The organism is Ruegeria sp. BA2 (assembly GCF_056539605.1).
In genome coordinates this window covers 1-57,252 of record NZ_JBQFVE010000020.1, presented here as the reverse complement: position 1 = coordinate 57,252, position 57,252 = coordinate 1, and the positions used below count along the sequence as shown (strand labels likewise).

Annotated in this window: 40 protein-coding genes and 4 pseudogenes; 24 read left to right on the top strand and 20 right to left on the bottom strand. The window is 54.9% G+C overall.

Translation table 11 applies throughout. The annotated features are described in order from the left end of the window. The first annotated feature begins 146 nt into the window (after positions 1–146). From ACR0NN_RS23915 to ACR0NN_RS23905, 3 genes are all read left to right on the top strand, one after another. The gene (locus ACR0NN_RS23915; protein ID WP_170727598.1) at positions 147–1,148 is read left to right on the top strand and encodes a helix-turn-helix domain-containing protein; all 1,002 of its coding nucleotides are present in this window, start codon (positions 147–149) and stop codon (positions 1,146–1,148) included. Positions 1,149–1,322: 174 nt separating this feature from the next. Then, positions 1,323–2,339 carry a GlxA family transcriptional regulator gene (locus tag ACR0NN_RS23910; protein WP_170727595.1) on the top strand — a complete coding sequence of 339 codons (1,017 nt, stop codon included), beginning with the start codon at positions 1,323–1,325 and terminating at the stop codon, positions 2,337–2,339. A 91-nt stretch (positions 2,340–2,430) separates the two neighbouring features. Further along, positions 2,431–3,579, top strand: a complete 1,149-nt coding sequence (locus ACR0NN_RS23905; RefSeq protein WP_170727585.1) for an amidohydrolase — start codon at positions 2,431–2,433, stop codon at positions 3,577–3,579. A gap of 81 nt (positions 3,580–3,660) precedes the next feature. On the opposite strand, the gene ACR0NN_RS23900 is transcribed toward ACR0NN_RS23905, so the two are convergent. The 4 genes from ACR0NN_RS23900 to ACR0NN_RS23885 all read right to left on the bottom strand — a co-directional run bounded on the left by ACR0NN_RS23900 (position 3,661) and on the right by ACR0NN_RS23885 (position 9,250). Then, positions 3,661–5,640: a bifunctional 2',3'-cyclic-nucleotide 2'-phosphodiesterase/3'-nucleotidase gene (locus tag ACR0NN_RS23900; RefSeq protein WP_170727581.1), complete on the bottom strand. Its 1,980-nt coding sequence runs from the start codon at positions 5,638–5,640 to the stop codon at positions 3,661–3,663. A 231-nt stretch (positions 5,641–5,871) separates the two neighbouring features. Further along, complete coding sequence (locus tag ACR0NN_RS23895; protein WP_170727578.1) at positions 5,872–6,801, bottom strand: glycosyltransferase family A protein; 930 nt, start codon at positions 6,799–6,801, stop codon at positions 5,872–5,874. Then, complete coding sequence (locus tag ACR0NN_RS23890) at positions 6,791–8,500, bottom strand: ABC transporter ATP-binding protein (protein WP_480685724.1); 1,710 nt, start codon at positions 8,498–8,500, stop codon at positions 6,791–6,793. Before ACR0NN_RS23890 ends, ACR0NN_RS23895 begins: the two co-directional genes overlap by 11 nt. A 186-nt stretch (positions 8,501–8,686) precedes the next feature. After that, the gene (locus ACR0NN_RS23885; protein ID WP_480685722.1) at positions 8,687–9,250 is read right to left on the bottom strand and encodes a DnaA N-terminal domain-containing protein; all 564 of its coding nucleotides are present in this window, start codon (positions 9,248–9,250) and stop codon (positions 8,687–8,689) included. Positions 9,251–9,842: 592 nt separating this feature from the next. On the opposite strand from ACR0NN_RS23885, the gene ACR0NN_RS23880 reads away from it, so the two are divergent. Both ACR0NN_RS23880 and ACR0NN_RS23875 read left to right on the top strand, forming a co-directional pair. Continuing rightward, positions 9,843–11,150: an AAA family ATPase gene (locus ACR0NN_RS23880; RefSeq protein ID WP_170727566.1), complete on the top strand. Its 1,308-nt coding sequence runs from the start codon at positions 9,843–9,845 to the stop codon at positions 11,148–11,150. Beyond that, the gene (locus tag ACR0NN_RS23875) at positions 11,147–12,253 is read left to right on the top strand and encodes a ParB/RepB/Spo0J family partition protein (protein ID WP_480685720.1); all 1,107 of its coding nucleotides are present in this window, start codon (positions 11,147–11,149) and stop codon (positions 12,251–12,253) included. Before ACR0NN_RS23880 ends, ACR0NN_RS23875 begins: the two co-directional genes overlap by 4 nt. A 594-nt stretch (positions 12,254–12,847) precedes the next feature. Here ACR0NN_RS23875 and ACR0NN_RS23870 read toward each other — a convergent pair. The 3 genes from ACR0NN_RS23870 to ACR0NN_RS23860 are packed head-to-tail and all read right to left on the bottom strand — an operon-like array spanning position 12,848 to position 13,774. Next, a complete protein-coding gene (locus ACR0NN_RS23870; RefSeq protein WP_480685719.1) occupies positions 12,848–13,105 on the bottom strand; it encodes a site-specific integrase in 258 nt (85 codons plus the stop codon). A 6-nt stretch (positions 13,106–13,111) separates the two neighbouring features. Next, a complete protein-coding gene (locus tag ACR0NN_RS23865) occupies positions 13,112–13,486 on the bottom strand; it encodes a site-specific integrase (RefSeq protein ID WP_480685718.1) in 375 nt (124 codons plus the stop codon). Between the two features lie 15 nt (positions 13,487–13,501). Continuing rightward, entirely contained in the window at positions 13,502–13,774 is a 273-nt protein-coding gene (locus ACR0NN_RS23860; RefSeq protein WP_480685716.1) for a hypothetical protein, read from the bottom strand. Between the two features lie 361 nt (positions 13,775–14,135). On the opposite strand from ACR0NN_RS23860, the gene ACR0NN_RS23855 reads away from it, so the two are divergent. From ACR0NN_RS23855 to ACR0NN_RS23840, 4 genes and pseudogenes are all read left to right on the top strand, one after another. Further along, a complete protein-coding gene (locus tag ACR0NN_RS23855; protein WP_480685714.1) occupies positions 14,136–14,816 on the top strand; it encodes an IS6 family transposase in 681 nt (226 codons plus the stop codon). Positions 14,817–15,090: 274 nt separating this feature from the next. Continuing rightward, on the top strand, positions 15,091–15,879 hold the full coding sequence (locus ACR0NN_RS23850; protein ID WP_480685712.1) for a hypothetical protein: 789 nt from the start codon (positions 15,091–15,093) through the stop codon (positions 15,877–15,879). A 166-nt stretch (positions 15,880–16,045) separates the two neighbouring features. After that, positions 16,046–16,417: a hypothetical protein gene (locus tag ACR0NN_RS23845; RefSeq protein ID WP_480685710.1), complete on the top strand. Its 372-nt coding sequence runs from the start codon at positions 16,046–16,048 to the stop codon at positions 16,415–16,417. Positions 16,418–16,543: 126 nt separating this feature from the next. Beyond that, positions 16,544–16,904, top strand: a pseudogene (locus tag ACR0NN_RS23840) (transposase family protein); the annotation flags it as partial. Here the strand turns inward: ACR0NN_RS23840 and ACR0NN_RS23835 are convergent. Further along, entirely contained in the window at positions 16,901–17,140 is a 240-nt protein-coding gene (locus ACR0NN_RS23835; protein WP_480685709.1) for a hypothetical protein, read from the bottom strand. The pseudogene ACR0NN_RS23840 and the gene ACR0NN_RS23835 overlap by 4 nt on opposite strands. Here ACR0NN_RS23835 and ACR0NN_RS23830 point away from each other — a divergent pair. From ACR0NN_RS23830 to ACR0NN_RS23820, 3 genes and pseudogenes are all read left to right on the top strand, one after another. Continuing rightward, positions 17,139–17,315, top strand: a pseudogene (locus ACR0NN_RS23830) (IS30 family transposase); the annotation flags it as partial. The gene ACR0NN_RS23835 and the pseudogene ACR0NN_RS23830 overlap by 2 nt on opposite strands. Positions 17,316–17,412: 97 nt before the next feature. After that, a complete protein-coding gene (locus tag ACR0NN_RS23825; RefSeq protein ID WP_480685707.1) occupies positions 17,413–17,922 on the top strand; it encodes a hypothetical protein in 510 nt (169 codons plus the stop codon). A 948-nt stretch (positions 17,923–18,870) separates the two neighbouring features. After that, on the top strand, positions 18,871–19,200 hold the full coding sequence (locus tag ACR0NN_RS23820; RefSeq protein WP_480685705.1) for a hypothetical protein: 330 nt from the start codon (positions 18,871–18,873) through the stop codon (positions 19,198–19,200). A 402-nt stretch (positions 19,201–19,602) separates the two neighbouring features. Here the strand turns inward: ACR0NN_RS23820 and ACR0NN_RS23815 are convergent, their stop codons facing one another. Genes ACR0NN_RS23815 through ACR0NN_RS23805 form a run of 3 tightly spaced genes read right to left on the bottom strand, consistent with a single transcriptional unit; the run spans position 19,603 to position 36,200 of the window. Beyond that, entirely contained in the window at positions 19,603–20,193 is a 591-nt protein-coding gene (locus tag ACR0NN_RS23815) for a matrixin family metalloprotease (RefSeq protein ID WP_480685704.1), read from the bottom strand. Positions 20,194–20,247: 54 nt separating this feature from the next. Beyond that, complete coding sequence (locus ACR0NN_RS23810; protein ID WP_480685702.1) at positions 20,248–26,475, bottom strand: hypothetical protein; 6,228 nt, start codon at positions 26,473–26,475, stop codon at positions 20,248–20,250. Then, complete coding sequence (locus tag ACR0NN_RS23805; protein ID WP_480685700.1) at positions 26,472–36,200, bottom strand: hypothetical protein; 9,729 nt, start codon at positions 36,198–36,200, stop codon at positions 26,472–26,474. The genes ACR0NN_RS23810 and ACR0NN_RS23805 overlap by 4 nt, the downstream gene beginning before the upstream one ends. Before the next feature lie 410 nt (positions 36,201–36,610). Between ACR0NN_RS23805 and ACR0NN_RS23800 the strand changes: the two genes are divergently transcribed. Further along, positions 36,611–37,291, top strand: coding sequence for an IS6 family transposase (locus ACR0NN_RS23800; RefSeq protein ID WP_480685698.1), 681 nt, complete (start codon positions 36,611–36,613; stop codon positions 37,289–37,291). 27 nt (positions 37,292–37,318) lie between these two features. Here the strand turns inward: ACR0NN_RS23800 and ACR0NN_RS23795 are convergent, their stop codons facing one another. After that, positions 37,319–37,792, bottom strand: coding sequence for a hypothetical protein (locus tag ACR0NN_RS23795; protein ID WP_480685696.1), 474 nt, complete (start codon positions 37,790–37,792; stop codon positions 37,319–37,321). A gap of 497 nt (positions 37,793–38,289) precedes the next feature. Between ACR0NN_RS23795 and ACR0NN_RS23790 the strand changes: the two are divergent. Further along, positions 38,290–38,911: pseudogene (locus ACR0NN_RS23790) on the top strand (IS6 family transposase). Here ACR0NN_RS23790 and ACR0NN_RS23785 read toward each other — a convergent pair. The 3 genes from ACR0NN_RS23785 to ACR0NN_RS23775 form a co-directional block, all read right to left on the bottom strand. Beyond that, complete coding sequence (locus ACR0NN_RS23785; protein ID WP_480685694.1) at positions 38,908–39,420, bottom strand: DUF6635 family protein; 513 nt, start codon at positions 39,418–39,420, stop codon at positions 38,908–38,910. The pseudogene ACR0NN_RS23790 and the gene ACR0NN_RS23785 overlap by 4 nt on opposite strands. 374 nt (positions 39,421–39,794) lie before the next feature. Then, entirely contained in the window at positions 39,795–40,868 is a 1,074-nt protein-coding gene (locus tag ACR0NN_RS23780; protein ID WP_170727561.1) for a LacI family DNA-binding transcriptional regulator, read from the bottom strand. 130 nt (positions 40,869–40,998) lie between these two features. Then, on the bottom strand, positions 40,999–42,009 hold the full coding sequence (locus ACR0NN_RS23775; RefSeq protein WP_170727557.1) for a substrate-binding domain-containing protein: 1,011 nt from the start codon (positions 42,007–42,009) through the stop codon (positions 40,999–41,001). Between the two features lie 212 nt (positions 42,010–42,221). Between ACR0NN_RS23775 and ACR0NN_RS23770 the strand changes: the two genes are divergently transcribed. The 7 genes and pseudogenes from ACR0NN_RS23770 to ACR0NN_RS23740 all read left to right on the top strand — a co-directional run bounded on the left by ACR0NN_RS23770 (position 42,222) and on the right by ACR0NN_RS23740 (position 48,664). Further along, positions 42,222–43,490 carry an ABC transporter substrate-binding protein gene (locus tag ACR0NN_RS23770; RefSeq protein ID WP_170727554.1) on the top strand — a complete coding sequence of 423 codons (1,269 nt, stop codon included), beginning with the start codon at positions 42,222–42,224 and terminating at the stop codon, positions 43,488–43,490. A 74-nt stretch (positions 43,491–43,564) separates the two neighbouring features. Beyond that, positions 43,565–44,410 carry a carbohydrate ABC transporter permease gene (locus tag ACR0NN_RS23765; protein ID WP_170556212.1) on the top strand — a complete coding sequence of 282 codons (846 nt, stop codon included), beginning with the start codon at positions 43,565–43,567 and terminating at the stop codon, positions 44,408–44,410. Next, positions 44,407–45,243, top strand: coding sequence for a carbohydrate ABC transporter permease (locus ACR0NN_RS23760; RefSeq protein ID WP_170592031.1), 837 nt, complete (start codon positions 44,407–44,409; stop codon positions 45,241–45,243). Before ACR0NN_RS23765 ends, ACR0NN_RS23760 begins: the two co-directional genes overlap by 4 nt. 23 nt (positions 45,244–45,266) lie before the next feature. Next, entirely contained in the window at positions 45,267–46,307 is a 1,041-nt protein-coding gene (locus tag ACR0NN_RS23755; RefSeq protein ID WP_170727552.1) for an ABC transporter ATP-binding protein, read from the top strand. A gap of 12 nt (positions 46,308–46,319) precedes the next feature. Further along, on the top strand, positions 46,320–47,597 hold the full coding sequence (locus ACR0NN_RS23750) for an MGH1-like glycoside hydrolase domain-containing protein (RefSeq protein WP_170727547.1): 1,278 nt from the start codon (positions 46,320–46,322) through the stop codon (positions 47,595–47,597). Beyond that, positions 47,594–48,260, top strand: a pseudogene (locus ACR0NN_RS23745) (D-lyxose/D-mannose family sugar isomerase). The gene ACR0NN_RS23750 and the pseudogene ACR0NN_RS23745 overlap by 4 nt, the downstream one beginning before the upstream one ends. Next, positions 48,248–48,664 (top strand): GNAT family N-acetyltransferase, encoded by a 417-nt coding sequence (locus ACR0NN_RS23740; RefSeq protein WP_170727544.1) that lies wholly within the window; start codon positions 48,248–48,250, stop codon positions 48,662–48,664. Before ACR0NN_RS23745 ends, ACR0NN_RS23740 begins: the two are co-directional and overlap by 13 nt. A gap of 357 nt (positions 48,665–49,021) precedes the next feature. On the opposite strand, the gene ACR0NN_RS23735 is transcribed toward ACR0NN_RS23740, so the two are convergent. After that, positions 49,022–49,960, bottom strand: a complete 939-nt coding sequence (locus tag ACR0NN_RS23735) for a LysR substrate-binding domain-containing protein (protein WP_170727542.1) — start codon at positions 49,958–49,960, stop codon at positions 49,022–49,024. Positions 49,961–50,106: 146 nt separating this feature from the next. Here ACR0NN_RS23735 and ACR0NN_RS23730 point away from each other — a divergent pair, with 146 nt between their 5' ends. Beyond that, the gene (locus ACR0NN_RS23730) at positions 50,107–50,385 is read left to right on the top strand and encodes a DUF4242 domain-containing protein (RefSeq protein ID WP_170727540.1); all 279 of its coding nucleotides are present in this window, start codon (positions 50,107–50,109) and stop codon (positions 50,383–50,385) included. A gap of 234 nt (positions 50,386–50,619) precedes the next feature. Here the strand turns inward: ACR0NN_RS23730 and ACR0NN_RS23725 are convergent, their stop codons facing one another. Continuing rightward, positions 50,620–51,093, bottom strand: a complete 474-nt coding sequence (locus tag ACR0NN_RS23725) for a DUF6714 family protein (RefSeq protein ID WP_170727537.1) — start codon at positions 51,091–51,093, stop codon at positions 50,620–50,622. A 71-nt stretch (positions 51,094–51,164) separates the two neighbouring features. Between ACR0NN_RS23725 and ACR0NN_RS23720 the strand changes: the two genes are divergently transcribed. After that, positions 51,165–51,632, top strand: a complete 468-nt coding sequence (locus tag ACR0NN_RS23720; protein ID WP_170727535.1) for a hypothetical protein — start codon at positions 51,165–51,167, stop codon at positions 51,630–51,632. Between the two features lie 210 nt (positions 51,633–51,842). Here the strand turns inward: ACR0NN_RS23720 and ACR0NN_RS23715 are convergent, their stop codons facing one another. From ACR0NN_RS23715 to ACR0NN_RS23705, 3 genes are all read right to left on the bottom strand, one after another. Continuing rightward, positions 51,843–52,739 (bottom strand): LysR substrate-binding domain-containing protein, encoded by an 897-nt coding sequence (locus ACR0NN_RS23715; protein WP_170727533.1) that lies wholly within the window; start codon positions 52,737–52,739, stop codon positions 51,843–51,845. A 328-nt stretch (positions 52,740–53,067) separates the two neighbouring features. After that, the gene (locus tag ACR0NN_RS23710) at positions 53,068–54,810 is read right to left on the bottom strand and encodes an adenylate/guanylate cyclase domain-containing protein (protein ID WP_170727527.1); all 1,743 of its coding nucleotides are present in this window, start codon (positions 54,808–54,810) and stop codon (positions 53,068–53,070) included. Positions 54,811–55,105: 295 nt separating this feature from the next. Beyond that, on the bottom strand, positions 55,106–56,074 hold the full coding sequence (locus ACR0NN_RS23705) for an ornithine cyclodeaminase family protein (protein WP_480685687.1): 969 nt from the start codon (positions 56,072–56,074) through the stop codon (positions 55,106–55,108). Between the two features lie 289 nt (positions 56,075–56,363). Here ACR0NN_RS23705 and ACR0NN_RS23700 point away from each other — a divergent pair, with 289 nt between their 5' ends. Then, positions 56,364–57,020: a DUF924 family protein gene (locus ACR0NN_RS23700; protein ID WP_170727526.1), complete on the top strand. Its 657-nt coding sequence runs from the start codon at positions 56,364–56,366 to the stop codon at positions 57,018–57,020. Positions 57,021–57,252 lie beyond the last annotated feature (232 nt).

Genomic DNA, 57,252 nt, shown 5'->3' with positions numbered 1-57,252 from the left:
CACATGCCCCCCAATGTCAGAATACGCAGACGCAGCCGAATAAACACAAACAAACACTAAACCCCCACCAAATAAGGTGGGGGTTGAAGCCCGGGTCAGAGTACGGCCGCCACCGGCCGGGCCCACTTAATTTAGGTGGAGGAGAAATGAAACACTATGTTCCAACAGATGACCATGCGCATTTGGCCAACTCCGCGTCAGAAATAACCAAAAGAGAACACCAGATCGATATCATCCTCAGCGGGTCTGAGGCGAGAGCTTCGACAGATATTCTTATCGAGTTCTACCAAGCCCTGAATGATCTGGTCGAAGACCATACCTATGTCGTAAACACGCGCACCGTTGCTGAGAGTGCTGCAGGCGGGCCTTTGCATTGGTCCGGACGGACGGCGATTTTCTGGGGTGACATATATAAAGGTTGGCGACCCGCAGCGCAGGACAAAACGTGGATCGCGCAGGTTTTGAACCTGTCCTCTCGCTCGGTTCTTGTCGGTGGTGCTGTGTTTCTTCTTGCTTCCATTGGGCGCTCGGCCAACGCAATCGCGTCCATTCACCCAAATTTTTCCGCCGCAGCGCACGAAATCGGCCTGATCGATAGTGGATCAAGCACATGTTTATCCTCCGAGGCCCGTACTCATAGTGCGTCCACTCGTTTGGGCGCATTGCGGCTGATTTCGGATTTTGTCGCCCTTGATCATGGCGAACATCTGGCCGACTCGGTTCGCAGCTATGTTGGCTTGACCGAGACAAAGCCTGCGTGCTCAAGCCAGCTTGCAACCCGGCTTATTCAACGCGCCAAAGCAGACCCGATGGTGCGGCAAGCCGTCGAAAAGATGCAAAGTAATCTGGAAGATCCGCTTAGAATCCCACAACTTTCCTCGGCTCTTGGAACATCCACGCGTCAATTGCAGCGGCGATTTCTGGATAAGACAGGCGTAAAGCTGTTGACGACCTACAAAGAGCTTCGCCTCGAACGCGCCCAAAGCCTGCTTTTGTATACCGAGATGTCATTTCTGGAAATATCTGCAGCGACGGGCTTTTCATCAACAGGCGCTTTGACCCGCGCGTTCCGAGATCGCTACAAGACAACACCAGAGAATATTCGAAACCGCCGATTTGCAGGTAAAATCTCGGTATGTGCTGCCTAGTCTTACAAGCCAACGCAAGCTGCCGATCCTGCCAGTGGATCGGATCCACCATTTTTTTGACCACTGCTGAAAATGGCTTGGGTTCGATAACATGCTACGCTGGTTTTTCCGACGATCCAATGGGATAGGGTTAGGGCCATTCACCCGACTCGGCCCGCACCGGGAGGAGAAACAATGGAACCAAAGAGCTTTGTCCCAAAGGGTGCCGCCAGTTTCGGCATCGAATATGACGGGCCGCCTAAGGACATTTATTTCCTGCTTCTCCCGAAGCTGACGATGCTTGCATTTAGTGCAGCGGTAGAACCGTTGAGAATTGCAAATCAGGTTACCAACAAAGAGCTGTACAACTGGTTTCTGATTTCTGAGGATGGGGAGCCTGTTCAATGCTCAAACGGGGTCAGGGTAACACCGGATTTAGCACTGCAAAACCTACCGCGATCATCAAGGCTATTCGTTTGCTCAGGCATTGAGCCTGCCGAAAGCAGCAATCCCAAAATCATATCGTGGATCAGTCGCCAGAAGGCTTTTGGATGCAAGCTTGGCGGAATTTGCACGGGTGCGTTCACATTGGCCAAGGCGGGGATGCTTACTGGCAAGAGGTTCACATTGCACTGGGAAAACCAGCCCGCATTCGTCGAGCATTTTGAACATCTCACGCCTTCGGCCAACCTGTATGAAATCGACAATGAACTCATGACTTGTGGAGGTGGTAACGCTGCCACGGATATGATGCTGAATATGATCGAGTCGGATTTTAGCAAGGATCTGGCCATCATCGTTTCGGATATGTGCATCCACTCACGGTCAAACAATGAGAAGACGCCCCAGAAATCAGCCTTTTCCGTCGCATTGGGCAGCCGCAACCAGCACCTGATCAATGCAATGCAGATCATGCGCGAGAACCTCGAAGAGCCTCTCGATATTTCTGAGATTGCCGAAATCGTACAGATCTCACGCCGTCAGCTTGAGCGGCTGTTTCAGAAATATGTCGAGGTCTCCCCGGTACAGTTTTACATCGAACAACGGGTAGAGCGCGCTTACGCGTTACTAAGTGAAACCGAAATGACCGTCGCCGAAATCGCGGCTGCCACTGGCTTTGGCAGTGCCACTCAGCTTACGGTTCGGTTCAAAAAACGATACGGTTCGGCCCCAACATCATTCAGGCGCGGTTGGTCCGAGCAAAACATCTAGCCCGCACCCATTGGTGGACCCGGAGGCACTGGTGTTCTACCAATCCAATTCAATACCCGATCAAATCTGCCACCTTCGAATTGAAACCGCCATGGACTTGAACTTGCCCGAACTTCGCGAACTCAGACATTCATTCCACAGAACTCCCGAGCTGGGCTTCGATGAAACGGAAACCAAAGCCAAGGTTGCAGACCAACTGCGTCAATACGGCCTTGAGGTCCACGAGGGCGTCGGCGTGATTGGTATACTCAAGTGCGGTGACGGCAATCGCGCGATTGGATTGCGCGCTGATATGGACGCATTGCCAATCCAAGAAGCAAGCGAACATGGTTATGTCTCTGAAAATCCCGGAGTAATGCACGCTTGCGGCCACGACGGTCATATGACGATGCTGCTGGGGGCCGCAAAAACGCTGGCGGCTGATCCCGGTTTCAGCGGCGTGGTTGTCTTCCTGTTTCAGCCAAACGAAGAGCTTGGGCTGGGCGCTAAGGCGATGCTGGATGAGGATGTATTGGCGCGATTTCCAATTGAAGAAGTCTACGCCATACATAATCTACCCGGGGCACCGACAGGTCAGATGTCGACACGACAAGGGCTGATTTGTTCATCCGAGAGCCTGTTCGAAATTACGGTCACGGGGCAAGGTGGTCACGCCTCCATGCCACAAGCTGGGCGCGACGCGCTGACAATTGCATCCGAGATCGTTCTCGCGCTTCAGACAATCGTTGCGCGCAAACTCGCCCCGGGTTCAGGTGCCGTTGTGTCAGTGACCGAGTTTCTGACCGATGGTCAACGGAACGTCCTGCCCGGAACCGCCATCTTGAAAGGCGATGCACGGGCGCGCAGCCCCAAAGATCGAAACGAAATAGAAAAGCACATGCGCAAGATCGCCCAAGGTATCGCATCTGCCCATGGCGTCGATGTCAAAGTGGATTTCAAGACCGAATTTATCGAAACAATCAATGCGCCGGTCCCCACCGAGGCAGCAATCCGCATAGCACAGAAGTCCGGGCTGGAAACAATCTCCGACCGCGAGCCGATGAGCTTTTCCGAAGACTTCGCACATTTCAGCGCCGCAGTGCCCGGATGTTTTGTTCTTCTGGGCAATGGAGACTCTGGTCCGAACGGTCAGCCCCTGCATTCCAATGACTACGATTTCAACGACGATCTCTTGCCGATCGGCGCAGCGTTCTGGACAAATCTTGTGCGTGACAGGCTGCCTCTGCAAGATAAATGTTAAGCACGGCAATACATACTTAAGCGGCCGTCAGATCATCGATCAATAACGGCCGCTTAATTTACGATTAAGCTTTGTTGCTGCTTACAGTTTGATGCGGAAAGCCGCAAAACCGTCGGCACCTTCACCAGCGTCTTCAATCGCTACGCCGTTGACATCGCTCATATAATCCCGAGCTTTGGGCCCTGTCTCAAACAGCACCGTGGTGTCAGCAAGCGGCGCAAATGACCAGTTGGCGTCTGCCTTGGGATCAATTGTTCCTTGTTCAACGATATAGCGCACAATCACGTCGCGATTGGTATCCGGGGCTTCGAACACAACGGTGTCGCCCATTGCGCCCGGGAATGATCCACCGCCAGACGCACGATAATTGTTGGTCGCGATGATGAACTCCATATCGTCGGTGACGGGCTGGCCATTGAATTCCAGGTTCGTGATCCGGGCGGCATCGGGGTTAACTTCTTCGCCTTTGGGTCCAAACCGCGAGGGCTGGGACAGATCGATCTGATAGGTCACACCGTCCATGACATCGAAATTGTAAGACGGGAACTCCGGATTCAACAGAATTGCATCGTCAGAGCCTGCCTCAATCTGATTGAACATACCGGCTGAGCGTTCCAACCAGCCCCGAACCTGCGCACCATTCACCCGCACTGCGCGCACCGTGTTTGGATAAAGGTAAAGGTCTGCCACATTTTTGATGGCGACATCACCCACCGGAACGTCGGTGTAATATTCCGGCCCCCCGCGACCGCCTGCCTTGAATGGCGCTGCTGCCGAAAGGATGGGCAAACCTTCATGCTCGGTGCCCTTCATCATCTCTTCGACATACCATTTCTGCGCGATCGAGACGATTTGCACGGATGGATCATCCGCAACCAGCGCAAAATAGCTGTGCAATGGGGCCGACGTCTTGCCGACCGCGCGGCGTACATATGCCAGTGTTTCGTCGTGATCTTTTGCGACCGAGTCCAACACCTTCTGATCGTCCCCAACAAGCGCCGTGATCGAGCGATCTTCGTTGCGCTTTGAAATCGGGCGCGCTTCGGACGTGGTCGTAACAACGCGCCATTCGTTCCCGTCACGTTCAAGCAGCAGGTCCAGCAGACCAAGATGTGATCCCCAGAACCCGCCCATGACAGCCGGTTTTCCCATCAGGGTTCCTTTTTCAACATCAATGCCTGGGCGATCCGCAAAGGTGGCGGACGGGAAGACCAAGTGATTATGCCCGGTTACCAACGCATCGATGCCATCAACGCCAGCCAAGACAACCGAAGCGTTTTCCATTCCATCGGCGTGATCGGCATCCCCGATGCCTGAATGCGACAGTGCGATGATCAGATCGCAGCCCTGCTCTTTCATTTCCGGCACGTAGGCTTGCGCGGTCTCGACAATATCGCGCGCCTGCACGTTGCCTTCCAGATGCTTACGATCCCAGTTCATGATCTGCGGTGGAGTAAAGCCGATAACGCCAACCTTGATCGGGTGCTTACTGCCATCTCCCATCTCTATTTCACGCTCGAGGACGGCATATGGTTTCACAAGAGTTTTGTCGTCTCGTGGAGATGCCCCTTTCTCTTTCGCGACATTGGCCAAAACCACCGGGAAATCCGCGCCGGCGAGTGATTTCTCAAGGAAATCGAGACCGTAGTTGAATTCGTGATTTCCCAGTGTGGCGGCGTCGTACCCCACCGTGTTGAACGCTGTGATGATCGGATGGCTATCACCTTCCTTCATGCCACGCTCATAGGCAATGTAGTCACCCATGGGGTTGCCCTGCAGGAAATCACCGTTGTCAACGAGAAGCGAGTTCGTCGCTTCTGAGCGGATATCGTTGATGATTGAAGCAGTGCGCGACAGCCCGACAGTGTCGCGGGGTTTGTCGGCGTAGTAGTCATACGGAAACACATGAACGTGGATGTCAGTTGTTTCCATGATCCTCAGATGCGCCTGATTATTGGCGGCTGCAACAGAAAACGGATGCAACGTGATCGCCGCAGCGCTGGCGGTTGTTGTGGCAAGAAACTGGCGACGCGAAATCAGACTACGTTTGGAAAAGGACATAAGACACCTTTCAGGTTTGTTGGTCGACGCGTCTTCTGGAGGCATTTCACAACAAGGATGTGACAAAGAGCTTTATTGCATCGCGCGCGTCGAACTTGGGATAGGCTTCCAAAATCTTATTGCATTGGCTTGCGTAGTCAAAGCGACTTTGTCGAATAGGCAATGCAAGGTCCTTTTAGTCGAAGGCACTTAGATCAATCCCAGTGGAGTGCATCCCCAGAAAGCGGTCTGTTATCTTCGCTGATCAGGCCGCCGCAACCAGAGAAGGCGAACAGTCTCTGTAATCTTCGCCACGCGGATCACGTAGTGGACACCCCAAACACCAAAAGCCTGTCCGGTCGTCAAATCTGAATTCCGCAGTAGGTTATTCAAAGTCTTAAAGGACGGGATCAACTTTTGAATCGGAGGAATGTAGTTTACGAATCCCCGCTTGGCATTGCGGCGCAGCCGGGCACCTTCGATGCGGCGCGCTTTGGTGATGTGATCCCTCAAACTGCCGCGTGCGGGGTGCCGCACAATGGCATCTTCGGCGAACAGGATAGGTTCACTCGCAGCTTTGGCGCGGTCATTCCATTCCATATCGCCGCCGGACAGAACTGTGTCGTTGAAACCGCCAATACGATCCACAACTCTGCGCCGCGCGATCAGATTCGCCGTTACCGCACGTCCACGCTCGACCCATTTTTTCTGCTCTAACCCCAGATACACATCGAAGAGTTCGGTCGTTGTCCAATCCTCACCGTTCGGGATCAACACAACATTTCCGCCAAATCGATTCACCTCAGGATGGGCTTCGGCAATTTTGAGCCCCGCCTCCAGATAATGCGGATCAGGCTGACAATCAGAGTCTGTAAAAAACAGCAATTCCGCCGCCGCATTTTCGATACCGCGATTGCGGGCTGCGTAGGAACCCGGCTTTGCCTCAGTCAGAATGCGGGCATTGGCTGGCACGCGAAATCCGTCTGGCACTGGATCAGACGGATCATTGTTGACCACCAAAACCTCGAATTCGTCCGCCATGAGCGTTTGTGCAGCGAGCCCGTCAAGACACAGCTGCAACTGGTCCCAACTGTGATAGGTCGGAATGATCACCGACGCACTAAATGACGAGTGCGCAGGTTTGGTTTCCTGCTCGGGGCTCACGCCTTCATCATTCCGCATTTACAGCATTCGAATACTGATGGTCATAAAGCGTTTTGAATGGGCCGGGTTTCTTGAGCAACTGAGCTGCGCTGCCTTGCTCCAGAACTTCGCCAGCCTCGATCACAACAATCTTGTCGGCATGCATGATCGTTGAAAGCCTGTGCGCAACGATAATCGTGGTGCGCCCTTCGGTTAGACGGCCCAATGCCTCCTGAACAAGATGCTCTGATTTCGAATCCAGCGCACTGGTCGGTTCATCCAACAACAGGATCGGGCTGTCACGCAACAACGCACGCGCGATTGCAAGGCGCTGTTTTTGACCACCCGAAAGGAAAGCGCCGTTCTCCCCAACCATGGTGTCAAAACCTTTGTCGAGCGACATGATGAAATCATATGCATTTGCCGCCTTGGCCGCCTCGATCACTTCCTCTTGTGAGGCGCCTTCGCGACCAAATTTGATATTGTCAGCAATCGAGGCTGAGAACAGGAAGGTTTCTTGACCGACGAAGGACATGTTTTTCCGCAGCGTTTTGAATGAGGCGTATTTGATATCCTGCCCGTCAATCGAAACCGACCCGCTGATCGGGTCGTACAGACGTAGAGCAAGGTTCAGGATGGTTGATTTACCACCGCCAGATAGCCCAACTAAAGCTGTGGTCTTACCAGCTTCGAATGTCAGCGAAAGCCCCTTCAGAATAGGATCGCGACGAGCGTAGCCAAATATAACATCGTCGAAAACGACCTCACGCGGACCATCCGGCAGTGCGATGGGGTTGGCTTCTTCTGGCAGAGTTTCCGGTTCGTCCAGCATGTTGAACAGCATTTGCACGCGACGCAAACCCAGTTCCATCTTCACCCGCACTTTCGTCAAGCGCTTGGACGGCTCATAGGCCATCATCACGGCTGTGACGAACGACATCAGCTCGCCAGGAGTTGAAGCGGCGGCGCCAAACAATTGACCTGCGCTTAACCCGATGACTGACGCAATAGCAAAGCCAGCCAGAATATCCGTAAGTGGGCTTGTCGCAGCTTGCAGGCGCGCAAGCTTATTGCGCCGCTTTTCAACGCTTTTCACTGCCGTGTTCATCTGTTCGGCCATGCGCTCTTCCAGACCGAAAGATTTGACCACCCGGATACCTGCCGAAGTTTCCTGAATGACCTTCATTATGACGCCCATTGACTGCAGTTCCATATCTGCAATCTCGCGCACCTTCCGAAGCAGTGCCCGAACGCCCAGAACCGCCAAGGGACCAACGATCAACGTGAACAAAGACAAAATCGGCTGCTGATAGAACATCACGGCCAGCAGCCCGACCAAAGTCAAAGTATCCCGAACTGCGGTGGTGACCATAATCTCGATCACCGTGCGCGCGGCTTGGGCGGTTTGTGTCACTTTCAACAGCAGATCCGAACTTTCGGTCAAGTTGAAGAACGAAACCCCCTGTCGCAGGAGCTTATCATAAAGCTTGATCTGTTGTTTCGAGACAATCCGATTCCCTGCTCGGGTTAGAGCCACAACCTGAACATAGGTTGCTATACCCTTGACCAAGAAGATCGAGAACACGGCCGCGGAAACGCCGAAAATCTTGGCGGAATTCTCGCTGTCAAACAGAGAGTCCACCACATCGCGCATAATAAAGGCGATACTTGCGGTGGTCGCAGCAACAAACACCATCGCGATGATCGCAATAGTATAAGGTACCGCTTGTTCCCGCATATTCTCGGAAAGCAGGCGCCACAATACGGAATTACCCAATACTGCCGCAAATTTTGATTTGATCTTTCGCAATGCACATGTCCACTGTGATCAGGGTCGAGGCGCCCAATCAGGCACGCTCTTGAAACAGTCCCCGCTAGATAGTCCCCTACTCACTATTGAGCAAGCCCGCCCCAAAGAACGGCCTTATTCCGCTGTTTCAAACCGTAATGCGCGAATCGACGGGTCAATCCGGGAATAAGCTGCCAAAATTCGTGCTGTCCACTTCTGAGAGATATAGTCAGCCATAAACCGCGAAGGAGCGATCAATGTCGCTTGCCCCCCTGCCCTTTCAGCTTCAATCAAATGCTGGAACCAACTGGCCCAAAGCTCGGGATCGCGACCGTGGAGTATGGTTTGCACTTGTGCCCAAACGTCCTCGCCTGGTGGGGGCGGAACCTGCGGCTTGGATTGAAATGGAACAACATTGGTGTCCGGTTCTGGATCTTGCTGCATGCGATCCTGAAAGTCCGTTCCGATGACAGGCCAAACATCGACCGTGTCCAGCATGATTTGCTTGAGATCGAGTTCATATACCGCGACTCGTCCGCGCGCCGCAGGTCTCTTGACCATGATCCAGCCCGCGCTGCGCATCTTAGCCATTTCGCGCTTCACGGTACGTTCATTTACAGACCATAGCCTTGCGATCTCTTCTCTGCCAATCGACAATTCATTTGTACGCCAGTTATAGCGCGTTGTGATTAGCGTCATAATTCGAAGAACACTGCGATGACGATGCTTGTCACCTGACAAAGCATGTACGGCAAGCGCCGATAGTATATCGTATTTCAGTGCAGGCGCATTGCGCCCGACTGGCCTCGCAACTTGCATTGTTGCCCTCACCGCTCTTCTACAGCCTCATGCGAGTTGGTCCCGCTTCGAATACGTCGTTATCCAACGCTTTTCGTGATTGTGCCCTGATTAGCGTCCAATACTTCGATTCTGTCAAGAGTTCGTTGTGATTGCGTTCGTTGGAGACCTCAATTCAATATCAAAATCAAAAAAGAAAAGGTGAAGTATGGTGATGGGGGACGCCTTGAATGACCCCCTATTGGTCTCTTGTGTCCCCCTATATGCCGTATCTGGCCACCATATTACCCCCTAAATCGTGGCTCCAGACCGATGCAACTGGATTAGCTTACGAATGGTACGCCCCGAATCGGTCAGTGCCCGATTGGGCCTTATTTTCTTACCCATGGGTAACATAGCATCTTTACAATAATTTCTTTTGCAATAAACGCAAATCGGGCGTAAATACGAAAACCAAGAAGATTAGCGTCCAACAAAAAATGAGACTCGAGGCATGTATACGCACGAAGACCTAAATGCATTGCGCACCCAGTCCCTGAAATTGCAGGGCTGGATTCGTCAGCAAACTTTCAGCCCAGAGATGGAGAAAACTCTGCGACGGTTTTCGAGCTGGGAGGTGTCTGAACTGATCTTTAAAGTGAACCAGTCGACATTTCGGGGAAAGCTGGCCGCAGACCCGTCATTGCCAGGTGGAGAGGTTGAGCCGGATGGACGTCAACGCTGGTTCAGTCTGGAAGAGGTGAATGAGTTGCGCCGGCGGCTCAAGGTGAACCGCAAAGCGCTCACACCACAGCGTCCTGCTGGTAAACGCGCCGTGCGCGCTGCAGTTGCCAACTTTAAAGGAGGCGCAGGCAAGTCGACGGTCGCGCTGCATCTGGCTCATGCTGCGGCCTTGGATGGGTATCGCGTATTGGTGGTGGATTTCGATCCGCAGGCCACTCTGAGCCATTCGATGGGCCTGACGGATGTCGCGGAAGATTACACCGTATGGGGTATCATGGCCCGGGACCTGATCCGGGAAACGGAGCGGATGAATAGTCGCCCGGTCGCCGCCGAGTCGGGTACCGCCCTGCCCCGCCGCGAGCTACCGCCCTCGATCACCGATATGGGGCTTGGTGATTTGCGGATATCCGATTTCATCAAACAAACCTCTTGGTCAACGATCGATGCGATTCCTTCTTGCGCGAACGCAGCCTTTGTTGAATTTGCTTCTGCGCAGTACCGCCATCTGAATCCTGAATGGTCATTCTTCGCCGCGGTCTCTCGCTACTTGGATCAGATACCGGATGATGCCTACGATTTAATCCTGTTCGATTGCCCACCCGCGATTGGTTATCAATCGATGAATGCCGTGTTTGCGGCTGACATGCTCTATATCCCGTCAGGGCCCGGATATTGGGAGTACGATTCAACCACGTCGTTCATCGGGCAGTTGGCTGAGGCGCTGGAGGATCTGGCTTACGGTTTCGACAAGACCTTACCCACGGGTAAGATCGGCTTACCCAAGACATTCTGCGAGGTCCGGTTTCTGCTAACACGATACGAGCCCGGGAACGCGCTCCATACCGCGATGTACGATGCGTTTAGCAAAGTCTTTGGTGAGCATCTTGCGGAACATCCCGTCGAGATGACGCGTGCTGTAGAACAGTCGGGCAGGTTCCTGAGTTCCGTCTATGAAATGGACTACCGCGAGATGACCCGGGAAACCTGGCGTCGCGCAAGATCAACATTCGATAATGTCTATGAAGAATTCCAAGGCGTCATGTTGTCGGCTTGGGACAAGCTGGAGGATGACGCATGAGCCGCAAACGCAGAATGTTTGATATCGATGTGCCTGCGATGGAAGATATCTCCGTTGGCAAGTTACCAAATAGGGACCCTGAAAAGCGTCGTGGTCCTATGGCGGCGGCAATTTCCGAAAACGCGAGTGCGTTGCGCGATCAACAATCTACCGAAGACGCAATTCGCATTGAGAATGATCGATTGGCACATGAGCTTGTGCGTTTGCGTTCGGAAGGGTATATTACTGAACAGATCCCACTTGCGGACGTAGTGACAGAGCGCCTGACACGTGACCGTAAACCTGGGCCCGATCCAGAGCTGGATGAGCTAAAGGCTTCTATACTGGATGTGGGACTTTCGAACCCGATTCGGGTCGAGCGGCGGACCGATGGACGGTACGACTTGATCCAAGGAATGCGCAGATTATCAGCATTTCGCGCATTACATGAGGAGGTGGGTGGAGACCGATTTGCGACGATTCCGGCGGGTGTTTCTGACGCAGCCAAGCTTGATGACAGCTATCGCCGCATGGTCGATGAAAACCTTATCCGTAAGGAAATCTCTTTTGCCGAAATGGCGACCCTTGCAAGGGCTTATACCGAGGATCCAGCGAACGATTGTCCCGATGTGGACAAAGCTGTGTCGACGTTGTTCAAATCTGCCAGTTACACCAAGCGCAGCTACATTCGAGCGTTTGCCAGTCTGCTAGCGACGCTGGAAGACGCACTTATGCATTCTAACGACATTCCGAGGAATGTCGGTGTAGAACTCAAGCGAAAGCTCGACTCTGATCCAGGGTTGATCAAGCAAGTGAGTGCAGCTTTGCTAAGTGAGCCAAACCGCGATAGCGCCCGTGAAATCACAATTCTTCGTAGCTTTTTAACTCAGGAATACGCATCGGCCGTTAAGCAAAAAGTTGACACGGTTGGCAAACCACGCCGCGCCAAAACGACGTTTCAGGTGCGGGGAAGGGCAGGGATCGCAAAGTGTTCTGCATCCAGCGGCCGCATCGAGTTGCGCTATGATCTCGATTTTACGCGCGTAGACCGGGCCAAGCTTGAACGCGCGGTGGCTGCACTGATTGAGGATTTACGAGAAGAAGATGATCTTACCCACGGGTAAGATTGGCCGGATAACATGGTTTGGAATTGCGGAGACAAATTTGATCAGCGTGGCCAACCATTGGGTTCTTGCATAAGTGTAAAAAATTGGACGAGTTCGGTTTGTTGTGGCGCGGCGAAAGCAAGAAGTTGTGCGCATTGACGTTCTTCGGGGAATGGACACGCTGATACACCTATTCTTCCACCACCAATTCGGCAATATGGCTGGGCTTGATGCACATGAATTCTCTTCAATGTAAATCTCGCCCACTCTCCAAGGGTTATCTTTTCACGCCTTTGCGACGACGACATCTCAGTGATTGCATCATCAAGCCTTGCCGCTTAATTACTCGAAATCGTCTGTTCTATTGCCACAATAAGCTCAATCATATTCTATTTCCTGCCCCGGGGCGAAGTGCCGTAATATACCTGTGAGAACACCGCAAAATATGATCACTTCCTTAAAGGTATGCAAATATACTAAAGTGTTCACAGATTGATATTCGTCTATAGATTAGAGCTGTTTGAACGAGAGACTGGATATTCTATACAGGTTGTTGGAGCAGAGCTATTCCAACAAATCCGCTGCCGGGTTTTCGGCGATATCGACGTCTTCTTAGTATTTCTGTGCTTGGGCAATAGAGCGGTGCAAAGACAGGCGCATGGCAGCCTGGATCGGTGCGCCGTCCGGGGCGGCTTGGGTCAGGAAGCCCGAGCGCAACCCATGGGGGGAGGCAAACCCGTCGGGCAGCCCGGCCAGTTTCAACCGGTGTTTGACGATCTGGGCAATCGCATCCGGCGTCAGGCCGCGGTTCAGCACCCGGTCGGCCTTGGAGATGGGGCGGAACAGCTCACCGTCCGTGATCTGCGCCACATCGATTCAATGCACCAAAGTCTGCGCCGCACGGCCTTTGAGTATCAGCCGGGGCGTCTCGCCCTTTTGGGTGGTCTTGGTTTCCAGCAGCGAGGTCCAGACCACGCCTGACTTGTCGAACTCCTTCAGCGAGACATCCTCGCGTTGCAACCGGGTTATCTCGGACCGCCTGCGCCCGCCTGAGGCCCAGCCCGGCATCAGGATGGCCCGGTCGCGGCAATCGCGACGCGAGCCGCGACAAGTGGCGAGCGGTTGCTCCAGCATATCGCGGGTGATCGGGTGCTGCAAATTCGGGGCCAGGGGCCGGGCGGCGGCGCGGCGGGCCTTGGCCCGGGCCTGTTTCACCAAGGCGCCATCAAACGGGCTGGAGAGGTTCTTCATCCGGTGAAACGCCAGTCAGGAGGCAATGCGCCGGTCCAGCGTCGAGGGGGCCGGGCAGGCCAGGGATTTGCGCAGCCCTTGCGCGATCAGCGCCTCAGCGGTTTGACGCGCGCTGTCCGCCTCTGGCGCGTCGCCAAGATCGCGCGCATGGTCGAGCAGGAAGGCCAGTGCCGTCGCCTCACTTTCCGGCCAGTCCAGCGCCGACCCGAAGCGCGAAGCCTTCCAGGCGGTGATGTAGAGCAGATCGCGCTCATGAGCCCGCAGCGTATTGGCGGGGGTGCCGCGCACTTAGAGATCGGTCAGCGCCACCTGATCTTCGGCGGACAGGGCCGGGGAGGCAGCTGGGAGATACGGGGTAGGCAGCTTCGTGGCAGCTATTCTGCACCCAATTCTAGGCCAAATCAATCATTGCTGATAAGGGGTACTTATCGCGTGTTATAGTGATTTGGCGGAACAACAAATGTAACGCGCAAAAATGGAGGATAATGAGCCTAAAAATGATGTGGTTGCTCAGGACAAAGGGAATTGTCGCGGATATGCCGCAAGCATTTGGAACGGCCAAAGGGCTCTGTTGCAAAGTTTTGGCTGTTGACGCGCTTGAGTTTAGCGTGTGGATGGCTTTCGGTCCCAACTAGTCGAAAGCCAGCTCATGATCTCCTTCAAAGGCGCGCAATACCCCAAGGATGTGATCCTCTTTGCTGTATTCTTCTACGTCCGATATGGCGTGTCGTATCGTGATCTAGAAGAAATCATGCCTGAGCGTGGCGTTGCGGTAGATCACACGACGCTGAACCGGTGGGTGACAAAATACGCTAGTGCAATCGCCGAAGTCGCGCGCAGGCACAAGGGACCGTGTGACCGCTCCTGGCGGATGGACGAAACTTACATCAAGGTGAAAGGTGCGTGGGTCTATCTCTACCGAGCCGTCGATAAACACGGCAAGACGTTGGGTTTCATGCTTGCAGGGCGTCGGAACAAACCTGCCGCTACGAAATTCTTCGCTCGAATGCTTGAATGCAATGGCCTTCCAAGAAAGATCGTCATCGACAAGAGCGGTGCGAACACAGCCGGCATCAAAGCCATCAACAAGATGCTGAAGGGCTTTGGGTGCCCGATCCCAATCGAGATGGTCAGGCGGAAGTATTTGAATAACATCGTGGAACAGGACCATCGCTTCATCAAGAGACGCACTCGGCCGATGTTAGGGTTCAAGGCCTTTGCTTCAGCGGCGGCTACACTGGACGGGATCGAAGTGACGCACATGATCCGCAAAGGTCAGCTCACGCCTGGAATCTGCCCGTTTCGTCAATTCTCCGAGTTGGCGATCTGAACTTGAAACGATCGTATATACGTTTGACCAACCTAAAACTTTGCAACGGAACCCAGTCACACTAATTGGCAACGTTTGTTCAGCTTCCGGTCCCTACCCGTCTGGTGCGAGTATCCTGAACAACTAACGCGACCGGTTCCTGCGGCATTATTTCGCCAACGGTGTGAATTGGATTGCCCTAGACGGGCGTCCGATCCGCGACTTGACCTCATTCGCTCTGACCATCAAGCTTAAGAAATTAAGCCACACTTCTTAGCAATAGAGGAAATTTCCCATGTCTCAAAATGACGGGTTGATGAACCGCAGGTCATTTTTATTGGCCAGCTCAGCCGCTTTTGCGCTCTGCCCATATCGTTTGGTGGCGCAGGACGCCAACGTTACGTGCGGCGCAATCGATCAAATGATCATCAATGCAGCTAATGCCAAACAGGCTGCCGGCGGTTGGGCCGTCACGACAGCTCCAGGCCGCGCTCAAGATCTCTTGGCAGAGATAGCCAAGCTTGAGGAGACATATGCGGATACATCAGTTTTGGCCGATCGAGCGCAGCTAAACGCATATCTTGCGACATTGAATGCGGTGGTAGCAATCGGGTTCACCTTTGCAGCTGGCGGCATCGCAACGGGTCCACTCTTGGTCGCGTCAGTGGCGACCGCGGGCGTTTTCATGGTGGCCGATGCACTAACTGCCGTTCAGGCGCCCGAAGCGATGGAAGTAGCTACTGACGTAGGTATCAATCGTGTCGGTGTGGTACTCAGTGCCGCTGGAGACGATGCATATGCTCTCAGCACAGAGGCAGCGACCCTTTCACAAGGTGCTGCAAAGATCGTAGGTTCTGTCGGCATCGTTCTCGCGGCCTATACGGCTCGGAAAAAGCTAGACACGGCAACTGCGCTTGCAGACGAGGAGGTCGCCCTCAAAGCCGAGCTCGACAATCTCAAACAGTTGGCTCAGGACATGCAGGACAAGGATTTTGCCGAAGAAGTCCGTGCCAAGTGCATGGAAGCATTAGAGGGTGGATTAATTAGCGCTCGTACAACCCAGAACCCACAATGCCTGAACTGAGGCAAGTCGATCTAGAGTGAGCGATTTTGTAGCCACAGCTCCTCCGGCGTTCAGGGTAGGAGCGTTTCTGCTCCACCCTTGGAGTTTTGCGTTGTGAGGTGCTCCTAGATTTGTAGACGCTTTGGGGACAGCACACGCAGTTAACAAATTCGGTAGGGGAGATGAGATGTTGCTAGGAGCAACCGCCCATGCCACGTTGATCGAAAATAATTCACTTCGAAAGGAAAAAACGATGGGAGATTGTACATCTAGTGCGGAATTCACCGGTCCCCAGATGGGTAACAATCGGAAAAATGTGCAAGTTAACTCCAAGATGGGAGGTGGTGGTCTACTGGTGAACGGCACCAAAAACGACGTTGAAACCTATGGAGAAGATGCCGCCGGAAACAAGTCTGCGACCAAGATTGCAGATTCCGTCATACCTAGCGGAACACAATACGAGGCGTCCGTACAGCATGGTGCAAATTGGGAGAAAACGTATATCAGGGTTAAGTGCGCGGACAAATCATGGAGTAACTGGACGCTGGTAAAAAAGTAAGTCATTTGTCGGCCGGTATTGGCCTAGGTGTTTGATCCCACGGTTTGTTGGTGTGATCCTTTCGTTGGAATGGAAGGAAGCGCAATGGTATAAGTTCGTCATGGCAGCGCCACGACGACGCACGCCATCAGAGCAGCAACACAGCGATCGCAAGCTTCGATCGCGGAGCTGAGCCGGGAACTTGTGGTCAATCCCAAGATGGTGGCCAAGCGGCGTAGACGCCAAACCGTTGAAGATCTGAAGACCGGGCCAAAAAGTATCGCGCTCAACCGCTTTCAACGAGGAAGAAGAGGCCATGATTGTCGCGTTCCGGCGGCACACTTTGCTGCCGTGGGACGACTGTCTCTATGCTTTGCAGCCCTCGATCCGACACCTGACACGCTCTTCTTTACACCGATGCTTGCAACGGCACAGGATATCGCGTCTGCCGGATGTCGCGGGTGACAAGCTGAAGCGTCAGCAGTTCAAGCGCTATCCGATTGACTATTCCCCCGCCTCCCACCTCGTGCCGTCGCGATCGAGGGTCCCGATATCGATCCCGCCGGGTAAGAAGGCCATCTTGAACCGCGCGATGTCCTCATCGTCATCCGAGCGATCACGCAGCAAGCACACGAAGTAGTAGAGGTCCGGTCGCTGGTGCTCGTGATTGTAGAGCGGCACAGAGTTGTCGAAATCGATCTTGGGACGAAAGGTCCGATCTTTTGTCTTGAGATCCAAGGCCATGGGAAAGATCATGAAGGTGGTGCGCGACTTGCCTCACATAGCGCGTCGTTTTATCACCTTTGACCGCTGCACCGAGTTCGTCAGCAGGCTGCACCGGCAGGCTGAGATCGGGACGCAAACCTGGTTCTGCGATCCGTCCAGCCCGTGGCAGAAAGGCACTGTCGAAAAAACCAATTGCCAAGATACGCCAGTACTGTGCAAACCGGCGGACGCTGCATTGACACAGCGCTTTCATGCTAAACTTGTCGCTCTCGATGGTTAGGAGCATAACAATGAATGACATAGAGAAACGAGGGACTGAACCGACGGCCGAAGACACGAGTCTTGAAGCAGCGAAGCGAAAATTCAATGAATTCATAGAGAAACCAGAGACTACTTTACAACTGCATGCGCAGAGATATGAAGCGTCGGAAAGGTCATATGAATCCTTTGCAAGGTCCGCCGTACTATTGAACGGTGGAGCACTGCTGGCGATTCTTACCACGGAAGGCATCGGAAAAGGCTTTGACAGTTTGACTTTCACGCTTTGGTTCGTGGTGGGATGTATCGCGTTCATGGTGGGTGCATTCTCAAGAAGTAGAGGAAAGATTTTACTTCTGAACAGCCACGTTAGCTATTTTCCGGCCGCTGCCGGCTCATCTCGGGAGCTGCAGCACATAAGTGGGAAAGTGAGACGCTGGTCAGCCGTTTCGGTGTATAGCGCGGCCCTTTCTCTATTTGCCTTCTCGTTGGGATGCATGCACGGATTTTGGGTACTGGACCGGGCGTTGGCGCTTTGCTAGAGGTCAACCTTGACCCTCGCGTAGCGATAGCTGAATGTCCTTTTATTGATTTTGGTTGTTTACAGTGGTGCCGTGCCATCAGTGAGGACCACTGTTTGGGAGCACCCGCATAGTCAGTTTACCTGTGCTATCACGCATAAGAACCGGCTTGGCGGCGAGGGCCGGTGAGTTATCGAAACCAACGAGCTAGCAACCCTGCTGATGAATCAAAATGAGCTATTTACGTACTCTAGCTCCACTTTGGTGGTATTTTCTACATTCTTGCATTTAATCCATTGACAACGTGAGATTTTTCGAGATGTCACGCATCTTTAGAAGGGCCCGCCTCCGATGGTGAAACCATTTGATGATCAAGGTCGGCAGCTTGATGCGCTTTATTCTATCGAACCTTGCCTAGGTGGATTTGACTTGATCGTCGGGTCCCGTGGTGGATCAAGTCAGGGCTCCAACCCGGCCCGGAAAAGCGACTATGCACCGGCCCTCAAGCTGCACCACCTCAGGATGGAGCGCTTGGCATGGTGTTGATGGACCTGCAGGTGGCCAGTAGCGTGGCTTCAAAGATGCCAGAGCAAGAAAGAAGGGTCAGCATCGACAGGTTCCAGTTACGGTTGGCACTATCAGCTTCGATGGACGCATGGGAAGTGCGTCTTTAGATAGGGCATGCGTCCGCGGCGTTCGGACGGAACGATGGAAGTGGCCTTGGAAACCAGACAAAGCGCGTGTTACTGCGCATGCAGTGGTCCGGTGCTGCAGCCTGCAGGTTGTTCAACTAGAGCGTCGTCTTTCGCGACCGATTTCCGAACAATCAATCGAACTCCCGACCGATGATGATTGCGAGCTACAGGAGCGGGTGTTGCGCGCCTCGAGCCGCCTTCGGAGTGACACGTTACATGGAACCGCTACACCCCCCTCTGGTCAACTTGTCCCGCTTAAGACGGAGGGCGCATAATGTATTTCGAGGATCCGCTGTTCACGGGGCTCGCCGAGAAGCAGACGGGACGCGATTTTCCCTATCCGCCGCGGGTCGAAGGGACCGGGCCCTGGATCGATGAGGAGGACGACGGCGAAGCTGCTGCCCAAGGTTTCGAAGAGGAAGAAGCCCGCGCGGCTCGGATCCGTCGAAGGCAGGCTCGTAACATGCAGGCCAAACCACACGAGGATCACGCAGATGGGTTCCGGCCGGAGGAGATGGAGCGAAGCGACCCGATCCCGGAGCCTCGGGAGCGGACTTTCCGGGAGCAGGAGGATTTCATGGACGAGCTGCTGGAGGAGCGTTAAAAGTCATTGGCGGCCGCCGCCCAAACATTGACGCAGTTGTTCGCTATCTGAGGATTCATGAGAAGGCCGATCCTCACCATCCTCGCGTTGCTTTTTGCCTCTCAGGCGTGCGCCGCAGAGTCGAAATGTCGCGCGGGTGGTCGATGGTGACACGCTCTCGCTATCGGGTGTGAGGAACCGAGTAAAGGGAATCAATGAGCCCGATCAAGACCAGGCCCGATTTCCGGAGGCGACGCAGAAACTGCAACGCTTGGTTGCGTCTCAGACAGTGACTTGCAGACTGAAAGGCGATCGCAGTCACGACCGGGATATCGGCACCTGCTATGTAGACGAGGTCGATCTTGCCGCAGCGTAATCGCCAGCGGCAACGCGCTCGCTTGAGCATCTTCGGATCATCGGTGACTATTTGTAAAGCGAGTCCCGACCGGCCTTGTCGTCAGACGTAATCGCCCGCTTGGCTGTTCCAAGCTCAATCCCTTCGAACATGACCGCAGTCGATTCCGTCGAGTGTGCGAGGCCTATACAATGGCCAACTTCGTGCAATACGACAGACATAAGATCGTATTTGTCTTTGGGAACCGCACCCGCGCCGGAGTATATCGCATCGCTCTCGCTGATCCGAATACTGCAGCCCAGCGTTTTTTCCTTATCGGTGCACCTGAATGTTGCACCGCCCGGCGTCTGGAATTCGGGTGCAAGCCCGGTCAATGGGCCGCGATCGATGACGTTAATTTTCAGACACTCGCCGATCTTGGGGTTGGTATCGCACTGTCGGCTGTCGTCGATGCGCAGCAACAGGCGGTCCTTGACGCTCCATTCATTCAGCGCGGCGGCAATGCGGTCTTTTTCCTCTTTCCCTAGTCCCTGGTCGCAAACCGCAAATTCGACAACTCTGGGTTTGGACAAATGGCCCCAGCTTGACCCATTGGTATCGAAAGCCTGTGCTTGGACTCCAACGAGTGAACAAAGAATGGCGAATATCCTGGTGTACATTGCGAGGTTCCTTTTGCTGTGTTGAAGCATCTTGTAGGGCGGGGGATCAAATCTTCAGCGCCGTTGCTTGGCAAGCGTTCCCAGCGCGAAGTGACCGCTGAAGCGGGGACCGGCAAGATCGAAGGATGCGGCAAGCAACCCTTCGGGCGGGGGTTCCGTTCCACTGGCGTTTGGGAGTTCGGTGTCGTTTTCGGCTGGGGCCGTTGTCGGTTCTTCGGTAATGCTTGCGACCGACAGCACCGGCATCGCGTCGCGTTCTTCGACCGTCATGGGGTTGTCCACCTCAGATCGTTCCACGTCCTCAACAATGATCTCGATGTCACTGAAATCATCCGGGTCTCCCAGGGCCTGATCCGGTATGACAGCCGCCCATATGCCGTCACCGCGACTGACGACACCGCATTCGACCAGAACTCGACCGGCCAGCATGTATCCGCTCTCGGGTACAAATTTGTGATCGAACTTCACCACGCTGGTGTCATAGTCCAGCGGTCTTAATAGCAGGCTCTCCTTGCCCATGGCGGGCACGGGCAGAGGAATGGTTTCCACAAAGGGGCTACCGGCGGCATCGATGCCCCTGCGGCGCACCTCAATTGACATCAGCGGGGCGGCATCGCCCCCCTTGACGACACCGTCCAGATCGGCGGCGCAACCGGGGTAGGTTGACGTTTCGGGGTTGATCGCGCTGATGGCGGTTTCTGAGAGGCGGCGGCGGTCGAAAGTTCGCCCGCACATGCGCACGCGCCAACCGTCGTCCTTCTCATGACGCCAGACTTCGACTTCGCGCACCGGCAAGGGCTGAATCCATTGTTCGACCGGTCGGGAACAGCGCAGCTCCGGGCGGGTGTGCGGTTGATAGCGGACAAGGCCCAGCCTTACGAAGGTTTCCGCCGCTGGACTGTCGGCGAGTTCAACTTCGACGTACCATTCTTCCTTCCCGGCATCGAAGCGTGGCTCATAGGTGAGAAGAGAAACCAGCATCGGCGGCAAAGGTTCTTCGGCATCGGCCGGTGAGCCATCTGCGTTCTCGCGCTGTCCGGCCTGGGATTCGTCGGACAGCGGCATCAGAACATTGCGCACCAGCGTCGCCTTGCCAATGTGGTCGTCTCCCTTTTCCAGATCGGGAAAGTCGGAGGGTGCGAAGAAAATCTGTTTGTGTGGTTCGCCGACGCGCACTGGATCAGCGCCGCGACGGGATACAAATCGCCCGCCGGGGCCAAGGTGGCTGTCTTCGAAGGGCGGAATGTCGGTCGCCGGATCAAGCGCCTCCGCCGCCGCCGGAGTGTCCTCTGGGCGGCAACCTTGCAGTTGTGTCCCGTCGAGTTTCACAACCCTGTTCCCGCCTTCCTGATACGGTCTTCGGATTAGAGCCTTGTTTTTGGCAAGGTCGATGTTGGAGGCGATCAGCGTCGGGGGCCACAGGACAATGCCGAGCTTTTCGTCTTCTCCGCTGGAAAACCACTCGCGTCCAAGGGGGATGCGAATGATGGACGAGCGGCGACGGTACAGCCGGCCTTTGCGAATTTCGGCAGGCTGATCGGGTGCCGGGTGCCACCGGAAACCGGGCTTCAGGGCGTCGGCATCGGGTTTTGCGGGGCGGATCGTGGCGGGAAGGATCGCTTCCACGGTGGCCGAGCGGTTTTCCTGATCGAATGGGCTGAGCCCTTCTGCCGGGACAAGATCGCCCACGCCATAGGCAGGACCGTCCTTCCCGATCCAGGGATCGCCTGGACGCGCCCGGCGGTCGATGGTCCGCATGAACTCTGCGGTGCGCGCCAGACCGTTGATGCTGACCTGCATGCGCCGCGCTTTGCCGTCCGGAAAGATATGGCGTTCGGTAATCCGGACCCTCGGGTCGCGGCCTTCGAAAAGCGCCCGCAGGGATACCGAATTCCGGCAGGACCCATCAAAGGGACGGGGCAGGCGTTCTGCCCGCAGAAGCGTAACCTCGGCCCGGGCCAGCGTAACCTTTCCGTCCCGCTCGACATCGAAGCCGAACAGGGCGCGGCTTTCCAAGAAGGTTATCTCATTGCCGTCACGGTCGACAGTGTCCGTCGCCGGTGCCCCGCGCGGATCGCCTCTGAGCGGCCACCAGTCGGCCTCTCGGTGGGACAAGGATCGGCCGCGAAACTTGTCGTCAAACGTGGTTGTTCCGGGCAGGACCATATCGGCGCGCACCTCAATCGTGTCGATCTGATTCAGGTCAAGCTCCACCTCGCCAGTCAGGACCAGTTCTGTTGAACCGGGGTGGGCCACGTCCAGCGAGGTGGTGTTTTCGGGGCAGATGCAGGCCGCATCCATCGGCGCGTCGCCGGTGTCCGTTTCGGAGGCGCGGGTTGCTTTGACGCGTTTTTCGAGAACGTCGGGGGCAGGTCGCCAGGCCCGCACGCCATTGGCAGGGCAGGGGGCCTCTGGCACCTCCACATCAAAGTGACCGGGCTGCACAGACGTGATGGCGGGGGCGACCGAGGCGCGGTTAGAGGCCGAAATGGCGCATAGTTCGGCGGTTGCCGCAATCTCGGGCATCGGGTGGCAGATCATCTTGTCGCGGACGGTTCCGGCCAAAGCCAAAAGAACATTCATCGCCGGGCTGGCGATTCCACCGGAGCCGAAATAGGCGCGCGCGCCCTTGGTCTCTTTGATGGCCTGTTTCAGATCGTCGCTAATCTCGTCCGGCAGATGGGACGACGCCCCTTCAACCACATTGGCCGCACAGCTGGCGATCGAGCCATTGCCTTTCTGGGCCAGATCAATCGCCATTGTCTGCAGAACCGAAAAATCGCGGGCGAGGCGTCTGGCGGTCGGCACAAACCACATCTGGACATCGACCCATTCATGCGGTGCAAGATAGAGCGGGATTTCGGTCGCGGAGAACCCGCCGCCCCGGGTGATATCGCCGCGCAACGCAGGGTCGAAGGAGACCGACCGATGTTTGTGGATGAAATCTGCCCAATTGGTGCGCTTGTCCTTCATGCTGGTTTCATGGCGCAGGGACAGGATCACCGGCGTCAGGTGCGGATACCGATCCGACTTGTCCAGCGGGATCAGATCCCCTTCGCCCTGCATGGTGATCGGGCGATCATATCCCCGCAGCAAAAGACGAATGGCCAGATGATCAGCCGCAGGATCAGGATAATAGGATGTATTCTGTGCACCGCGCCGCGCAAAAACCGCGCCGTTTTGAACCTCTCCCCGGTCAAGGTTGTCCCTCGGATCGTCGACAATATGGCGCTTGGCAAAGTGCTGGCGCCCATTGAGGCCGGGCAAATTGCGGGTCCGCACCGCCGGGAGGGTCGCATCCCCCCTGAGCTGGCGAATGGTGCGGTAGGCCCCTCGCGGCGGGCCGCTGACTTTTTGCTGATCGAAGACGCCCTTGTGGCTCAAGAGGTTCGTGTGGGTTACGGCCCGCGCTTGCGGGATCGAGGGTACCAAGATGATCCGCTGGGCGATGTTGGGTTGGCCGCGGGACGTCACCTTCGGCTTGCGGCTCTTGCCGGCCTTTTTGTCAAGGCGTCGGATGACCATCGTACCCGCATGGTCGGGACCCATTGGCCCGTTGACCCGCGTTGCGTGACCTTCTGGCATTGTGACCTGGGGTGCTGCGATCTTGGCCTGCCGCAACGCGCGGACATAGGGGCGAAGGTCACATTCAGGGTCGCAATCTTGCGCATTACTGACCATCGTTTTGGAGGGATAATAGAGATCCGTGGCAGGCGAGAGCGGGCCACTCTTCATATCGTCCGGGAAAGCATATTGCGGGATCGAATGACCGCCCGACAGCACGGCGGCCATCGCAAAGCGATAGGGTTGTCCGTAGCGCAGCCTATGCGGGCGCAAATCGCCCCTGGTCGGCACCGACAATGTGCGACCGAAGATCAGCGCATCACCTGTCGTGTTCTCGCCGCCCTGGGGTTCCGAGCAATCGACCCCCATCGGCCCGCCGTCCCAGATCGCGATGGCTTCTTCGAAAACGGCCTCTGATTCCTGGGTCGTGGATCCTCCGGGATGTCTGGGCAGCATCCGACCCGGCGCACTCATCATCGCACTTTCCAGAGCTATGCGATCGTCCGAACCGGCCCGCCCGATCAAGGTCGTCAGGACGCCTTCGATCGAAGCATTAAGGCCCGTATCCGGCCCGGATGTGCCAAATTTGATGGAACGGGCCATCAGCGGTCGCCAATCCGTTCTGCCCGCTGGATCAGGCTTGCCGACGTGCAGCCGATAGCCGGTGATCAGGTCCTCTGCGTCGATCACGACACCAGCGTTACAACTCACGGTGCAGTCCGGGAGAGCACCGCATTTGGCGGCCTTAGTGGCCATCTTGCAGATCGCATCGCTCAGAAGTCCGCGATCAAGAAGCGTCAGGCCAACATCCTGGCGGTCGCCCTCATCGCTTTGATCTTCTACGGGTGTCTTGTCGGAATTCAGGTTCGAAGTGACCCCGGGGCGCAGGCGTCGGTTGCCCCGGTCCGTGGCCGCGCCCTGTCGGTTCGGCAGGGCGTCATTCGCGTTGTTTTCGAGGTTGGCTTTTATCTTCGTTTCGCGTTGCTGCATCCGAGCAGCCGCTTCGGTTTCGTTGCCGACGGCTTCGGCTTCTTCTTCAAGATCCGCCTGTTTGCCCTGGCGGCGCTGGGTTTCCAGTTCCAGCGCGGTGCGGATGTCTAGGCTGCTGATATCAAAGCGCGGCGCGTGACCCTTCGGCGTGGCGGAGGCCCCGAACCCCATTACCATCAGGCCGCCATAGTGGCGGGTATGGTCCTTCAACCCGTCGCAGTTCGCCTCGCCTCGCGAAACGGGCCAGAAACCGCTTTGCAGGGTGGCTTCGGGCAGGGGCGGGCGGCGGAAAAGCGTCCAGTTCTGGGGGATGCAACTGGCCTTGTCATCACCCATGTCGAGTGTGATGTGGCCGTACTTCGTGATCGCGCCGAGGTCCGCGTCGGGTATTTCGACCTCAACCGCCAGGGTGAAAACCCGGGCGAGGCTTGGGGTGGATTGCATCGTGAAAAAGGCGCGGCTGGCCTGTTCGACGGCCTCCGCTTTGGCTTCGTCCCAGCCTTCCAGAGGCTCCGTCGTAGCGCCGGGTTTGGTGTTGGGATCTGCAGCGGTGCGATACTGGGGCCAGTTGGCGTAGTTTGCCACCCGGGTGAGTTTTGCGAAATCGGGTTCCGCCATCGCGCATAGGGTGGGTGTGATTGCATCGTTTTGCCAACTGGGCGGCAGGCAGCCGCCTTTGTCTTTTTTTTGCAATGTGTTGGCGATCAATAGGTAGTCAGAACTTGCTTTCTCTCTGTCGCCATTGAGGTCGCCCCACAGCTTTTGGCGCTGCGCGATCTTGCGCTTCCTTCGCAGTTCGGCCACCACCAGCGTGTCATTGAGAAGCCGTTCTTCGACGTCATCCTGTTCAAGCCCGGAGGCTATCTGCAGGGCGTCCACATATTGGCTGAAAGTCCGGTTTCCCCGTGGCTTCTCCTTGACGATGGCGTTGACCAACGCTTTCGTTATGTCATCCGTGCCCTCGGGAAGCTGGGATGGTTTGTAGGGTTTGATCTTGTCCGCGACGCCAAGTGCCAGCGGCTTTGCAAGTTTCGGGGCCACTTCCCCGCAGGATTGCTTCAGGGATTTCGCCAGAGCCTGGGCGCGCTGGCATTCCAGAGCAATCGCGAGGTCCGTGTGCCCGATGGACAGCGCGGTTGACACTTTCAGGGTTTCCGGCGCGCGGCGTTGCTGGGAATTCGGAGCCAGCTGGCCATCAGCCCCGTAGATATTCGGGTCTGGCTCGGTGTCGCTATTGTCCGCGACCCCCTGCGTCGCGACGGCTTCGCCCGTCAGGCTTTTGGCCAAACGTTTTGCGAATTCGGACCAAAGCGGCTTGGTTTCTGCAGGCCAGAGCGAGCCGCTCCACATTTTGGCGACATCGCGCACCTGCTTGTCGCTGAGCGTAGACAGCCTGGGGATCTTGAAACGGACACGGCTTGGCGTTTCTTCATCCAGGTCAAGCGCATCGCCACCAGCCATGGGTTGCGCTAGAAGTTTCACGCGTCCATCCGCTTGCCCTTTCAACAGGGTTTCGCGCGCCGCGGTGGGCCAGTGGGCAATCGACACACCCGTGGAGCCATCCGTGACCTCGCCTGGCGACAGCAGAAGCGTCGCCTTGTGGTAGGTTTCGCTGACCCCGTTGCGGCTTCGTTCATAACTGCCATAGGGCACCACGCGGGCGTGGATCGCGACATGCGGAATGGCGTCTTCACCCGCGCCATGGCTCTGGGGGAGATCGGTATTCATGCGAAGGGATCCTCCGGCGTCGTATCGTGGAAATACGTGTTGTAGCGGGCCCAGTTGCGGCTTTGGCATACCGTTGTCCGGTCAATACGGGGCTTGGATTTATCAAGTTGTTCCAGCGGGGTGCGGCCAAAATCGCCGAGCTGGGCAAAGCGAAGGGGGCTGTCTCTGAAGGGTCCGTCGTAAAGTGAAGCACTGTCTTGACCGTTAAAGCCCTTGGCCTCTTGCTTGAACATGGTGATGGAGTATTCGAAGTCCGAAAAACCCATCGAGAAGGAGAAGCTGAAAATCGCTTCCCCGCTCATGTCGCCATTCACCATACCAAGGCGGACGGACAGCGCCGCGCTGAAGCTGAATATCCAGATCGACGCCGATCCGCCGACGAACACCGTCGCGCTCAGTTCTGTCAGTTTCTGGCCATTGTCGGCGACAGACATGCGAATATAGAAACCCGACATGAGCCGCCCCTGACCGCTGAGCGGACCAAAGGCAAATACGGCCGATCCTCCGAATTCGAAGGAGGCTTCAAATCCGACGATCCCGTTGGCATTGGCTTCGATTCCGAAAAATCCAGAACCGCCATATGGCAAATAGGTGATCGTGAACGGGCTCAGGCGGGTGGACAGGGAGGCCTTGAACCGTGCTTCGCCATCGTCGAAAGGAAGGACCGCCGATGTGGCAAGACCGACATTCGAAATGGCCATCGCGCCGACAGTGAAATCGCCGAGGTTCAGGATGTACCCGGCTTCGATTCCGAAACTTGGTGAGGTCACCGGTGACAGGAAAAAGCCGCTGTCGCCCTTGGGGGTCAGAAAACTCTGGAATTGCTGAACGAATTCCAGCATCGGCCCGATTTCATAGTCCGAGTATTCAATATCAAACTCGAACTTCTTGCCGCTTTCTGCGCGGAAGGTTGCACCGTTGAATTTGAGCGTCAACGCGTCGAAGGCGTCTCCGACAAGTTTGACATCAAAGGGCCCGAGCGCCCCGGTGGTCGTTACGTTGATATTGGGTGCGCCACCGCGAGCCGCCCCGGTCAGGTCGATGGAGATGCCGGTTTTGATGGTCAATTTGGTGCCTTCGCCGGGCGCGAATATGCCCGCTGTGGCGGCCCTGACCTCTGACCCCAGCGCAACGCCATAGCCATAGGTCATTTCCGTCTTGGTCGGCACAAGGCTGAGGATATAGTCTTCGACCTGTCGGCGCAGAAACTGGAAATCTATGGCGGCGAAAATGTCGCCGCGCACAATTTCGCGCAGGATGCCTGCGATTTTTTGGGCAACCCGCAACGGCGTGGGATTGAGGTTCGACCATTCTTCAAGAAACGTTCGGATGAACAGCTTGCCGTCGTCTTCCCGCGCTCCGCCAAAGAGGTCGTTCTGGTGTAGGTAGTAGAGCCAGGCCACGTCACCGGCCAGTTGATCGGACTTTGTATCCGGGTTCTCCGTGTTGGGTGTGTATTGGGCTTCCTTGCTTTCCTGTTCTTCATTTTTCGGCAGGATGTATTTGACCGCTTTCCGGCCCATTGGCTCGACCAACAGGCTCTGGGCAAAACCAATGTTCTGCCCGATTTGCGTGATCTGTTCATAGGCGTCGTTACGGCTTTTGAGGATGCCTGCATAGATGGACGGCAAGGTTTGTCCGCCAATGCCGACCCCCAAGGCATCGCGCAGCGCCTTGTTCGCGATTTTTTCAAGGTCTTCAAGGGCGTCACGGATAAAGACCTCCATCTGGTCTTCGATTGCTCCAAGCGCCAGGACGACCTGATTTTCGATTTTCACGATCTGGGCGACGGTCCAGTCGCGAAGTTCGCCCTTGAACGTGTCAATCGGAGCCGTATTGGCCGGAACGTTGCCGACCCTGACCGCCACAAGATCCTTGAGCGGTTCCATGCTGTCCGGTTTCGCAATGCCTTCGAACCGTTTGATCAATTCGTCCAGCCAGCCGATTGTGCGATTGAGTTGGGTGTTCAGGGCTTCAAGCGATGTGGGCACGATCGCGGGAATTTCGGGGATACTGTTGATTTCGTCCCTGACATTCGTCACTTGCGCCCTGAGATATGTCAGCGCCTGAACGCAAAGCGCGGCGAGGTCTCTGGCATAGGCGTCGGCGGTTTTTTCGAAGGATTCTTTGAGGTCGTCGAATTCCTTTTTGAGCCCTTCCAGTGCTTTCTTGTTGTCACCTTCCGGCAGACCGCCAATAGCGGTTTCAACAACCTTGGCAATGCCCGCCAAGGCGGTGACAAGGTGCAACGTGTCGTTATCAATGATTTCCTCAATCAGCGCTTCAAAAGTGACTACCAGCTGTTCCAGTTGGGTGGATAGACGGGCCATCATCATTTGGCGGTGTTCGACGAAGGCCCCAATGTCCTTGGCGATTTTAGTCAGGTCCTCGATTTTCTCCGGGGTGCAGGCCGGGGGAGTAGCCGTAAAAGTTTTGATCTTTTCGTGGATCCGATTCAGACGGTCGTTGTCGTCCGTAAGTGATTTCTCAAACCCAGCGACAACGGAAATGTAGGCATCAAGTGCGGCTGTTGTGCTATCGGCGACCCTGAACAGGTCATCCCGCTTCTCCACAACCTGATCTTTGATCCCTGTGTCCGTCAGAACTTTATCAGAATCGGTAACGCTTTTCTCGACCGTTGCGCGGATGGTGCTGACCTGGGTTTTCCAGCCACTGATGTGATCGGAATGTGCTTTGATACGTTGCTGGAGGTCGGTCAGTTCCCCGGGCGGAGGAAGGATCGCTGCGATTTTCGTGATGATGGCTTTCTGGACGTCAATGCAAAGCGAATCCACTTTGCTGAGGTCCAGCGGGCCGAAGTTGAATTCAACCAGGTCGCGCGTGGCGGTCAATGCGCCTGGAATGTCACTTGCGTTAACGGCTGCAATGACCTTGCGCGCCAGCCGTTCGTTTACCCGCACGAAGCGCCATTCCTCGGCAAATCCGGCTCTGACCCAGGCTTGTAGTTCCGGGAGAATGCGACGCCATTCGGTCTCAAAATCGGGTGAATTGCTGGCGTTGTCCCAGATATCCACCGCTTTGGAGAGGAAATCTTTGGCTTCGGCCAATTCTTTTGGAATTGCGACGGGAGGGGTCGCCTTGTTCAGTAAGTTTTCGACCGCTTCAATTTTTTCCAGCGCGGCCCGTGCATAGGCAATGATAAGCGGATCACTCCGATTGCTATCAAGCGCCCGGAACCTTGCGCCAATCAAGGGGCTTAACAGTCGGTTGGACGGGGCCTCCTGAAGGAAGATATCTTCCAAATCGACAGTTCCGCGTCCTTCGATCAGGCCGACCAGCAGACTTTTGGCAATTTCGCGCACCTGGTCATGCGTGAATTTGAGAGCGTTCTGAGCGTCGTCGGGGAGTGTCGGAATTTCCGGGAAGAACACAAGGTCATATGCCGCGTTTTCGGGAATGAAAATCTCGAGAACGCGGGTGATGTAGTCATCCAGAGTTTCCGGCGCGTCTGTGCCTTCGCCGTCGGCAAGCCATTGCGCGATGGCAACGGCGTTCTGGATATGGGTGTCGGCGGCGGTGTTATTTCCAAGAAACACCTTGAGCGCGATGCGCAGAATTTCGGTCCGGTTTTTGTCCAGACCGGAGAACAGATCGAGGATCTGGTCAATCCCTGCCGACACGGTGGCCGCGATCCGGCGACCGGGGTCGGACGCCGCGCGGAAAAGGGCATCGAGGAAGCGGCGACCGGAGGAGAAGACCTCGCTTGTTGAAAGGGTGAAGGAAAGGGCGTCGGAGGCATCGGCGGATTTCTTGAGCGCGGCTGCAAAGGCCACAAGGGTGCAGTGAAGTTCGGGGAAGACCGATTTGAAACTGATAGTGCTGAGTGCACCGCCCGGAATTTTCGCGGTCTGTTCCTTGATTTCGCGATCCAGATCGTCCCAGCCGTCGCGAATTTCCGCCACCGCACCCGATAGCGGCACGATGACTTCGGAGCGGGCGGCCTCTGCTGCGGCTTCGATCGCGCCGAGCGCATCATCTACCGTGTCCTGGGTATCGCTGATCGCCTGTTGAACTCCGGCTGCGCCATATTGAATCTGTTCCGCAAGCTGCGGCGCACCTGTGGATGGCGGATCGAGGTTTTTTATGAACTGGAACAGGTCTTTGATGCTGATCAGACCCAGGATCTTGGCATCACCGTCGAAGATGTCGGAGTAGATCTTCTTGGCCTCCTTGAGGCCGTTTTCCAGTTCGGTCGAAACAAGATGGGACTCGTTCGGGGCACAGATGTCCATCGCTTTGAACTGACTTGTTTCGCTGGCGACCGCTGAGGAGGACTCCTTGACCATCGACATCAGTGGAGCAACAGAGAGCAACGCGTTACAGGATTTCTGCAGGTCTTCCGCTTTCACGTCCGCGGCATTTTTGGGAAGGGCACCAGACTCTTCGGGGAATTTGATCAATTTGTCCGTGTGCCAGGTCAACGCGCCGCGAGTCCGGGATAGAGCGACCAACCGACCGGACGGGCGGAAGACGCCACCGGAATTGTCGCCCTTGTCGCCCATATCCAGCGCGGGCCGGTCGATCATGGCGAGGTAGACTTCGGCCTCATTGCCATCCATGACCTGATGCAACGTGCCTTCGGCGGACTGGCTTCGGGTTTGCCCCGACGGCAGGCCGAAAGCGACATAGCGACCATCGGGCATGGCCCGCAGGAAACGGGGGTCCTTAGTCTTGCCGGCTGTGTCGTTCAGGGGCCTGCCCACCAGACGTTCGGCCTGTCGGGGCCGAATGCGGGCGCATTCCAGAGCCGGGTAGAAAGGCGGCTGGTCCGCGCCTTGCAAAAGGGGGTCGGATTGATAGTCAATGTCTGACCGGTGAACCTCCTGCGCCAGACCCTTGGAGTTTTGAACGGTCGTTGTCCCGCGCTCCAAACCTGTTGCACAGAGTGTCCAGAGCATGGTTTCGACGCTGGCCGAGCCGGCTTCAAGCTCCGGAGCGTAGCGACGCTTGCCGCCTCGCATATTCAGGGTGCGCAGATGCTGCAGTGGGTCGAAGACTTTCTGATCTTTGTCCGCGGAAATAGGGTCGGGGGTTTCAAGGCTGTTGTAGTAGAGTGTCAGCGCACCCAATGTCGCGGCATGATTGGCGGCCACATTGTCGACGAAAATCAGCGGCAGGTCGGTCTTGGTGCCATCCAGGTCCAGTTCGAACCGGATGTTCGAGCTTTCGAGTTTCGCGGTGCGCGGCCAGAAGACAAGACCCTGTGATCCTGCGCCCAAATTGATGCGCCCATTGGGCAGCACACCCCCCGGGCCAAGGGTGGCGGGAATTTCCGTATCGGACGGGTCGACGATGTCCGGCGTCTTGCTGGTCAGGTTCACAAGTCGTTCGACCGGGAACCGGCGACCCTGCGCAGGTTGTTTCAACGCAGGATAGATCTTGTCGGCCTTGCCCACCCGGATGAACATGCGCTGTCGCAGAACCGCGCGGATCGCGCCACGTCGGTCAATGAAAAAGGTGCGTTCGGTCACCTGTACAAGGGAGGCGCGTTGCCCGATGGGCCATAGGAAACCCTTGTAGACGACCTCGCAATGGATGTCGCGACCAAGGTTCGTCCTTTGCTGCCAGCTTTCGACCGACAGTGCAGGGAACAGCGGGTTCCTGTTTGTGTCGAAGGCCGCAGCGGGCGTGGAAAAACTGGAGGCGTGCCGCAGGCTTAGGCCTAAGGTGCTCAGCGAAAGTTCAACGGTGCCCAATGTCTGCGGGACGTAAAGCGCGGACCCGGTCTGCACATCCACCAGCCGGTGGCGGGATGCGACCTCTGCCTGGCTTGCACCTTCAACCAGTGCCCCGCTTTCGGAGCGTTTGCCAAGCGCGGGCAGGCCCCAGGCCGAGGACAGAATGACCAGTTCATGGCGGGCATAGGCATCCAGGGGCGCGCGGAACCGCAGATCACGCTTGGCGACCTTTTCCCGTTTTTTTGCCTGACCCGAAAGGAAGTCATGCAACCGTTTGAACAGGGAATTCTGGCTGATGCTATCAACGTCACCTTCGCCTAGTGTTTGGGCCTGGGTCTGATGCGGGCCAATGTGCCATGGAGCGAGCGGACCCCTAGGCGGGGCTGCCGCGCCTGGAAATGGCTTCCCACTGACGGTCTTGGCCACCCGGCTTTCGAACACATCGGGGCGCAGGTCGGGTGAATGGACGGCGCGCAGGTTCGGATCCACCTCGTCGACGAGAAACTGCACGGTAAAGACTTCGGTTGCCACAGGTGCTAATGGGCGGTCCTTATCCACGGCGAAAACGCCATCTGGGACCGCGCCATCATTGGCCACCACAACAGCGTTTTGATCTGGCGACAGCGTGAGGCGGGCCATTTCGATGGCTGTCTCGTAACGCGTTGGCGTTTCCCTCAGGCTTTTGGCAATCTCGCCGAGCCTTGTGTCGCTGGTGACCCAATCCCCGTCGGTAAAACCCAGATGATCCAGTCGAGCGGCCTGCGACGTATCCAGCCGTCGCGCGCTTCGCGCGTCCAGCCGACCGGCTTCGCTAGGGCGATATATAGTTTCGCTTCGGGCTGTGACGGACAGTTCGAAATCTGAAAACTGCGTCATATCGGCGAGCGTCAGTTTGAGGCGTTCGCGCACCAGTTCCGCCGGTGCGTCGGTTGGTGTATCCAGTGTGTCGACGTCGGTTCGCGCCACCGAGATGCCATCGCGGCACCGAACGCGGAACGCCAGACGCGAAGGTGGCGCGATGCGGGCGCGGGCGGGAATGTCGACATCCTCGGACCCGCTGATGGCCAATTTGAAAGCGGCTAGCGCGCTGATATGGCGGTCGGCAAATTCGGCGGCTGAGACACCGGTTGCAGCTGCCCAGTCCGGCAGAGCAGTCTGTCCCGACCGGAAGGCATAGATCGCCTCAAAATGCGTTCCATCCAGATCGATCGCGCCAAGCCGGGCGTTTCCCCCTTCAAAGGCCTCCAGGATCACATCACGGTAGGCTGTCCGGTAAAGCTGATAGGTCGGGAAAAGCGCTTCCAGCCGTTGTTCAAGCGCAAGCGCACCGTCAAAGGTTTCTGCCGCGGTCTTTATGCGCTCATCTTCAGGCGTGGGCGGTTTGGCTTTCTTGGCGCGAATAATTTCTTCTTTGGCCGTGTTGCCGATGCGTTCGAAAAGCCTTTCGATTTGCGCGTCGATATCGACTTGCTGCTTTTTCGCCCAGATTTGTGCGGACAGCCGCATGGCATCAGGATCTAGCGCAAACTGGCCGATGTAAATTTCTTGGTCTTTGGGCAAACGACCTAACGGCCGATCTTTGAGCTTCTGCGAGTAGGACTCTGCGTGCTCCGTGAAGGCCGCCGCGTTCGGGTCGACGCTTCCGGATTTTCGGTTTGAAATTTCCCTGCGGAACTTGGCACGAATCTTCTCCGATTTCATCTGCCGCAGCGCTTCGACGATCTGAACGCGATCATTGATATCGAGAGTCCAGCCGCCGTCCATGTTGCGGCTGAGGTAGACGGGCTCCTTTGCCCCGGTCAGTTCGCCCTTGTCGACTTTTGGGTCGAACGTAAGCCGTGCAAAGGGTTGTTCCACTTCGCCATCGAAGACCTTGATCTCCACATCCGGGGGGTCGGTCGGAAGGGGGCGGAAGTAGGCCTCTTCCAGCATGTGCTGACCGGGGAATTCTACGACCAGCACGGGCCGGGTGTCGTGCGGGCGACCCTTGGACGTCGGGGCAGGGGACAAGAGGCAGGCCGCGTTCTTGCGCACCAGTTCGACGGTATCGCCCTGAAACGAAAGGCCGAAATCCTGAAAGCGGAACACAAGGGATAGAAGATCTGCGCTGCGGGAGGCGCGGAGACTGGCGTCGCGCAGGTCGAACTGTGCCCGTTCGACCTCCTTTGGCGGGGCGAGGCGGATATAGCTTGTCAAGGGCGGTGCGATGGGGCCCTGGGCAAACAGGATCGTCAGGTGCGTTGGCGCGAACATCAACCGGTTGGTGGTGGCATCGGGGATGGTGACTGCGGCCTCGCGCATGATGCCGTTGACTTCGGCCCAATCCGCCTTTGGCGTGTTGCGGAAGATCGGGTCGGAGGTGCGCCACCCTTTCCAGCGATAGACAATCTGCACTTGATCGCCCCGGCGCGGGGAAAATGCGCCACCTGAGGTCGGCGCTGTCGGGGAGGGTTCGGCGTTGCCGTCCTCTTCCGGGCTGAAGCCGCGAAAACTGATCGGACCCACTGGTGTCATCATGCGCCAATGGAGGCTGCCCGGCCCGGTGAAATTGGCGTTGAAGCTTATGTTGCCCTCGCACCGGGCATAGTCGAAGCGATCCATGCCGGCAGGCGCATCCACCCGTTCCAGCAATCGGCCCTGAAGGGACTGGAAAGGCCCGGCCGATGCGTCCGGGGGACCTGTCAAACTAAATTTTGTCCATTGCGCGGGCAAAGAGGCTTCGGATCGCAACATACCCGGGCCGAGTTGGCCATCTTCAATGTCGCTTTCGTTCAGAACGCGGAATTGCACCTGTTGCGGGCTGGCACCGCTTCGCTTCAGGTGAAGCTGCAAACCGGGGTCGCGCCGCTGTGCGTTGATTGTTATCTGTTCGACATCCTCTTCCAGTGTGGCTGTGCCAACCAGTTCGAAGGGGCGGGCGGCCCGTGCGATATCGTCGGGCAGGCCCTTGGGGCCAGGGCCTAATTCTTCGGTTTCGGCCTGTTCTTCTGCAGCTTCGGCGTCTTCCGCTGGGGGACTGGCACGCGTGGGGGCCTGCGGGGTCGTGCCGTTTTGTGCTCCCTCCACCGCCTGCGGGTCCTTGACTGGTGCCCACTCCAGTGTCAGGTCGCTCAGTGTGACGTCCGGCGTCAGTGCCCAGAGCTTGGCGGTCTGGGTTTTGACCGTCCATTTCAGGTCGCGGTGCAGGAACAGTCGGGTCAGCCGATCAGCATGCCGACGCTCAAACCCGACCTGACCGTTGAAAATCAACCGCATGGTCGAAGTCACACGACCCGCGTTCACCAATTGGGAGAGCGTTGGTTTTTCCTGATTGATCCAAGTTCTCAGCGGCAGAAACCCGTTGACAGTCTGCGCAACCGTATCGGGATCGGGTTCAAGAGCGAAGGTCTGGGCGGCGGTCGCGCTGCGGGTCAAGCTCCAGAAATTTGTGGACACCTCGATCGTGAACACATTGCGGCGCGGAACACCGGCGCCGAGGGTTTCAAGAAACTTCAGGGTTCGACGGTCGTAATCGTCCTTTTTGGTCTTGAGTCTCGCCAACAACGCGGTGCCTTCGGGGTCCGGGATGCGACGCTGCTGAAAGGTGAAGGTCATGCGGCGGTCGGCGATGCGCCCGTAGGCGAGGCGTTCGACCGTCAGGGTGTAGCGCTTCAGGCCATTGTTCTCGGTGAATCGCAGGCGGACCTGTGCGTCGGGGCCGAAACGGTTCATGGCGATTTGCCAGACCGTGATCGGTTGCGTTTCGTATTCAGGGGGCGGGCAGGTTTCGAATACACGGAGTTTTTGCCAGAACTCCCGGCGCCTGGCATCAAGATCCTGAACAATCGCGACGGACAGGATGCCGCCGTCCTGGGTGAAAACCAAATCGGTTTCTTCAGTCAGGATTTCCGGAATGTTACCAAAATTTTTCGCAGTTGCGGCAACAGGCGCGGCAATAGCAGACCCTATGAACGCACGGCGCGTAATTCCGCTTTCATTCCAGTAGTGAGTTCTTTTCAGATTGACCCGATCAAATTCGTCTTTCAATAATCAGTCCTCAACCTAAATCAAGGAATGAACAATTTGCCCATTCTTCGCAGTTTAAATCGCCCGCGAAGCCCGTACCTGGAAATCAGCCCCGAACAGCACACATAGATAGAATAATATGGACCCTTGGCGCGTCTTTCGCGCAAACCTTGCTGGTCAGCATGCTGGAATGATGATGCATTGAAAGAATGTGCGCTGCATCTGCGCGGTTACCCCTTTGTCAGGTAGCTTATGGCGTTGTTAAAATACAGTCAATACGATTTGGTTCTGAAGGTTCTGTCGCAAATTTCTTTGAGAGTTGTATAGACGAAACTGGAGAGCCGATGGCTATGTTGCAAACATTTGACCATTGACCTTTGTGGCGTTAGCGCCTGTGTGGGGAACGGCATTATTCAGTTTAAGGTTGGTGCATGATTTCTTTCAATGGTGCTCAGTATACAAAAGAAGTGATCCTATTCGCAGTGTTTTTCTATGTTCGATACGGTGTCTCCTATCGGGATCTGGAAGAAATCATGGCGGAACGGGGTGTATCAGTTGATCACACCACACTGAACCGTTGGGTCACGCGATACTCTTGCGCCATTGCTGAAACTGCGCGTCGCCGAAAAGCGACCTGCGACCCTTCTTGGAGAATGGATGAGACCTTCATCAAGGTGAAGGGCATTTGGGTATATCTCTATCGGGCAGTCGATAAGCACGGCAAAACGCTTGATTTCATGCTTTCGCAGCGCCGAAACAAGCCAGCAGCCACGAGGTTCTTCGCTCGAATGATGGAGGTAAACGGCCTTCCCAGAAAGATTGTCATCGACAAAAGTGGGGCCAACACCGCAGGCATCAAGGCGATCAACAAGATGCTCAAGGGCTTTGGCTGCCCAATCCCAATTGAGATGGTAAGGCGAAAGTTCCTGAACAACATCGTGGAACAGGATCACCGCTTCATCAAGCGACGGACTCGTCCGATGATGGAGTTCAAAACCTTCTCTTCGGCAGCGGCGACGTTGAATGCAATTGAAGTCGCGAACATGATCCGCAAAGGGCAACTCACTCCCGGAATCTGTCCTTTTCGTCAGTTCGCGGAATTAGCGGCTTAACCCGCCGGTACGGCGTGATCTCTTCGGTCAGTAAGAAACTTCGCAACAGAACCTAGAGATTTGCATCTTGGTCTTAGCGACAGTCATCTTGTGCTGAAACTGAAGCGTTTCTTCCAACGGAATCTCAACGTAGACGTTCTTCTTTGTCGATCCTAGTCCAGCCCGAATGTCGGATGTTTCTCTAAATGGGTCGTGCGTAATTCCAAGAACACCCGGACTAAATTGCTTGTCTATTTTCATTGTTCCCAATTTGGCGGTAAAGCCCCACGGGTTCACGGTTGGACCACCGCCCACAAGCTCAACGTTCTTCGTAATACTGGCTGTAGTCTCTGTTGTTACTTGTCCAGTTTTCAGATTGATTTCCGTACGTTGTGAATACTTGTTTCTGCCAGCCGGAAGATCAATACTCTTTGGGAGTGGTATGTCACTTTTGCGTCCCAGTTTAATTTCAGGAACCTCATCAGGAGTCGGCAATGCATCAACCCAACTATCATCAGCCATCTCAAATTCCTTTGCTTAGAATAATCTAGATTTACGCATTACTCTCTAAGAAACCGAGCTAATAGCACGGCACATGACAAAAGAAGCTCCCTAGAGAAAAGCAATGCACAGAAAAATATGAACACGTATGGTGCTCGCGGACTGGACCAGTAATCTTCTTCGCTCAGCAACGTCAGTGCCAGCGAGAAAGTCAAAAAAGCAAGCTTCCCTAGTGTAGATTTATCGAAAATATCGGCCAACGATATGTTTCTGTACGTTCTTAGATGTTCAAGTAGCTCTTGCATTTGGCTGTAGAAGAACTCCGAATTCCAAACTTTTCCGCTGCCGCAATCGAAGCGGCGTATCCTCACAAATCTTCATCGCTAGAGTAGATGATTCAACTTATGCGATAGCATTCCGAGTCGTAACCTAGAGTCGGTTCTGTCGCAAACTTATTTCCCACCTGTCAGACTAAGTGTCGTTTTGGTAGCGCATACTCAAAATGACAGGAGCAGACCGTGACAATCTCATTCAAGGGTGCACACTTTCCGAAAGAAGTGATCTTGTACGCTGTTTTCTTCTATCTCCGATACGGTGTGTCATATCGGAATCTGGAAGAAATCATGGCTGAACGTGGCGTTGAACTGGATCACGCGACGCTGAACCGTTGGATGAGTCGATATGCCGGTCTTGTGGCTGATGCTTCACGATACAAAAAGCGCCCTGCCGACCGTTCATGGCGCATGGATGAGACCTATGTGAAGGTGAAGGGTGAGTGGGTTTATCTCTATCGCGCCATCGACAAACACGGAAAGACCCTTGATTTCATGCTATCAAAGCGCCGGAACAAAGCGGCTGCGACCAAGTTCTTCGCTCGTGCGCTTGAGGCGAACGGTTTGCCACGGAAAAGGCTTTGGCTGCCCTGTACCAATCGAGATGGTGAGACGGAAGTATCTCAACAACATCATTGAGCAAGACCATCGCTTCATAAAACGTCGGATCAGGCCAATGCTGGGTTTCAAGTCTTTCGACTCAGCCGCATCTGCCCTGGCGGGCATCGAACTGGTTAACATGATCCGCAAAGGTCAATTCACGCCCGGACTCTGTCCGTTTCGTCAATTCGCAGAACTGGCTGCCTAACTTTGGTATGATCGCCAAGACAATTTGGCGCGTTCAGAACTTTGCAACAGAGCCCCAAGAGCCTCGGCATCTGCTGTGTTCTTGCGTCTGCGTATCATTTCACGGAATTCGGGCGCTGCAAGCACCGTATGCGACAACGCATCAGAATCGTATGCCACTGGCAGCTGCAGCAGATCGGTTACTATGCAGGCCTCTACCCTACGAGCCACGGTAGTGCGCAGTAAGATGCGTCGTGAAGCCAAGAAGTCCGCGCCTGCGCTCCATCCAATACGACGGAATAGGAACGAAGCGATGCGCGTCAGCACATATGCCGGTGACAGCATCACATTTATTGGTGCTCGAATAATGTCCAAGCCGAGCGCAGATCGATGTAGGCTAAGTGTTCCGGGCCAAGTGAAATGTCTCGCAATAAACTCATCAACTTTCGCCCGTCGGTCTGCGAAGTAGTCACGGTGCTTCGATGATGAAGCTATGTCCGATGCAATGGTGGGGGTTGATGATGAAAACATGGCAGTTACCCTGCATATTCCTCACACTGAGCAACGAAGGAGCGCTTTCCTTACTGCTTCTTGTATTGGAGCGCTTGCTTCCGAGCTAGTAGTTACTTCTCACGTTAGCACATAGTTGCTGCAAGGCGCTGGCGAGGTTTCACATTGGAGCGTACACGTTCTATTTTCAACGCGTCAGTAACAGTGTTCCTTCGAAAGTTTCGCGGTTATGGCCAGATCAATCGCGGCGCGAGAACCTGACTGTGCACTTTGTGCGTTTCTGGCGGAGAACCACCAGTGTTGAGATTGTTGCCGTACCGAGCAATCCTAATGCTTCCAAACCCGGCTGGCATGAGGAACTGATCCCCAAGCAATATTGGTGGTTCCTTTTTTGCTCAAGAGCTCGAAATTGAATTCCTTTGCCCCACAGATTCGCGACGGACCAGAGCTGCTTCTTCGAGATAGCCGCACCTAGGGGCGTCCAGATTTTGTATATGGTCTAAGAGCAGGTTTGCCAGTTCGGCACCAGACTTTCGGTAGTCGACCGAATAACTTGTCAATCCAGGGGAGAAGCAATCAATCAAAGTATGATTTCCGAACCCAATTACCGAGACTTGTTCACCAACTGAAATCCCGAGTTCTCGGCACGCTGCATACACCCCAAAGGCAACGGTATCACTTTCACACAAAAAAGCTGTCGGGGGGTTGCTCGACGACAGCAGGACTTGAGCAAACTGTTTGGCATCTTGCACGCTTGAACTGTTATTACTCTGAAACCCTGGTACTATGGCCAAATCAGATTGGCTCATCGACCGATGAAAGCTGTGTAACCAATGATCGGGATCGATGTTGCTCTTATTGAGCCCGACAAACGCAATTCTGGTATGTCCGCTGTCTTTAAGAATGGACACAGAGTTTGCGATGCAACCATCGATATCGACATCGCAATACAGGCTGCTTAAACCGTCGACATGGCCATAGGTCACAAAAGGCATCCCATATTCGGATAACATTTCAATGCGTGAATCGTTAGTCGCCGGAGTGGGTATGATGCAACCATCGACGCGTTTTTCTTGAATGATCAGGCGCTGAATTTCTGAAAGCCTATCAAGACCGTTCGTCGAACAAACAGTCAATGTCCAATCCTTTGACAGGAGCTCGTTGCTAATCCCTTCAATCAATTCGAGCGTCGCTAGTGCATTCGCTTCCTCATACCCCTGCGGCAAAATAATGGCTGCAGACTGGCTCGTACCTGTCTTAATGGATCTGGCGATTGCTGACGGGTGATAACCAAGTTTTTTTGCAGCGTCTTGTACTCTTTGCTTTGTTTCCGATGATATGTCGGAATAGTCGGAAAGTGCTCGTGAGACTGTGCTTTTAGAAAGCCCAGTATGTTCGGACAGGTCTGCAAGGGTTGTTACCCTTGGGCCAACCTTTCTTGAGTGCTTTTTCTTGTTTCCATCCGACATAAGGCTGTCCGATAACTACGGGAAAAACGGTGTCGATACGCCAGGGTGCAACGCAACGCAAATTAGTCCTTGGTTCCACGCGCCAGACGAGTATCGACCTGCTGCAGTAATAGTCTGAGCTAAAAAGTTTTTAAGGGTTGGACACGACTCCTGAAGTTTCTCGCACTTTCAACGTTGCAGAGTACTCGAGATGCCGAACAGGGAGGCTTGGTGTTCTCAGTCGGTCCAACAGGACCTCGGCCAATCGCGTGCCCAGCATTTTTGGATTGATCGCCATTGTGGTGAGGCGAGGAGTCGCGATACCGGCATCCTCAATGTCATCAAAACCCACGACAGAAAAATCATGTCCCGGCGCTAGCCCGGATCGGATCAATCCAAGGCAGGCTCCAAGCGCGACAACATCACCATTGCATACGATGCTCGTCACCTCAGGATGCTGCTTGCGGAGTGCTGCTATTGCGTCAAAGCCAGCGCGTTTGTTGTCGTCACAGGGCCAAACAATCGGTTGCGCGCCACCCAAAGGCTTAAGAGCTTCCAAGTACCCTGCTATACGCTCTTCGCGCACGGATGTTTGTTCGGTTCCGCCAAAATAGGCGATGTGCTTGTGACCTAAATCGATCAAATGCTGAGTCGCCTGAGTCAGAGCTTCGGAGTTTAGAACGCCGACATAATCAAGAGACTTCGACACTTTCCGCATAAAGGTAACAGTGGGCACGTTATGAGCATTTATGAGCTCCAACGACTCTTCTTTTGTGTCGAGCGCCGGAACCCAGATCAATCCGCCGCGACCAAATCGGATGCAGGCTTCCATGAGGCGGTCCTGGCGCTCAAGATCGCCTTGCGCATCGAGGATGGAGACCATGAATCCTTCGGACTCAAGAAGATCTACAGCGCTGCTCACAACTTCCGAGTTAAATGGGTTCGCCAGCTTGTTTAGCATAAAGCCGACTTCCCGATTTTTACCTGATCGCATAGTAGCCGCCGCGTGATTTGGGACGTAGCGCAACCGCTTTGCGGCGTTCAGGACTTTCTGGCGTGTTTGATCTGAAATCCGCCCAGTGTCGCGCATGACCTGACTGACGGTGGGAACCGATACGCCCGCTTCTTTGGCAACGCTAGATAGGGTGGGCTTTTTTATCATGGCAGCTGTATTTAGATATAACGTTCTTCTAAATTTGCAGGAGACTCAAAAAATATCAAGTAAAATATGAAAACCACAAAATGGTCTCAGGCTTGACTCATGATATAACGTTGTATCATAGTGTCTTCATTCGCCATAGGCTAATCCAAGTTCGTCGGCGAGGGAGGGAGGTTGCCAGTTTTCGGTCAACCTCAGGCATAACGGAGGAAAACATGTCTATTCATTCGAAACTTGCGGGTGCCGTATCCGGTGTTGCCATGCTTGTCGGCGCCGCTGCCGTACATGCGGAAACCCTGTTCTGGTCAACGCAGGCCCGACCTGCCGAAGAAGCGCAGGCGATGCGAACCGAGGTCCTCGGCGGCTTTGATGGCGAAGTTGATTACCAGCCGAACGAAGATGGGCCGTGGCTGACACGTCTGCAAGCCGAACTGCAAGCTGGTTCGGGCAGCATTGATTTGCTGGGGTCCTTGCATGGTAACTTCTCGGCGATGAACCCCGAAGACCTGATGGATCTCGGCGAACTGGGCGTCTCGTCGGCCTCAGACACATTTAACGATCTGGCCAAGCTTGGAACTGACAGCCTTCACTACATGCCATGGATGCAAGCGAGCTACATCATGGCCGCGAACACTGAAGCGCTGCAGTACCTGCCCGACGGCGTAGATATCAATGCGTTGACCTATGACCAGTTGATTGCCTGGGCGGCCAATGTTGAAGAAGCGACCGGCCAGAAGAAATTTGGCTTTCCTGCGGGTCCCAAAGGGCTGAAGCACCGCTTCTTCCAGGGCTATCTCTATCCGTCCTACACAGATGGCGTTGTGCGTACTTTTGCATCGCCAGAGGCCGTGACAGCATGGGAGAAATTCAAAGAGCTGTGGAGCCATACAAACCCTGCATCGACGAACTTTTCTTTCATGCAGGAACAGCTATTGAACGGCGATGCATGGATCGTTTTCGATCACACTTCACGTCTGGCGCAAGCCTTCAACGAGCGCCCTGACGACTTCGTCGCCTTCCCGGCACCTGCCGGTCCGACTGGCCGTGGTTTCATGCCTGTTCTGGCTGGCGTTGCCATCCCGCGTACCGCACCGGACGCCGAAAGCGCGAAAGCTCTGGTGACTTATCTGATGCAGCCCGAAACACAAATTGCGACGCTGAAGGCCACAAATTTCTTCCCCGTTGTCGAAGTAGAATTGCCGGACGACCTACCGCCATCGGTCAAGGCCGCAGGAGAAGCGGTCGCCACAATGAGCGGATCGGCAGACGCCAATCCTGGACTACTGCCTGCCGGTTTGGGCAGCATGGGTGGTGATTTCAACCGTGTCTATGTGGACACGTTCGAGCGCATTGTATTGGCGGGGCAACCCATCGAGCAGGTTCTGGAAGATCAAAAGAAACAGCTCGAAAAAATAATGAACGAAACTGGCGCACCCTGCTGGGCTCCTGATGCGCCTTCAGACGGCCCATGTCCCGTCGAATAAGTCCAAACAAATAGGTGGGCCGCTTTGGCGGCGGCCCGTTTCCCAGCATTTTCCCAATTTAAAGGAGCGGTCCGATGGAAGCGCGGCTATTGCCATACTTTCTGATCCTCCCGGTGACCCTGTTTCTCTGTCTGTTTTTCCTCTACCCGTTTGTGCTGGTTGCGCAGGAGGCGTTTGGAACGGAGAACGGTTTCTCACTGGATAACTTTCGCGAGGTTGTGAGCTACTGGAAGTTCCCGATCTCGATGAAGAATACATTCCTTCTGGCCGCTGCTGTCGTGCCGATCCAGCTGGCACTGTCCCTACTGATGGCCACGATGGTCACGAAGATGCAAAAGGGCCGCGATCTGGTTCTGTACATTTGGACAATTCCGCTTGGCATATCTGACCTTGCTGCCGGTATCATCTGGCTGGCGATCTTCGAGCAATCGGGTTTCCTGAACTCGATGATGGTAGGACTCGGTGTCACGGACCAACCTGTGAGCTTGCTTAGCTATCAATCCCCGTGGATCGTCTTCCTGGCGATTATGCTGGCCGAGATTTGGCGTGCGACCGCGATCATGCTTGTGATCCTGGTGGCGGGCATCGGTTTGATCCCCAAAGAATATTATGAGGCCGCCGATGTGTTTGGAGCTTCTCGGTGGAAGCAATTCACCCGGATCACCCTGCCAATGCTGCGTCCATCGCTGCAAACAGCATTGATCCTGCGTGTCATTCTGGCTTTTGAAGTCTTTGCAGTCGTCGCAGCGCTCGGTGGCACGCTCTTCCCGGTGCTCATGGGTGAAATCTACGCGTACCAATTTGACCTGCAAAATGGCGGCGGAGCAGCTGCATTGGCGATCATCGTTCTGATCATCTCGATCGTCTTTACTCTGCTCATCATGCGCGCACTACGTGTCCCGAAAGGAGCAACGATATGACCGCTGTAGCTGATGTTGTAGCCCCTGATGCCCGCAAGGCGGGCAGGGGGATCTACCGGGCCGGAGTGATCTTGCTGTGTGCCTGGGTGATCGTACCGCTCTACCTGTTGTTCGTGAACACGATGTCTTCACCGGAAACGGTGAACAGCTTCCCGAAGAGCTTCATTCCGGAGTTCAATATGGGATCCGTGAACTTCTTCATGGGGTTCGAAGGGATGTTGATGGCTTTGTGGAACTCTGTGGTGGTTGCTGTGCTGACGATGGTGATGTCAATCACCATCGGAGCGCCGGCAGGTTACGCTCTTTCTCGGTTTGAATTCCGCGGGAAAGAGCTGTTCAGGTTGCTGATCTTGCTTACACGGGCTTTCCCGCTTCCGCTTCTGGCACTTCCGCTTGCGGTTCTCTTTATCCGCACAGGGCTGGACGACACGGCCTTTGGCCTGTCGCTTGTGCACACGACCCTGGCGATTCCGTTCGCGGTACTGATCACCTTCTCGCTTTTCTCGGGCATTCCGTTGGAGCTGGAGGAAGCAGCCTGGACTTTGGGCTGCACGCGCCTGACCGCATTTACCAAAGTGATCCTACCTCTGGTGTTGCCGGGGATCACGGCCTCGGCGATCTTCGCCTTCGTGATTTCGTGGAACGAAGTGTTCGCGGCGGCCGTGCTGACCATCGAGAACCGGACGCTTCCCGCGTTCCTTTTGCAGACATTGGGTGAAGCTCCGTTGCACCTGAAATTCGCAGGCGGCTTCATCCTCGTGGTGCCTGCACTGATCTTCATCTTCGCTGTGCGCAAATATCTCTTTGCCATGTGGGGCATCGCCAACCGCTGAGCGGTGGCTGAAAGGAAACTGTTATGGCTGAAATACAGATCAAGAACGTCGCCAAGAACTTTGGATCTTACCAAGCTCTTCACGACATCAACCTGACCATCGCAGACCAGGAGTTCATGGTCCTTCTAGGGGCTTCTGGCTGTGGTAAGTCTACGCTCTTGCGTATCATCGCCGGACTTGAGACGGCTACAACCGGTGAAGTCTGGATCGGAGGGCGTCGTGTGGATCACCTATCGCCCAAGGATCGCGGCATTTCGATGGTGTTCCAGAACTATGCGGTCTTTCCACACCTGACGGTGTTCGAGAACATTGGCTTTGGACTGCGGATGCAAAAATTGCCCGATGACGAAGTTAAACGCCGCGTCGAGCGTACGGCAGGGTTGATGCATATTGAGCAGCTCTTGAAGCGCTATTCGGGCGAGCTGTCAGGTGGTCAGCGCCAACGGGTCGCAGTAGCGCGCGCATTGGCAATGGAGCCGGACGTAATCCTGATGGACGAACCGCTTTCGAACCTGGACGCGCTGTTGCGGATGGAAATGCGGGCAGAGCTAAAGGGCGTTTTGGCCGAAAGCAAAACCACCGCCATCTACGTGACCCACGACCAAGTCGAAGCCATGTCCATGGCCGACCGGATCAGCGTTATGCACCAGGGCAAAATCGTTCAGGCAGCCTCGCCCATCGAGGTTTACAGGGATCCAGCGGCCGAGTTTGTTGCCAGCTTCATCGGCAATCCGCCGATGAATTTCCTCCCCGCTGAAGCTGCGGGCTCTGGTCGCTGGACCGTCGCAGGGCAAAACTTTGACGGCCCGGCAAGTGGCAAAGATTTGAAATGGGCCATTCGCCCGGAAGATCTGCGCATTGCCGATGCGGGCTTTGGAGCGCGGGCTAAGGTAGTGGAACCTTTAGGCGCGCATCTACTTGTGACGTGTGATGTAGACGGACATCAATTCCGCGCTGTCCTGGACAGTGAGCTCAACGTGAAACCTGGCGACGTAATTACGCTGGCGCCTCAAGAAGGCAGGGGACGCTGGTTTGATCCGGAAACCACTCTGGCCGTCGCCTAAAGGAGAAGCAGGATGAGCCAAGCGCTGATTGATCGGGCCCGTGACATTATGGAAGGAAATGACCGGGGCGGCTACACAGTGCCGACGCACGGTCTCTATCCGTTCCAATGGAACTGGGATAGCGCTTTGTCCGCGCTTGGCTTTTCGCATTTCGACATGGACCGGGCCTGGGTCGAAGTCGAGACTCTCATGGCGCATCAGTGGGATGACGGTATGGTACCCCATATCGTATTTCACGAACCTGATGACGGGTACTTCCCCGGTCCTGATATCTGGCAAACCGGCCAAGCCGTGCCCACGACCGGGATCACCCAGCCAGCGGTCGCTGGCTTGGCTTTACGCAAGCTTTACGACCGCTCTGATGACAAAGCTGTCGCTCGTGCGCGTCTGGGCAGGCTCTTACCGAAAGTCCATGCATGGCATCAGTGGTTTTATCGCAACCGTGACCCCGAAGGCACTGGGCTGGTGGCGATCCTGCACCCATGGGAGTCTGGTCGGGACAATTCTGTAGATTGGGACGAGGGGTTGGAGGCCGTGCCAACTGAGGGCGTAACCCCGTTTACGCGGCGCGACACTACGCACGCCAACCCCGATCATCGCCCGACTGATGATCAGTACCAAAGGTATATCTGGTTGGTTGAGCACTTCCGCGAATTGGGATGGGACAACGCGAAACTGCATAACGCCTCGCCATTCAGACTGGTTGACCCGGGCTTTAACGCCATCCTGATAAGGTCCTGCGACGATGTCGCTGAATTGGCCGAAATCTTGGACATTCCGTCGATGGCTTCCGAAGCCCGTAATATGGCTGCCAAGGGCCGCGCAACGCTTGAAAACTTATGGAATCCCATGCTTGGACAATATTCGTGTTACAACCGTGCCGCGAGTAGATTGCAGGACACGCCAACGGTCGGTGGCTTACTTGCGGCAATTGCGCACGTGCCCAACGAACGCGCCGAAGCGCTGGCTCAAAGGATCGAATTGTTGGCCGAGCGATGCGGTTATCTGGTGCCCAGTCACGATCCGGCGGATGAAGCCTTTGACAGCAAACGCTATTGGCGTGGGCCAACATGGTTGGTCGTGAATTATATGATCGCGGAAGGTCTGGCCCGGTCGGGACAGAACGCTATGGCGCAGCGCATCCTGGCTGACAGCTTGCGCCTCATAGAGAAAAGCGGCTTTGCAGAGTACTATGATCCCGTCAGCGGTGAGCCGTGTGGCGGCGGAGACTTTACCTGGACGGCTGCAATGGTAATCGAAATCCTCAAGGCTCAAAAAGTGGCTGCATGAAACGCTCACGTATCCACAAGGTTATGGCGTACGCAGACGACGTAATTGGCTCTCACGGTTTCACGTTACCACCTTTCGCTTATTGGACACCCGAGGAGTTCAAGGCACGTGATCAACGCGCGTTGCGGTCGGGATATCACCGACTTCGGTGACGGTGATTTTGATAGGATGGGGCTGTTTCTTTTCACGCTACGCAACGGTCTACAGAGTGATTTGGCCAAAGGCGGCGGCATGTGCTACGCCGAGAAGCTCCTGATTTCACGGCAGGATCAGCTGTCGCCAATGCACACGCATGTTCTAAAGGCCGAAGATATCATCAACCGCGGCGGCGCAACCCTGGTCGTTGAACTCTTCGGCTCGGACGACGCGGGCGATTTTGCAGAAGGCCGCGGTGGAGTGGTCTTGTTGGACGGCATCCGCCACAACTTTGGTCCGGGTGAGAAACTGCGCCTGGCGCCGGGTGAAAGCGTCACTTTACGCCCCGGCGATTGGCACGCATTCTGGGGCGAAGGTGGGGACGTTCTGATCGGTGAGGTCTCGACCTTCAATGACGATGAAACAGACAATGTCTTTCGTGAGCCCATTGGACGTTTCTCTGAGGTTGAGGAGGATACTTTTCCAACACATCTTTTGGTCAGCGACTACTCAAAATGGCTTGGCTGATTGATGAAACCGATAGCGACGATCTGGCGCTGGAATTGGAAAGTTCCTTATTGAACGATCTGAGCCGCCAGCAGTCGCAAGGGGTCAACAGTACAATTGAACTTGTCTGCCAAAAGGATGGAATTCTGAAAGGCGGGCTTCTGGGTACAACATCTTACGGTTGGTTCTTGCTAAAAGTACTTTGGGTGGCCCCACCATTTCGGCGTCGGGGGCTGGCAAGAGCCCTGTTCGACCGTGCTTGTACTTTGGCCAGGGCAAGAGGCTGTCATAGCGTCTGGCTCGATACCTCAAACCCTAAGGCCCGACAGGTCTATCTTCGTTGGGGATTTGTACAGTTTGGCCATCCGGAAAACGGGCCGGATAAGCGCCTCCAGAGCACTGTCGTTGGTTTTTGCAACGTTTAATTATTTGACCCTCCGTACAAAACCTAAGAGTACATTATCGGCTACTCACAACGGATTTGCTGCAGAGTTTAGTTGAGGTGTCTCACTCCGCGATTGCAAAGCGCATACAACAGTTATTCGAGAGGAAAACACCGAGGCAGGTTTTGTCCGCAGACCGTTGGTTCGCCCGACACCCAGGTTTGCAGCTGCGGCGAATGGCGGCTTTGGCGGGCCGCACTGCAGCGATCTCGAATCTTGCTCAACGGCAGGTTTGGGCCGTTTTCGCCCGACCTGAAGGTGAACTATCGATTAGGCACTGGTTTCAGGTCAGCTTCTGACTCCGATGCGGGGGGCGAGTTCATTTGCATACGAGCGGGGTTAACCGTTGATCTGTAAACCCTCACTTTTATTCTTGTAGCCATTAATCCGCTCTTGGGTTTCGGTGGCTTCGCGCTTGAGCCAATCTACGAAGCGGCGCAATTGGGGACGCTGCAATGTATGCTCGCGCAGGTGAATCCGAAATGGGTTTGGCGCTGAAAGCCCCTTTTCAACAGGATAGGGAAGCACCAGGGACCCTTCTTCCAGATCGTTCTCTATCAAGGAAGCGCCGCAAAGGAGAAAGCCCACATCTTCTCTCACCGCTTCAAGGGCCATCTCCGCTCGCTTGTAATACGGTCCTCGGTCAGCGCCAGTACGCCGCATTCCGAAAGTTTGGAACCATTCGCGAAAACCTGGCCTGTCTTCTCTACTTCTGTGCTCTTCCAAATGAAGAAGCGGCATCCCTTCCATTTCGTGCTCGGTGTCGTAATCGGCTATTCTGCGTAAGTTGTCTGGGCTACATACAGGGACGAGATAATCGAAGAAGAGCGGCTCCCCTTTTTCATGTCCGCCGTATTCAACGCGGATATCTGGCGCCCCCAGCCGCATCGGAACGTCCCCCGCTCCGTTGATGCAAAAGAGAATGTTTGGATGGTTTTCTCTAAATCTTGGTAAACGAGGTGCCAGCCACAATTCAGACCAATCGGGATCGGCAACGATGTGAATTTCGCTAACTCTCTGAAAGTCGAGTGTGGCGGATACGCGTTCAAGTGCCGAAAATGCAGTGCGAAGATCCGTCAGTGCCCCTGAGAGTTCGGGTGTAGGGTGTAAACCCGATCGTCCACGGACCAAAAGGTCTGTTCCAAGGTAGTCTTCCAGTGCCCGGATCCTTTGACCAACCGCAGCTGGGGTGATCCCCAATTCGCTGGCGGCTGCTTTGAGCGAACCAGTTCGAAGGGCTACTTCGATAGCTTGAAGAGACTTGAGGTGCGTCGCCATGGGAGTTTGATAAAGATTTTCTTTCGACGGCGCAAATTTCTGCGCTACTACGTCAGTTTTTCTTTAGTACAGCAAAGAAAATTTGGTTCGGAATCTTGAAGCCTGAGTGCCACAATCTCTGTACACGGTAAAACGGAGGTGGAGAAATGTTGAAGAGATTTGTAATCGAACGGGACATTCCTGGCATTGGAGATTTTTCGTTGACCGAGCTTTGCGCCGCGTCGCGTGCTTCAAATAAAGCACTTGCTGACGTCGGCCCGTCAATTCAATGGCAACATTCCTATGTTGCCGGAGACAAAACATTTTGCATCTATCTGGCTGAAAGCGAAGCCGAGATTCAGCAGCATTCAGAGTTGTCGGGGATTCCAGTGGGAAAGATAACCGAGGTTCACCAAATCATCGATCCGCTTACAGCGAACAACTGATGCACATGGCACGCGCGGTGACCAGCCCTAGTTGGTCACCGCGCGCGAATTACCGATCTTTTTTAGTAAGAGTAGCGTAGCTCAACCATAGTCCAGATTTGGTTGCGCATTGGTGAATTTGTATCAACGTTGGTTTCGCAAATATTGCGAATGGCGGAAAACCGGTTAGGACAAAAAGCGCTGCGAAGATCCACATCAATTACGTAGATATCATCAAACCGGTGACCACACGCCTTATTCAATCCAGTAATTGACCAAAGCGGCTTCTGCAAATTCACCAAGCTCAGGATGGTCGCTGAAATAGTTCAAAAACCTCAACACGGCCTCATTCTGTGCAGGCGTCAATTGGTTGAACTTGGACTTCCTGAACTCATGCAGCAGTTCTTTCGATGTGCCGGGGTCGAGTGCAAGTAGGATGCTTTCACTGGCATATTCCGGACTGTCTGAATTTCGCAGAGCCCATATCAGATACGCGGGCAAGTAGTACTGAAAGGCTTTGGCGCTGAAGGCAGTGGGGGCAGCGTAACCGTAAACGATCATTTGATCGGTCATCTCATGCCATTTGACCCCGCCGTAGAATTCAAGAATATCCACGTCATCCACACATTCGGGATGAAGAAGTTCATCATCAGCAGGTGGATCAAGGCCGTCAAATGCAGCAATGATCTGAGTTGCAAGAGCTTCCGTTGTTGTCGTTACCTTTGGCATGGTGCCACATTAAACCGGCTGAAACCCCGAAATCGAGTGTATCAGCAACAATTCGGATTCGAGTGATTGTGATGGATAACGGACAAAAGCTCTTTCAGGACGTCAGCCATGAATTCCACGACAATTCCATTTATGCCCTAAAATTGATTTCGCCCGACCCAGACAACGATGACCGGGTGAGTGAGCTAAAACTCGACATTGATCATATTGAGGAATGGATCAGGCAGGACAACGGGCAATTCAGTTTCTCCGTTTCCCAGGTCAATCTGTGTTTCGAGGGCGTTTCCGATCTGTCCGTTTCCTTTTCGTTTCCGAAATCGACCGTTACACCGCTGCCAATCGACCGGATTACCCGGTCCAAAGAACCAGTTCGGATCCATGGAATGGACTATTCCGAGTTTGCCTGGACCATCGAACTGAATGACCGCCGCGGCGGTCGCATTTGCTTCCACGCCACCGGGTATCGCTTTGAAAGCGTCGGGGAACCCGTCATCTGCGAAGAACAATATATACCCAAACACCTGCGCCCACCGCAATGAATTCAAAATTTTTTTGTCACCACTGCAATTTACAACGTAGCAGACCATCTGCGATCTTGCCGAGGATCTGGATTAAGTACTTGGGTGTGTTTTTCGGTGCCGCTTGTGCCTGTCAGCCTTTCGGTTATCAGGTTTTGAAGAAGGAAAGCTACTCGGTGACCGATTGTCCGCCGTCACAGTGGCGGCGACTTCATTCTGCGCATAGCAAAATTAAGCAGTAGCCACACCTTCCGGGGATTGCGCCTCCTGTTGCAACCACTCTCGAACAACACGGACAGCTCGCCGCCGTCCCGCGCGCTGGTTGGTGGCGAGGTAATATCCACCAAAGGGAATTTCTACGTCGTTAAGGCTCACCAACGCACCTGTCTCAACTTCTGTTTGACAAAGGTGCTTGTCCATCAGAACCGCCCCTAGGCCGGCGACGGCTGACTGGATTGACAGGAGTGCTCCTAATGGGTGAGGCAGATCAAGAGTTGGAACTTCTTTCAAGCCAGATTTCGAGAACCATTCTGGCCAAAGACGGAATGTTGCCTCTTCAATCAATGGGCCGGTTGCCAGAACTTTGAGATCGGCCTCAGAACCTATAATTGGCGCAAAGTTTGGCGCGGCAAAAGCTCTGACCAGAGATGGGAACAACAGGTCGTACCCTTCGTCTGGGTGGGTACGCAGATATCTTAGGCCCAGATCGAAATCGTGCGCCTCAATATCCATGACCTCTGTTGTGATCGAAAGACGTAAGTCTATCTCTGGATGCGCGGCTTTCAGACGTGGTAGCCGTGGCACCAACCATTTTTGCGCGACGGCGCTCTCTGTCGTCATGGTAACAACACCCTTTGGTGCAGACGTTAGAGCGTCAGTTGCGATGGCAATTTGGTCAAGAGCGGGTGTGATCTGCCCCAAGTAGATTTGCCCTTGTTTGGTGAGGGCAACACCAGATTTTTGCGTCCGGAAAAGATGCACGTTCAGCCGCTTTTCCAACCCGCGTATGTGACGGGAAATTGCGGAGTGCGATACGTTCAATTCCTCCGCTGCACGGGTAAAGCTGCCCAACCTCCCAGCTGCCTCAAAGGCACGCAGCGGATTTAGGGGAGGTAAGTTTCTTGGCATGATCGATTGTGACTTTTTGGAACAATAAATGTCAAGAAATGGCGTTTGTGGGATGCCAAGCATTCTAAGAGAGTAGGTGCACAACCAATAAAGGAGAGATCCATGAAGTGCGCCTATACTCGTGATTTTGTATCACATCGTGAAGTCCCGGTCTCAGGAGTCAAAAGTGCGTACGCCTTGTGCGAAAAAGTCAACGAGTCGCTCCGATTATTGCTAGCAAAGCGAAATGATCCTATCAGAATGAGCAGGGTTGAACGGCAAGATTCCGAAATCTCAAACGTCGAGATCGATTTGCATAACGCCTTACACGGACCTTTGATTAAGTAAATCAGACAGACAAACCAGCTTTGTGCAGACCAGTCGCCAAAACTTCAAAATCGTCTCGACGCCGCCACATGGATTCATAACCACGCGCAAGAGTGGGGAGATTATCTTCGGTCACTTCGATGCCTCGACTCCCAAGTTCGTCATGGCGTTCCGCAATAAATTCCTGCAACGATGCCGCCGCCTCTGATTGCCGACCAAGATGCGCGTAAGAAGCTGCCACGAATGCCGCAGCTAGCGAGTTGAGCCGTGCCTCTCCCATCAAAAAGCCGATTGCTTTCTCGTAGTTTCCGCAGAAGAATTCTATCTGCCCCATGATCCAATCGATTGAAGGGGGATGCAACGGATCTAATCGCATTGCTTCCGATACGACCTCTTTCGCCTTTTCGTGCCTCCCCAGCAACAGAAAAGCATAACTGCACCACGCCATGGACTCCGCTTCGTTTTCGATCTGCGATAACGTCTTTTCGAACTGTGCATCAGCTTCGTCCCAGAGACCTGCGCAAAGATAAGCAAAACCCAGTTGGTCTTGAATGTAGACGTCTCGATTGTCCAGTGCGGCGCCTTTTCGGGCGATATGCAGGATGTGATCAGGTGCGTCAGAGTCTGCCAATCCGAGCCAAAGATCGATAACATAGGTGTCTGAGAGGTACATGTAGGACCGAGCGATGGACGGATCGAGCGCAATGGCCCGTTCCAGCAAGGCTCGTGCTTTAGCCGTATCCCTGGCATTTAGACCATCTCGAAGAGCTTTGCTTCGAAGCATCAGCTCATACGCCTTCATCTCATCTGCTGGTTTTTGCGATGATCGGTCGACAACGCTGTGTTGAACTCGTCCCGGAAGGACCGCAACGATGTTGCGGGCCACCTCGTCCTGAACGGACAGGATGTCTTCCAACTCGCGATCATATCGTTCTGACCAAAGCTGCGAGCCCGTGCTGGCTTCCGCGAGCTGTACGGAAATTCTTACCCGACTACCGGCCTTTCGAACGCTGCCTACGACGAGATAATCGGCTCCCAATTCTGCTGCGATCTCAGCCGGATCGGTTTCCTGAGTTCTGAAACGGAAAGATGCGTTTCTGGAGACAACCTGAAGAGTACGAAATCGAGACAACCCGGTGATAATGTCTTCCGCGATGCCATCGCTGAAGAATGCCTGCTCCGGGTCGTTACTCAAACTGAGCAGAGGTAAGACTGCGATGGTAGCTTTGCGGGATGTAGCTGCTGGCTTCGCGTCAGGCTGTGCTTGCTCCGCTCCTCCAATGCGCCAAGCCCTAACAGGCTCAGTGATGTTCTTGATGGTATGTGTGCCCGCATCCTCCCACACGACCGAAATGCGGTTGCCAACCACGCGATAGACAGCGTCCGAGACGAGCACACCTCCTGGCGGGGCAAGTTGCTCTAAACGCGAGGCAAGGTTAACACCGGAGCCAAAGACATCATCCTCTTGCTTGAGGATGTCACCAAGATTGATGCCAATGCGGAAAAGTAACGGGTCTGGCTCTTCCAAGGGTGATTGTTGCCATTCAACGGCGCAAGAAACCGCGTCTGAAGCACTAGTGAAGCTGGCCAAAAGGCCATCACCCATTAGTTTGACAATCCGCCCGTGGTGACGATTGATCAGTGGTGCAACTGTACCATCTATGTGAGCGGTTAACGCCGCAAGCGTGCCGGCTTCGTCTCGCTCCATTCGACGAGTATAGCCGACCATATCGGCGACCAGAATTGCCGCAAGCTGTCGCTCCAAAGTTGCCTCCCTTACTCTGCATAACGACCAGCGTGGTATTAGGCCATCGGTAACTGAATGGTCACATCTATTGATCGGAAGAATTGCGCTCGTTGAGAGCGCTCGTCCGGCACCGGCGTACACAAACGCAGCGAATGACCGGAATGCGGGCTGCGACCGTAGAATTTGAAATGTGTGCCGAGAATCTGGTTTGGGCCGCTTGTTGGACGTGATCACCGATGATGGACTTAAGGTCATAATGGTTGCACAGACAATCGTCGCCCATGGTGTGCATCATCAGTATCTTTTCCGCGATTTATCCGATCAGTGTACCAAGACCGGCCGCTTTGATGGCGGCATAGGCATGCACCGCGATGGCAGTGTCCTGAGCTCCGGTTCCGGTCAGGTCGCAAACAGTAATGGCCGTTGGATCCCGCTGGAAGGCATGCGGCGCTGAGGTGAGCGAACCAAGTTCCAATATGGCATTCCTATTAGAACCCAAATGCTGCAGCTCGCCCCCAATGCGACATTGAGCCTCGACGTCGCAGGCGAGTACATCGCAGCTTTCCAGGATCTTAGTATCCAACTCCTGCTTGTCCGGCAGGTCAGAACCCATGGCCGTTATATGAAGCCCGGGATGTAACCAATCAGCCTGTAAGAGCGGCTCTGTGGCCTGGGTGGTCGTCACCACGATCTGCGATGCGCAGACAAGCTCTTTCAGACTGACACGGGGCTCAACTGCGATGCCAAGGCGTTTCGTCATTTCACTGCAATATGCATTTACCCGTTCTGCGTTTCGACCATACACTAAGAGTCGCTCAAAGGTTCTGACTAGGGCGAGGCTTTCAACTTGGTATCGCGCCTGGACACCTGTTCCAACAACACCGAAGGTGGCGACGGCATCAGGCGCAAGATGTTTTGCCGCGACTGCACCCGCCAGACCCGTACGCAAATCCATCAAATAGCCGTTGTCGAGAAAGACGCAGTCAAACAATCCTGTCCGCGCGTTCACCAACGCCATGATGCTGCTGCAGCTGGGAAGCCCATGTGTTGGATTTCGAAAAAAACCGCTTGCAACTTTGACGGCTAAATGGTCAAGCCCCGCAACAAAGGCGCCTTTGGTGTCAACGGCGCTGTCCGCATCCACATCGATATGCATTACCGGTGGCATTGAAACGCGGCCTTCTGCCAACCAGGTGAAAGCTTGTTCTGTCGCATGCAAAGCAGGTTCATCAACCTTCAGACAGGATCGCAACTCGGTTTCAGTTACAAGCAATGTCGGCACTCTAATGTTCCCTTTAGCTAATCTGCTCAAAATAGCCGAGCTTCAAACCAAAGTCAGGACGCTGCGCCAAACCGATCGTCTGTGTATTGCGCCACATCCAACACATTGGGCTCTCAGCCGTTCGACGTATGAGTGGAAACAGGGAGCCCACAAGCGTCCAATGCAATCAGGATGAGAGGGGAAGTTCGAAATATGACCTCCAGTTAGCCAATCAATTTTGATACGAGCAAAACAGAGCAAATTACCAGTTTGGCTAGTTGATCTGCAGCCGTTTCGAAAGGCCAAGCTCATGAACAGTTCAGCAATCACGCCTGAGGGGATCATTAAGTTCTGGTTCCCCGAAGGTCCTGCGCCCGAACCGAAGGAGCACTTGGAGCTTTGGATGTGGCGGATGCGTGGTGGCGCCAATGTCGAAGTTTTGGAGAAATACTCGGAAGTCACGCAATTGGCTGCGGACGGGGAATTTGATTATTGGGCTGAGACTCCGGAAGGCCGATTTGCGTTGATAATCATCTTGGATCAGTTTCCACAAACTGTTTGGGCAGGCACGGCCAAGGCGTTCTCGCAGGACCCGAAAGCCCTGAAACTCTGCCTAGAAGGGTTCGAAAACGGACATTTTGATGCGCTCGAAAACGTGTGGTACAAAACCGCATACAAAATCCCACTTGAGCATTGTGAATGCACCAATCATCTTGCCAATTTGGATCGTGCGGCGGCAATTGCAGAGGCTCTCGCAGAAGAAGCCCCCGCGCACCTGAAAGAATTGTACGAAAGGGCCACACAACAACCCAAACTACATCGTGCAGTAGTGGCAGCTTTCGGTCGTCATCCACACCGAAACGAAGTTCTGGGTCGTCAATCAACGGAGGCAGAACTTGAATATCTGGCAAAGGGGGAATTCCCACACCAGACAGACCTTGGAGAACAGTACAGGGGCTTAATGTAGATACCCAGGATCAGATGCTTCCGGTTGAGATTCCAGCCTTTTCTCATTCCATGATTGTTCGCACCGAAATCGCACTCAAGTAAAAGGCTGCCAAGTCCGCGCGGCTTGAGAGCGATTGCAACGAGAATCCAAAATGCAGGGTAATGGGCCGTTCGGCATGTCATGGTCACCGGGGCAGGGGCTTATACTGCCACCGCTCCAATGTCAGAACTGAGCCCAATGCGGGCTTTGC

Excerpts from the sequence above, each read along its gene's own strand:
- ACR0NN_RS23740 (WP_170727544.1), top strand. The coding sequence starts at position 48,248 with ATGGCTTGGCTGATTGATGAAACCGATAGCGACGATCTGGCGCTGGAA.
- ACR0NN_RS23730 (WP_170727540.1), top strand. The coding sequence starts at position 50,107 with ATGTTGAAGAGATTTGTAATCGAACGGGACATTCCTGGCATTGGAGAT.
- ACR0NN_RS23780 (WP_170727561.1), bottom strand. The coding sequence starts at position 40,868 with ATGTCGGATGGAAACAAGAAAAAGCACTCAAGAAAGGTTGGCCCAAGG.
- ACR0NN_RS23910 (WP_170727595.1), top strand. The coding sequence starts at position 1,323 with ATGGAACCAAAGAGCTTTGTCCCAAAGGGTGCCGCCAGTTTCGGCATC.
- ACR0NN_RS23735 (WP_170727542.1), bottom strand. The coding sequence starts at position 49,960 with ATGGCGACGCACCTCAAGTCTCTTCAAGCTATCGAAGTAGCCCTTCGA.
- ACR0NN_RS23775 (WP_170727557.1), bottom strand. The coding sequence starts at position 42,009 with ATGATAAAAAAGCCCACCCTATCTAGCGTTGCCAAAGAAGCGGGCGTA.
- ACR0NN_RS23765 (WP_170556212.1), top strand. The coding sequence starts at position 43,565 with ATGGAAGCGCGGCTATTGCCATACTTTCTGATCCTCCCGGTGACCCTG.
- ACR0NN_RS23820 (WP_480685705.1), top strand. The coding sequence starts at position 18,871 with ATGTATTTCGAGGATCCGCTGTTCACGGGGCTCGCCGAGAAGCAGACG.
- ACR0NN_RS23835 (WP_480685709.1), bottom strand. The coding sequence starts at position 17,140 with ATGGCCTTGGATCTCAAGACAAAAGATCGGACCTTTCGTCCCAAGATC.
- ACR0NN_RS23795 (WP_480685696.1), bottom strand. The coding sequence starts at position 37,792 with ATGGCTGATGATAGTTGGGTTGATGCATTGCCGACTCCTGATGAGGTT.
- ACR0NN_RS23850 (WP_480685712.1), top strand. The coding sequence starts at position 15,091 with ATGTCTCAAAATGACGGGTTGATGAACCGCAGGTCATTTTTATTGGCC.
- ACR0NN_RS23725 (WP_170727537.1), bottom strand. The coding sequence starts at position 51,093 with ATGCCAAAGGTAACGACAACAACGGAAGCTCTTGCAACTCAGATCATT.
- ACR0NN_RS23875 (WP_480685720.1), top strand. The coding sequence starts at position 11,147 with ATGAGCCGCAAACGCAGAATGTTTGATATCGATGTGCCTGCGATGGAA.
- ACR0NN_RS23815 (WP_480685704.1), bottom strand. The coding sequence starts at position 20,193 with ATGTACACCAGGATATTCGCCATTCTTTGTTCACTCGTTGGAGTCCAA.
- ACR0NN_RS23915 (WP_170727598.1), top strand. The coding sequence starts at position 147 with ATGAAACACTATGTTCCAACAGATGACCATGCGCATTTGGCCAACTCC.
- ACR0NN_RS23865 (WP_480685718.1), bottom strand. The coding sequence starts at position 13,486 with ATGAAGAACCTCTCCAGCCCGTTTGATGGCGCCTTGGTGAAACAGGCC.
- ACR0NN_RS23885 (WP_480685722.1), bottom strand. The coding sequence starts at position 9,250 with ATGACGCTAATCACAACGCGCTATAACTGGCGTACAAATGAATTGTCG.
- ACR0NN_RS23720 (WP_170727535.1), top strand. The coding sequence starts at position 51,165 with ATGGATAACGGACAAAAGCTCTTTCAGGACGTCAGCCATGAATTCCAC.
- ACR0NN_RS23905 (WP_170727585.1), top strand. The coding sequence starts at position 2,431 with ATGGACTTGAACTTGCCCGAACTTCGCGAACTCAGACATTCATTCCAC.
- ACR0NN_RS23810 (WP_480685702.1), bottom strand. The coding sequence starts at position 26,475 with ATGAATACCGATCTCCCCCAGAGCCATGGCGCGGGTGAAGACGCCATT.
- ACR0NN_RS23800 (WP_480685698.1), top strand. The coding sequence starts at position 36,611 with ATGATTTCTTTCAATGGTGCTCAGTATACAAAAGAAGTGATCCTATTC.
- ACR0NN_RS23845 (WP_480685710.1), top strand. The coding sequence starts at position 16,046 with ATGTTGCTAGGAGCAACCGCCCATGCCACGTTGATCGAAAATAATTCA.
- ACR0NN_RS23750 (WP_170727547.1), top strand. The coding sequence starts at position 46,320 with ATGAGCCAAGCGCTGATTGATCGGGCCCGTGACATTATGGAAGGAAAT.
- ACR0NN_RS23700 (WP_170727526.1), top strand. The coding sequence starts at position 56,364 with ATGAACAGTTCAGCAATCACGCCTGAGGGGATCATTAAGTTCTGGTTC.
- ACR0NN_RS23760 (WP_170592031.1), top strand. The coding sequence starts at position 44,407 with ATGACCGCTGTAGCTGATGTTGTAGCCCCTGATGCCCGCAAGGCGGGC.
- ACR0NN_RS23825 (WP_480685707.1), top strand. The coding sequence starts at position 17,413 with ATGAATGACATAGAGAAACGAGGGACTGAACCGACGGCCGAAGACACG.
- ACR0NN_RS23715 (WP_170727533.1), bottom strand. The coding sequence starts at position 52,739 with ATGCCAAGAAACTTACCTCCCCTAAATCCGCTGCGTGCCTTTGAGGCA.
- ACR0NN_RS23890 (WP_480685724.1), bottom strand. The coding sequence starts at position 8,500 with ATGCGGGAACAAGCGGTACCTTATACTATTGCGATCATCGCGATGGTG.
- ACR0NN_RS23895 (WP_170727578.1), bottom strand. The coding sequence starts at position 6,801 with ATGCGGAATGATGAAGGCGTGAGCCCCGAGCAGGAAACCAAACCTGCG.
- ACR0NN_RS23755 (WP_170727552.1), top strand. The coding sequence starts at position 45,267 with ATGGCTGAAATACAGATCAAGAACGTCGCCAAGAACTTTGGATCTTAC.
- ACR0NN_RS23855 (WP_480685714.1), top strand. The coding sequence starts at position 14,136 with ATGATCTCCTTCAAAGGCGCGCAATACCCCAAGGATGTGATCCTCTTT.
- ACR0NN_RS23770 (WP_170727554.1), top strand. The coding sequence starts at position 42,222 with ATGTCTATTCATTCGAAACTTGCGGGTGCCGTATCCGGTGTTGCCATG.
- ACR0NN_RS23785 (WP_480685694.1), bottom strand. The coding sequence starts at position 39,420 with ATGTTTTCATCATCAACCCCCACCATTGCATCGGACATAGCTTCATCA.
- ACR0NN_RS23880 (WP_170727566.1), top strand. The coding sequence starts at position 9,843 with ATGTATACGCACGAAGACCTAAATGCATTGCGCACCCAGTCCCTGAAA.
- ACR0NN_RS23900 (WP_170727581.1), bottom strand. The coding sequence starts at position 5,640 with ATGTCCTTTTCCAAACGTAGTCTGATTTCGCGTCGCCAGTTTCTTGCC.